Annotated in this window: 44 protein-coding genes and 4 pseudogenes (1 of these 48 only partly in view); 27 read left to right on the top strand and 21 right to left on the bottom strand. The window is 66.7% G+C overall.

The features are described 5' to 3' along the window. The first annotated feature begins 148 nt into the window (after window positions 1-148). Window positions 149-598: a DUF192 domain-containing protein gene (locus tag SPK54_RS08475; RefSeq protein WP_330947475.1), complete on the top strand. Its 450-nt coding sequence runs from the start codon at window positions 149-151 to the stop codon at window positions 596-598. Window positions 599-620: 22 nt separating this feature from the next. Here SPK54_RS08475 and SPK54_RS08470 read toward each other — a convergent pair whose 3' ends face one another. Continuing rightward, window positions 621-812, bottom strand: coding sequence for a rubredoxin (locus tag SPK54_RS08470; RefSeq protein WP_190282364.1), 192 nt, complete (start codon window positions 810-812; stop codon window positions 621-623). Between the two features lie 100 nt (window positions 813-912). Between SPK54_RS08470 and hemL the strand changes: the two genes are divergently transcribed. From hemL to SPK54_RS08455, 3 genes are read left to right on the top strand one after another with little or no spacing between them, the layout of a single operon-like run. Continuing rightward, window positions 913-2,196, top strand: coding sequence for a glutamate-1-semialdehyde 2,1-aminomutase (gene hemL, locus SPK54_RS08465; RefSeq protein ID WP_330947481.1), 1,284 nt, complete (start codon window positions 913-915; stop codon window positions 2,194-2,196). Between the two features lie 8 nt (window positions 2,197-2,204). Continuing rightward, entirely contained in the window at window positions 2,205-3,098 is an 894-nt protein-coding gene (locus SPK54_RS08460; RefSeq protein WP_330947474.1) for an ion transporter, read from the top strand. A gap of 7 nt (window positions 3,099-3,105) precedes the next feature. Beyond that, a complete protein-coding gene (locus SPK54_RS08455; RefSeq protein ID WP_330947473.1) occupies window positions 3,106-4,233 on the top strand; it encodes a PLP-dependent transferase in 1,128 nt (375 codons plus the stop codon). A 7-nt stretch (window positions 4,234-4,240) separates the two neighbouring features. Here SPK54_RS08455 and SPK54_RS08450 read toward each other — a convergent pair whose 3' ends face one another. From SPK54_RS08450 to SPK54_RS08440, 3 genes are read right to left on the bottom strand one after another with little or no spacing between them, the layout of a single operon-like run. Further along, window positions 4,241-5,473, bottom strand: a complete 1,233-nt coding sequence (locus SPK54_RS08450; protein ID WP_330947472.1) for an acetylornithine transaminase — start codon at window positions 5,471-5,473, stop codon at window positions 4,241-4,243. Next, window positions 5,473-5,892, bottom strand: a complete 420-nt coding sequence (locus tag SPK54_RS08445; protein ID WP_330947471.1) for a VOC family protein — start codon at window positions 5,890-5,892, stop codon at window positions 5,473-5,475. The genes SPK54_RS08450 and SPK54_RS08445 overlap by 1 nt, the downstream gene beginning before the upstream one ends. Window positions 5,893-5,942: 50 nt before the next feature. Continuing rightward, a complete protein-coding gene (locus SPK54_RS08440; RefSeq protein ID WP_330947470.1) occupies window positions 5,943-6,764 on the bottom strand; it encodes an NAD(P)-dependent oxidoreductase in 822 nt (273 codons plus the stop codon). A 59-nt stretch (window positions 6,765-6,823) separates the two neighbouring features. On the opposite strand from SPK54_RS08440, the gene SPK54_RS08435 reads away from it, so the two are divergent. Further along, entirely contained in the window at window positions 6,824-8,746 is a 1,923-nt protein-coding gene (locus tag SPK54_RS08435) for a VTT domain-containing protein (protein WP_330947469.1), read from the top strand. A 160-nt stretch (window positions 8,747-8,906) separates the two neighbouring features. Here SPK54_RS08435 and mpl read toward each other — a convergent pair whose 3' ends face one another. Both mpl and SPK54_RS08425 read right to left on the bottom strand, forming a co-directional pair. Beyond that, the gene (gene mpl, locus SPK54_RS08430; protein WP_330947468.1) at window positions 8,907-10,271 is read right to left on the bottom strand and encodes a UDP-N-acetylmuramate:L-alanyl-gamma-D-glutamyl-meso-diaminopimelate ligase; all 1,365 of its coding nucleotides are present in this window, start codon (window positions 10,269-10,271) and stop codon (window positions 8,907-8,909) included. Window positions 10,272-10,393: 122 nt separating this feature from the next. After that, window positions 10,394-10,972 (bottom strand): adenylate kinase, encoded by a 579-nt coding sequence (locus tag SPK54_RS08425; RefSeq protein ID WP_330947467.1) that lies wholly within the window; start codon window positions 10,970-10,972, stop codon window positions 10,394-10,396. Window positions 10,973-11,084: 112 nt separating this feature from the next. Here SPK54_RS08425 and SPK54_RS08420 point away from each other — a divergent pair, with 112 nt between their 5' ends. The 3 genes from SPK54_RS08420 to SPK54_RS08410 all read left to right on the top strand — a co-directional run bounded on the left by SPK54_RS08420 (window position 11,085) and on the right by SPK54_RS08410 (window position 13,532). After that, complete coding sequence (locus tag SPK54_RS08420; protein ID WP_330947466.1) at window positions 11,085-12,341, top strand: 6-phosphofructokinase; 1,257 nt, start codon at window positions 11,085-11,087, stop codon at window positions 12,339-12,341. 66 nt (window positions 12,342-12,407) lie between these two features. Next, complete coding sequence (locus SPK54_RS08415; RefSeq protein ID WP_330947465.1) at window positions 12,408-13,214, top strand: CsgG/HfaB family protein; 807 nt, start codon at window positions 12,408-12,410, stop codon at window positions 13,212-13,214. Window positions 13,215-13,307: 93 nt separating this feature from the next. Next, a complete protein-coding gene (locus tag SPK54_RS08410; protein ID WP_330947464.1) occupies window positions 13,308-13,532 on the top strand; it encodes a DUF167 domain-containing protein in 225 nt (74 codons plus the stop codon). A 7-nt stretch (window positions 13,533-13,539) separates the two neighbouring features. Here SPK54_RS08410 and SPK54_RS08405 read toward each other — a convergent pair whose 3' ends face one another. After that, window positions 13,540-14,043: a hypothetical protein gene (locus SPK54_RS08405; RefSeq protein WP_330947463.1), complete on the bottom strand. Its 504-nt coding sequence runs from the start codon at window positions 14,041-14,043 to the stop codon at window positions 13,540-13,542. Between the two features lie 226 nt (window positions 14,044-14,269). Here SPK54_RS08405 and SPK54_RS08400 point away from each other — a divergent pair, with 226 nt between their 5' ends. Next, entirely contained in the window at window positions 14,270-16,486 is a 2,217-nt protein-coding gene (locus tag SPK54_RS08400; RefSeq protein ID WP_330947462.1) for a sodium-translocating pyrophosphatase, read from the top strand. A gap of 240 nt (window positions 16,487-16,726) precedes the next feature. On the opposite strand, the gene sucD is transcribed toward SPK54_RS08400, so the two are convergent. Continuing rightward, window positions 16,727-17,602, bottom strand: coding sequence for a succinate--CoA ligase subunit alpha (gene sucD, locus SPK54_RS08395; RefSeq protein ID WP_330947461.1), 876 nt, complete (start codon window positions 17,600-17,602; stop codon window positions 16,727-16,729). Between the two features lie 120 nt (window positions 17,603-17,722). Continuing rightward, complete coding sequence (gene sucC, locus SPK54_RS08390) at window positions 17,723-18,892, bottom strand: ADP-forming succinate--CoA ligase subunit beta (RefSeq protein WP_330947460.1); 1,170 nt, start codon at window positions 18,890-18,892, stop codon at window positions 17,723-17,725. A gap of 143 nt (window positions 18,893-19,035) precedes the next feature. Here sucC and SPK54_RS08385 point away from each other — a divergent pair, with 143 nt between their 5' ends. The 3 genes and pseudogenes from SPK54_RS08385 (at window position 19,036) to SPK54_RS08375 (ending at window position 21,366) form a co-directional block, all read left to right on the top strand. Then, a complete protein-coding gene (locus tag SPK54_RS08385; RefSeq protein WP_330947459.1) occupies window positions 19,036-20,649 on the top strand; it encodes an ATP-binding protein in 1,614 nt (537 codons plus the stop codon). Between the two features lie 125 nt (window positions 20,650-20,774). Continuing rightward, window positions 20,775-21,070: pseudogene (locus SPK54_RS08380) on the top strand (type II toxin-antitoxin system RelE/ParE family toxin). A gap of 2 nt (window positions 21,071-21,072) precedes the next feature. After that, window positions 21,073-21,366 carry an addiction module antidote protein gene (locus tag SPK54_RS08375; protein ID WP_330947458.1) on the top strand — a complete coding sequence of 98 codons (294 nt, stop codon included), beginning with the start codon at window positions 21,073-21,075 and terminating at the stop codon, window positions 21,364-21,366. Between the two features lie 92 nt (window positions 21,367-21,458). Here the strand turns inward: SPK54_RS08375 and SPK54_RS08370 are convergent, their stop codons facing one another. After that, complete coding sequence (locus SPK54_RS08370; protein ID WP_330947457.1) at window positions 21,459-22,913, bottom strand: sigma-54 dependent transcriptional regulator; 1,455 nt, start codon at window positions 22,911-22,913, stop codon at window positions 21,459-21,461. Between the two features lie 150 nt (window positions 22,914-23,063). Between SPK54_RS08370 and SPK54_RS08365 the strand changes: the two genes are divergently transcribed. From SPK54_RS08365 to SPK54_RS08320, 10 genes and pseudogenes are all read left to right on the top strand, one after another. Next, window positions 23,064-24,302: an ATP-binding protein gene (locus tag SPK54_RS08365; protein WP_330947456.1), complete on the top strand. Its 1,239-nt coding sequence runs from the start codon at window positions 23,064-23,066 to the stop codon at window positions 24,300-24,302. Between the two features lie 641 nt (window positions 24,303-24,943). After that, window positions 24,944-25,033 (top strand): annotated as a pseudogene (locus tag SPK54_RS08360) (prepilin-type N-terminal cleavage/methylation domain-containing protein); the annotation flags it as partial. A gap of 340 nt (window positions 25,034-25,373) precedes the next feature. Next, window positions 25,374-25,475, top strand: a pseudogene (locus tag SPK54_RS08355) (prepilin-type N-terminal cleavage/methylation domain-containing protein); the annotation flags it as partial. A 336-nt stretch (window positions 25,476-25,811) separates the two neighbouring features. After that, window positions 25,812-27,674: a hypothetical protein gene (locus SPK54_RS08350; RefSeq protein ID WP_330947455.1), complete on the top strand. Its 1,863-nt coding sequence runs from the start codon at window positions 25,812-25,814 to the stop codon at window positions 27,672-27,674. A 39-nt stretch (window positions 27,675-27,713) separates the two neighbouring features. Next, the gene (locus SPK54_RS08345) at window positions 27,714-29,675 is read left to right on the top strand and encodes an acyltransferase family protein (protein ID WP_330947454.1); all 1,962 of its coding nucleotides are present in this window, start codon (window positions 27,714-27,716) and stop codon (window positions 29,673-29,675) included. Beyond that, entirely contained in the window at window positions 29,672-30,541 is an 870-nt protein-coding gene (locus SPK54_RS08340) for a hypothetical protein (protein ID WP_330947453.1), read from the top strand. The genes SPK54_RS08345 and SPK54_RS08340 overlap by 4 nt, the downstream gene beginning before the upstream one ends. After that, window positions 30,538-30,693 carry a GDP-mannose 4,6-dehydratase gene (locus SPK54_RS08335; RefSeq protein WP_345786169.1) on the top strand — a complete coding sequence of 52 codons (156 nt, stop codon included), beginning with the start codon at window positions 30,538-30,540 and terminating at the stop codon, window positions 30,691-30,693. Before SPK54_RS08340 ends, SPK54_RS08335 begins: the two co-directional genes overlap by 4 nt. Before the next feature lie 12 nt (window positions 30,694-30,705). Further along, window positions 30,706-31,950, top strand: coding sequence for an oligosaccharide flippase family protein (locus tag SPK54_RS08330; protein WP_330947452.1), 1,245 nt, complete (start codon window positions 30,706-30,708; stop codon window positions 31,948-31,950). Between the two features lie 21 nt (window positions 31,951-31,971). Further along, the gene (locus tag SPK54_RS08325) at window positions 31,972-32,835 is read left to right on the top strand and encodes an FkbM family methyltransferase (protein ID WP_330947451.1); all 864 of its coding nucleotides are present in this window, start codon (window positions 31,972-31,974) and stop codon (window positions 32,833-32,835) included. A gap of 4 nt (window positions 32,836-32,839) precedes the next feature. Continuing rightward, window positions 32,840-33,961, top strand: a complete 1,122-nt coding sequence (locus SPK54_RS08320; RefSeq protein WP_223809524.1) for a glycosyltransferase — start codon at window positions 32,840-32,842, stop codon at window positions 33,959-33,961. On the opposite strand, the gene SPK54_RS08315 is transcribed toward SPK54_RS08320, so the two are convergent. Genes SPK54_RS08315 through SPK54_RS08275 form a run of 9 tightly spaced genes read right to left on the bottom strand, consistent with a single transcriptional unit; the run spans window position 33,932 to window position 40,947 of the window. Beyond that, the gene (locus SPK54_RS08315) at window positions 33,932-34,768 is read right to left on the bottom strand and encodes a glycosyltransferase (protein ID WP_330947450.1); all 837 of its coding nucleotides are present in this window, start codon (window positions 34,766-34,768) and stop codon (window positions 33,932-33,934) included. The genes SPK54_RS08320 and SPK54_RS08315 overlap by 30 nt on opposite strands. Further along, entirely contained in the window at window positions 34,765-35,793 is a 1,029-nt protein-coding gene (locus SPK54_RS08310; protein ID WP_190281954.1) for a glycosyltransferase family 4 protein, read from the bottom strand. The genes SPK54_RS08315 and SPK54_RS08310 overlap by 4 nt, the downstream gene beginning before the upstream one ends. Beyond that, window positions 35,783-36,514, bottom strand: a complete 732-nt coding sequence (locus SPK54_RS08305; RefSeq protein WP_330947449.1) for a class I SAM-dependent methyltransferase — start codon at window positions 36,512-36,514, stop codon at window positions 35,783-35,785. The genes SPK54_RS08310 and SPK54_RS08305 overlap by 11 nt, the downstream gene beginning before the upstream one ends. Next, complete coding sequence (locus tag SPK54_RS08300; RefSeq protein WP_330947448.1) at window positions 36,511-37,701, bottom strand: glycosyltransferase family 4 protein; 1,191 nt, start codon at window positions 37,699-37,701, stop codon at window positions 36,511-36,513. Before SPK54_RS08300 ends, SPK54_RS08305 begins: the two co-directional genes overlap by 4 nt. After that, window positions 37,698-38,183 (bottom strand): hypothetical protein, encoded by a 486-nt coding sequence (locus SPK54_RS08295; RefSeq protein ID WP_330947447.1) that lies wholly within the window; start codon window positions 38,181-38,183, stop codon window positions 37,698-37,700. The genes SPK54_RS08300 and SPK54_RS08295 overlap by 4 nt, the downstream gene beginning before the upstream one ends. Further along, window positions 38,180-38,479 carry a nucleotidyltransferase domain-containing protein gene (locus SPK54_RS08290; RefSeq protein ID WP_028839217.1) on the bottom strand — a complete coding sequence of 100 codons (300 nt, stop codon included), beginning with the start codon at window positions 38,477-38,479 and terminating at the stop codon, window positions 38,180-38,182. Before SPK54_RS08290 ends, SPK54_RS08295 begins: the two co-directional genes overlap by 4 nt. Window positions 38,480-38,529: 50 nt before the next feature. Continuing rightward, window positions 38,530-39,393 carry a glycosyltransferase family 2 protein gene (locus SPK54_RS08285; protein WP_330947446.1) on the bottom strand — a complete coding sequence of 288 codons (864 nt, stop codon included), beginning with the start codon at window positions 39,391-39,393 and terminating at the stop codon, window positions 38,530-38,532. A 59-nt stretch (window positions 39,394-39,452) separates the two neighbouring features. After that, the gene (locus tag SPK54_RS08280) at window positions 39,453-40,667 is read right to left on the bottom strand and encodes a type II toxin-antitoxin system HipA family toxin (RefSeq protein ID WP_330947480.1); all 1,215 of its coding nucleotides are present in this window, start codon (window positions 40,665-40,667) and stop codon (window positions 39,453-39,455) included. A gap of 13 nt (window positions 40,668-40,680) precedes the next feature. After that, window positions 40,681-40,947, bottom strand: a complete 267-nt coding sequence (locus SPK54_RS08275) for a helix-turn-helix domain-containing protein (RefSeq protein ID WP_330947445.1) — start codon at window positions 40,945-40,947, stop codon at window positions 40,681-40,683. Window positions 40,948-41,241: 294 nt separating this feature from the next. Between SPK54_RS08275 and SPK54_RS08270 the strand changes: the two genes are divergently transcribed. From SPK54_RS08270 to coaE, 5 genes are all read left to right on the top strand, one after another. Continuing rightward, window positions 41,242-42,420 carry an ATP-binding protein gene (locus SPK54_RS08270; RefSeq protein WP_330947444.1) on the top strand — a complete coding sequence of 393 codons (1,179 nt, stop codon included), beginning with the start codon at window positions 41,242-41,244 and terminating at the stop codon, window positions 42,418-42,420. Window positions 42,421-42,525: 105 nt separating this feature from the next. Further along, window positions 42,526-44,250 (top strand): type IV-A pilus assembly ATPase PilB, encoded by a 1,725-nt coding sequence (pilB, locus tag SPK54_RS08265; protein ID WP_330947443.1) that lies wholly within the window; start codon window positions 42,526-42,528, stop codon window positions 44,248-44,250. A gap of 122 nt (window positions 44,251-44,372) precedes the next feature. Beyond that, window positions 44,373-45,530 (top strand): type II secretion system F family protein, encoded by a 1,158-nt coding sequence (locus tag SPK54_RS08260; protein WP_330947479.1) that lies wholly within the window; start codon window positions 44,373-44,375, stop codon window positions 45,528-45,530. 18 nt (window positions 45,531-45,548) lie between these two features. Further along, window positions 45,549-46,412, top strand: coding sequence for an A24 family peptidase (locus SPK54_RS08255; protein WP_330947442.1), 864 nt, complete (start codon window positions 45,549-45,551; stop codon window positions 46,410-46,412). Window positions 46,413-46,765: 353 nt separating this feature from the next. After that, window positions 46,766-47,383, top strand: coding sequence for a dephospho-CoA kinase (coaE, locus tag SPK54_RS08250; protein ID WP_330947441.1), 618 nt, complete (start codon window positions 46,766-46,768; stop codon window positions 47,381-47,383). A 167-nt stretch (window positions 47,384-47,550) separates the two neighbouring features. Here coaE and mutT read toward each other — a convergent pair. After that, a pseudogene (gene mutT / locus SPK54_RS08245) lies at window positions 47,551-47,916 on the bottom strand (8-oxo-dGTP diphosphatase MutT); the annotation flags it as partial. Window positions 47,917-48,179: 263 nt separating this feature from the next. Further along, a protein-coding gene (secA, locus tag SPK54_RS08240; protein ID WP_330947440.1) for a preprotein translocase subunit SecA crosses the window boundary here: on the bottom strand, window positions 48,180-50,576 show its 3' portion. It continues 321 nt past the right edge of the window; 2,397 of the gene's 2,718 nt are visible here — the last part of the coding sequence; its start codon lies beyond the right edge, outside the window — the gene reads right to left on this strand; the stop codon is at window positions 48,180-48,182.

Here is a 50,576-nt window from a genome sequence, read left to right as displayed (position 1 = left end):
CTCGCTTCCCTGCCCCGCCTCCGCAATCACCCGCAGCGGCAAGGGCGCGCATCTTCACCCCCTTTCAAGGGATTGGGAAGTCTTGACGTGTTGACGGATCGCGTGCATCGCGCGCAAGGTGCGCGCTTTCGATCCGTTGGAGCCGCCCATGCGCCGCATCGTCCTTCTTCCCCTTCTCGCCTGCGCGATGTCCGGCTGCGCCGGAGCAAGCCAGCCCTGGGTGGAGATCGCCGGGCAGCGCTATGCGGTGGAGCTGGCGGACGACGATGCCGAGCGCGCGCGCGGCCTGATGTTCCGCGACGCGATGGCCGACGACCGCGGCATGCTGTTCATCCATGACGCCCAGGAACCGCAGGCCTACTGGATGAAGAACACCAGGATCGCCCTGGACATCCTGTACTTCGACAACGACCGCAAACTGGTGTCGCAGCAGCGCGGCGTGCCGCCGTGCTCGCTCGGTGACGCCTGCCCGTCCTATCCCAGCAACGCGCCCGCGCGCTACGTGCTGGAACTCAACGCGGGACAGGCGGAAAAGCTGAAACTGCAGGACGGCGCGACCCTGACCTTCGGCCCAGGAATTCCCGCGCCGACGCACTGAACCCGATCAAGGCCGCGGGCGATCAGCCTTCATAGAGCTCGAAATCGTCCTTGGTGACGCCGCAGTCCGGGCACGTCCATGTGTCCGGCACGTCTTCCCAGCGCGTGCCCGGCGGAATGCCGTCTTCCGGAGCGCCTTGCGCCTCGTCGTAGACGTGGCCGCAGACCACGCACATCCAACTGCGATAGGGACGATCAGGACCGGGAGTCGACATCGGCGCGATAATTGGCGAACGGGCCGCGATTGTCCCATCCTGCACCGGATGGCGGAAGCCGCCCGCCACCCCACATCACTTCCGAAGACCCGCCATGCCGATCCGCACCGAACGCTCCCACGACCTGTTTTCCCGCGCCCAGCAACTGATGCCCGGCGGCGTCAACTCTCCGGTGCGCGCGTTCAAGTCGGTGGGCGGCGAGCCGTTCTTCGTGCAGCGCGCGGACGGCCCCTACCTGTTCGATGTCGACGGCAACCGCTACATCGACTACGTCGGCTCCTGGGGCCCGATGATCGTTGGCCACAACCACCCGAAGGTGCTGGAGGCGGTGATCGAGACCGCGCGCAACGGCCTGTCCTTCGGCACCCCGAACCCTTTGGAAGTGACCATGGCGGAGGCCATCACGCGGCTGGTGCCGTCGATGGAAATGGTGCGCATGGTGAACTCCGGCACCGAGGCCACCCTGTCGGCGATCCGGCTGGCGCGCGGCGCCACCGGCCGCAGCCGCATCGTCAAGTTCGAGGGCTGCTACCACGGCCACGGCGACAGCTTCCTGGTGAAGGCCGGCAGCGGGGCGCTGACCTTCGGCGTGCCCACCTCGCCAGGCGTTCCGAAGGCGCTGGCCGATCTCACGCTGACGCTGCCGTACAACGATTTCGAAGCGGCAACGCGCCTGTTCGAGGAGAGCGGGAGCGACATCGCCGCGCTCATCATCGAACCCGTGGTCGGCAACGCGAACTGCCTGCCGCCGCGCGAGGGCTACCTGCAGCATCTTCGCGAGTTGTGCACGCGCCACGGCGCACTGCTGATCTTCGACGAAGTGATGACCGGCTTCCGCGTTGCGCTGGGCGGCGCGCAGGCGCGCTACGGCGTCGTGCCCGACCTCTCCACCTTCGGCAAGGTCATCGGCGGCGGCATGCCGGTGGGCGCCTACGGCGGCCGCGCCGAGCTGATGCGGCAGATCGCGCCCAGCGGGCCGATCTACCAGGCCGGCACGCTCAGCGGCAATCCGGTGGCGATGGCGGCGGGCCTGGCGATGCTGGAGCTGATCCAGGCGCCCGGCTTCCACGACGCGCTGGAAGCCAGGACCAACGCGCTGTGCGACGGGCTGGAAGCCGCCGCGCGCAATGCCGGCATCGCCTTCACCACCCAGCGCGTGGGCGGCATGTTCGGCATGTTCTTCAGCGCGGAGAAGGTGGACACCTACGCACAGGCGATGGCCTGCGACAGCGCCGCGTTCAACCGTTTCTTCCACGCGATGCTGGAACGCGGCGTGTACCTCGCGCCGTCCGCGTTCGAGGCGGGCTTCCTGTCCAGCGCGCACGACGACGCGGTGATCGGTGCGACCGTCGAGGCGGCCCGCGCCGCCTTCGCCGCGCTCTGACGGCCCGCATGAGCGAGCGCGCGGACACGCGGGGGGACGCATCGCCGGGCGGCGAGCTGTTCACGCCCACCCTGCAGCCGGCCAGCCGGACGGGATGGCGCTACCGGCTGTACCGGCTCATGTTCCACCATGAAACCCGCGACGAGCGCAATTTCGACCTCGCGCTGATCGTGGTCATCCTGGCCAGCGTGCTTGTGGTGCTGCTGGACAGCGACCCGGCGATCAAGGCGCGCTGGCACGTCCAACTGTATCTGGCCGAATGGGTGTTCACCCTGCTGTTCGCGGTGGAGTACGCGGCGCGGCTGTGGGTGGTGCGGGAGCCGCTGCGCTACGCGCGCAGCTTCCTGGGCATCGTCGACCTGCTGGCCATCGTGCCCACCTTCCTGTCGCTGCTGTTCCCGGCCAGCGCCTCGCTGACGGTGGTGCGCATCCTGCGCCTGCTGCGGATCTTCCGGATCCTGAAGCTGGTCAAGTATTCCGACGAGGCCGGGATGCTGACCCACGCGCTGATCCGCAGCCGGCGCAAGATCCTGATCTTCGTCATGACCCTGCTCACCATCGCGGTGATCTTCGGCGCGCTGATGTACGTGGTCGAAGGACCGGAGCACGGCTTCAACAGCATCCCCACCGGGATGTACTGGGCGGTGGTGACGATGGCGACGGTGGGCTACGGCGACCTGTCGCCGGCCACCGGGCTGGGCCGCTTCCTGACCTCGGCACTGATCATCATCGGCTACAGCATCATCGTGGTGCCCACCGGCATCTACACCGCGGAGCTGGCGCGCACCATGCGCAGCCGCGGCCGCGTGCAGGTGCGCTGCCCGCAGTGCAGCCTGGGCGAACACGACGAGGACGCCTGGTTCTGCCGCAAATGCGGCGAAGCCCTTCCTTCCCGCGATTGAGGCCCGCATGAACACGTTGCGCCCCGGCACCCTCGCCGTCCACGCCGGCAACGAAGCCGACCCCGCCACCGGCGCGGTGTCGCCACCGATCCATCTGGCCACCACCTTCCGCCACGGCCCGGCGGGCGAGCGCGTCGCGGGCTACGAGTACCAGCGCGAAGGCAACCCCACCAACGACCGCCTGCGCGAAGCGCTGATGGCGCTGGAAGGCGGCGAGGAAGCACTGACCTTCGCCTCCGGCATGGCGGCGATGACCACCCTGCTGGAGTCGCTGCCCGCAGGCAGCCGCGTGCTGTTCCCGGATGACTGCTACAGCGGCCTGCGCATGCTGTTCAGCGAGTTCCTGCCGGCGCGCGGGCTGGTGGTCGAGACGATCGACATGGCCGACCTCGACGCGGTGCGCGCCGCCTGCGCCACGCCGCTGGCGATGCTGTGGATCGAAACGCCTTCCAACCCCTTGCTCAAGGTCTGCGACATCACCGCGCTGGCCGGCATCGGCCACGCGGCGGGCGCGACGGTGGTGGTGGACAACACCTTCGCCACGCCGCTGCTGCAGCGCCCACTAGCACTGGGCGCCGACATCGTCATGCACTCGACGACGAAGTATTTCGGCGGCCACAGCGACGTGCTCGGCGGCGCGCTGGTGTTCGCCCGCGACGACGCCTTCGCGCGGCACGTGGCGCACCGGCTGCACGTCACCGGCGCGGTGCTGGCCCCGTTCAGCGCCTGGATGATCCTGCGCGGCTGCCGCTCGCTCGGGGCGCGCATGGCGATGCACTGCGCGAATGCGCGCAAGCTGGCGACGTTCCTGGAGGCGCATCCGGCGGTGGCGCGGGCCAACTGGCCCGGCCTGCCCACGCATCCGGGGCACGCGATCGCCGCGGCGCAGATGCGCGACTTCGGCGCGATGCTGAGCATCGAGCTGCACGGCGGCCGCGACGCCGCGCTGGCGGTGGCCGGCAAGCTGCGCGTGTTCACCAACGCCACCTCGCTGGGCGGCTGCGAATCGCTGGTGGAGCACCGCGCCTCGGTGGAAGGCGCGAATCCGCGCTCGCCGCAGAACCTGCTGCGGATTTCGGTGGGGCTGGAAGACGGCGACGACCTGGTCGCCGACTTCGCGCAGGCGCTGGGCTGAGGGCGGTTCAGCCGTTCGCGAACGCCTCCAGCGCGCGCCGCAGCCGCGCCAGGCCGTCGGCGATGGCGTCGTCGTCGATGTTGAGGGCCGGCACGAAGCGCAGCACGTCCGGACCGGCCTGCAGCAACAGCAGGCCATGCGCCGCGGCGAGGTCGCCGATCGCACCGGCCTTGCCGGCGTGCTCCGGCTTCAGCACCGCGCCCAGCATCAGGCCGCGGCCGCGCACCTGGGCGAACAGCCCGAAGTCGCGGTTCAGCGCGTCGAGGCCATCGCGGATCGCCTGCGACTGCCTGGCCACGTTCGCGGCGATGTCCTGCGAGGCCAGCCGGCGCAGCGCCACCCGCGCCACCGCCGCCGCCAGCGGGTTGCCGCCGAAGGTGGTGCCGTGGGCGCCGAACTGCATCGCCTGCGCCACCTTCGGGCCGGCCAGCAGGGCGCCGACCGGGAAGCCGCCGCCCAGGGCCTTCGCCAGCGTCACGATGTCGGGCACCATGCCGTCTTCCCAGTGCGCGAACAGCGCGCCGGTGCGGCCCATGCCGCACTGGATCTCGTCCAGCACCAGCAATGCCTTGTGCCGGTCGCACAGCGCACGCACCGCCTGCAGGTAGCCGGGCGCGGCCGGCATCACCCCGCCTTCGCCCTGCACGGGCTCCAGCATCACCGCCGCCACATCGCCGCCGGCCATCGCCGTTTCGAGCTGCGCGATGTCGTTGAAGTCGACGTAACGGAAGCCGCCGGGCAGCGGATCAAATCCTTCCTGGTACTTCGGCTGCGCGGTGGCGGTGACGGCCGCCAGGGTGCGGCCGTGGAAGCTGCCGCGGAAGGTGACGATGACGCGGCGCGCCGGTTCGCGGCCCTGCGCCGTCGCCCATTTGCGGACCAGCTTGATCGCCGCCTCGTTCGCTTCCGCACCGGAATTGCACAGGAAGGCGCGCTCGGCGAATCGCGACGCGGCCACCAGTTCCTGCGCCAGCCGCAGCGGCGGCTCGCTGTAGAACACGTTGCTGGTGTGCCACAGCCGGCCGGCCTGCTCGACCAGCGCGGCGGTGAGCTCGGGATCGCAATGGCCCAGGCTGCACACCGCGATGCCGGCGGCAAAATCCACGTAATCGCGGCCTTCGCTGTCCCAGACGCGGGCGCCCTGCCCGCGTTCGAGGATCATCTCGCGCTGCCTGTAGACCGGCAGCAGGACGTCGCGTCCCAGCGCCAGCAGTGCGTCCACCGATGCGGCTGCGGCCATCACCAGACGCCCGTGTTCGGCATCGACGCCCACGGCTCCTGCGGCGGCAGGTGGCCGTCCTGCAGCAGCTCCACCGAGATCAGGTCGGGCGAGCGCACGAACGCCATGTGGCCGTCGCGCGGCGGGCGGTTGATGGTGTAGCCCATGTCCAGCAGGCGCTGGCAGGTGGCGTAGATGTCGGCGACGCGGAACGCCAGGTGGCCGAAGTTGCGGGCGCTGCCGTAGTCCTCGTCCGAGTCCCAGTTGTGGGTCAGCTCGATCTCCGCGTCTGGGGTTTCATCCGCGGCGAGGAAGATCAGGGTGAAGCGGCCGGCTGCGTTTTCCATGCGGCGGGTTTCGCGCAGGCCCAGGCCGTCGCAGTAGAAGCGCAGCGATGCATCGACATCGCGCACGCGCACCATCGTGTGCAGGTATTTCATGGCGGGATTCCGTTCGTGGGGGATCGGAAGATGATCCCACGAAGCCCGGTTCAGGGATCGATGTAGAGATCCGGCAGCAGTGGCTTCGAGGGATCCACCGTGTAGGCGGACAGGTCGGTGACGCCGGCCTGCCGCAGCACCTGGTCGTCGATCAGGAAGTTGCCGGAGAAGCCGGCCGCTGCGCGGACCAGCACGGCATGCGCGGCATCGGCCATGATCTCGGGCCTGCGGCCGTTGCCGGCCGCGACGCCCGGAATCATGTTCAGCGCCTCGGTGGCGATCAGGGTGCGCGGCCACAGCGCGTTGACCGCCACGCCGCGCGGGCCGAACTCGGCGGCCAGGCCCAGCGTCACGAAGCTCATGCCCATCTTCGCCAGCGTGTAGGCGGTGTGTGGGCCCCACCACTTCGGGTCGAGCGAGGGCGGCGGGCACAGGGTGAGGATGTGCGGATTGGCCGCCTGCAGCAGATGCGGCAGGCAGGCCTGCGCGCACAGGAAGCTGCCGCGGCTGTTGACCTGCTGCATCAGGTCGAAGCGCTTCATCGGCGTGTCCAGCGTGCCGCGCAGCCAGATCGCGCTGGCGTTGTTGACCAGGATGTCGATGCCGCCGAACGCATCCACAGTGGCGGCGACCGCGGCGTGCACCTGGTCTTCCTCGCGGATGTCGCATTTCAGCGCCAGCGCGCGGCCGCCGGCCTCTTCTACTGCCTTTGCCGCGCTGTGGATGGTGCCAGGCAGCTTGGGGTTGGGCACGTCGGACTTGGCGGCGATGGCGACATTGGCGCCATCGCGGGCAGCGCGCAGCGCGATGGCCAGGCCGATGCCGCGCGAGGCGCCGGTGATGAACAGGGTCTTGCCGGAGAGCGTGGTCATGCGCATTCACCGTGGAGTCGACGGACGGAAGTGTAGCCTCCGCCACCTATAATCCGCCGATGCACAGCGCGTGGTTCGACAACATCGTCGCGTGGATCGGCGCGCACCCGCAGGCGGCCGGCCTGCTGATCTTCCTGATCGCGTTCTGCGACGCCGTGATCGTGCTGGGCGCGATCGTGCCGGCGCTGCCGCTGATGGTGGCGATCGGCGTGCTGATCGGCATGGGCGAGATCGCAGGCCCCTATGCGGTGGCCTGCGCCGCGCTGGGCGCGTTCGCCGGCGACAGCCTGAGCTACTGGATCGGCCGCCGCTGGGGCAGCGCGCTGCGCGGGGTGTGGCCGTTCCGGCGCTATCCGCAGCTGCTGGACCGCGGCGAGGCGCTGTTCCGGCGCAACGCGGTCAAGAGCATCTTCATTGCCCGCTACGTGGGCGCGGTGCGGCCATTCGTGCCCGCCATCGCCGGCATGTCGAAGATGCCGCTGCCGCGCTATCTGCAGGCAAGCGGTTTCGCCTGCCTGAGCTGGGCCGTGCTGTTCCTGCTGCCGGGCTGGGCGCTGGGGCAGGCCTACGACGCGGTGGCCGCAGTGGCCGACAAACTGGCGCTGGTGCTGCTGGGCCTGCTGGCGGCGCTGGCGCTGGCCTGGGCGGTGGTGCTGTACAGCTGGCGCTGGTTCGCGATGAACGCCGACAGCCTGCTGGCGCGGCTGCTGCGCTGGAGCCGCAGGCACCCGCTGCTGGGCCGCTACGCCGCCGCGCTGATCGACCGCCGGCGGCCGGAATCGGCGCCGTTGCTGCTGCTGGCGGTCTGCCTGTTCGCGGTGGCGTGGCTATGGGCCTGGTTCAGCGCTTCGCTGATGCTGCGCGGCGGGCCGCTGCTGGCCGACCATGATGTGCACGCGCTGATGTTCGCGCTGCGCAACCCGCTGGCCGACCGGATGATGGCCACGCTGGCGGCGATCGGCAGCGCGCCGGTGCTGGGGCTGGCGTCGCTGGCGGCGATGCTGTGGCTGCTGTGGCGGCGGCGCTGGAAGGCGGCGGTGCACTGGCTGATCGCGATCGCGGTGGGGCTGGGGCTGACCGAAGGACTGGAGGCGCTGGTCGACATGCCGCGCCCGCCCACCGCCGCGGCGGGCTTCGGCTTCCCGTCGGTGGCGGTGACCATGACCACGGTGGTGTTCGGCTTCTTCGCGGTGCTGATCGCGCGCGAGTTGCCGGGCCGGCAGCGGGTCTGGCCCTACCTGCTCACCGGCATCGCCACCGCGCTGGTCGGCTTCGCCCGCCTGTACCTGGGCGCGCACTGGCTGTCGGACATCGTCGGCGGCGTGCTGCTGGGCGCACTGTGGGTGCTGCTGATCGGCATCGCCTACCGCAGCCACAGCGAGCGCTCGTTCTGGATGCGGCCGCTGGGCTGGACGTTCTACGGCAGCTTCCTGCTCGCCGCACTCTGGTACGCGCCGCGCAGCGCACCGCAGACGCTGGTGCAGTTCGAGCCGCCGCCGCCCACGCAGGTGCTGGATGCGCGCCGCTGGCAGGCGCAGGGGCTCGGCGAGGATCACCAGCGCTTCGATCTGGAAATCGCCGGTGACATCGAACTGCTGCGGCAACACCTGCAGGCACGGGGCTGGCGGGTGCAGCCGGCGGCGGACTGGGTGGGCGCGCTGGGATTGCTCGACGACGACCTGTCACCGGCGCAGCGCCCGGTCCTGCCGCTGGCCATGGACGCCCATCCGGAACGGCTGCTGCTGCGGCGTCCGGACCCCGCCGATCCGGAGCGCATCGAAGTGTTGCGGATCTGGCCGGCGCCGGTGCGGCTGGACGACGGCAGCACGCTGTGGGTGGCGCGTTACGACGTCATGCAGCTGCGCCGACGCCTGCATCTGCTGAACCTGTGGAAGCCGGATCCGCCTGCGCATGCGCTGCCGGCAGACCTGCAGGCGCTGGGCGACGCGCGCGCACTGCGGGTGCTGGCGCATCCGCGCTGAGCATCGCCGCACGAACGCAGCGCAGCAGCGCGATGTTTCTCTCTATTCGCAGGAGCGCACGGAAAGCGCGCGGATGCTTTCGCAGGATCACGCAAAGAGCGTCGCGCCCTTTCAGTGCGCTCCTACGGAGGAACTGACGCGCTTGCGCCCTGCGGCGCGCCTACGGACGCTCGTGCAAGGTTGCGACGAAGCGCCGCGGCGCGCCGTCGAAACCGCCGTTGGACATGAAGACCACGTGGTCGCCCGGGCGCACGCGATCCGCCAGCGCCGCCAGCAGCGCGTCGGCATCCGCCACTGCGCGGCCCTCGCCGCGCAGGGCCGCGATCACCTTGCCGGCGTCCCACGGCAGCTCCGGCCGGGCCAGGAATACCACGGCATCCGCCAGGTCCAGCGACGGCGCCAGCGCATCGGCATGCGCGCCGAGGCGCATCGAATTGCTGCGCGGCTCCATCGCCACCACGATGCGGGCGTCGCCGACCTTCGCCCGCAGTCCCGCCAGGGTGGTGGCGATGGCGGTGGGATGGTGGGCGAAATCGTCGTACACGGTGACGCCGCCGTGCGCGCCCACCACTTCCAGCCGGCGCTTCACGCTGCGGAACGCGGCCAGCGCCGGCAGCACTGCCGCGACATCCACGCCCACCGCCGCGCAAGCCGCCAGCGCGGCCAGGCCGTTCAGCACGTTGTGGTCGCCCAGCAGCGGCCAGTCGACGACGCCGAGCTGGGTCCCGGCGTGGAGCACCGCGAAGCGGCTGCCGTCGTCGGCGAGCTTGCGCGCGCTCCATTCGAAGGCGGGATCGAAGCCGAACCGCTCCACCGGCGTCCAGCACCCCATCGCCAGCACCTCGGCAAGGCGTTGGTCGTGACCGTTGACGATCAGCCGCCCCCGGCCGGGCACGGTGCGCACCAGGTGGTGGAACTGGCGCTGGATCGCGGCCACGTCCGGGAAGATGTCGGCGTGGTCGTATTCCAGGTTGTTGAGGATGGCGACCAGCGGGCGGTAGTGGACGAACTTGCTGCGCTTGTCGAAGAAGGCGGTGTCGTATTCGTCGGCCTCCACCACGAACTCGCGGCCCGCGCCCACCCGCGCCGACACGCCGAAGTCCTCGGCCACGCCGCCGATCAAAAAGCCCGGCTCGCGCCCGGCGGCTTGCAGCAGGTACGCCAGGATGGTCGTCGTCGTGGTCTTGCCGTGGGTGCCGGCCACCGCCAGGGTGTCGCGCCCCGGCAGCACGTGTTCGCTCAGCCACTGCGCGCCGGAGGTGTACTTCAACCCGGCATCGAGCACGTGCTCGACCGCCGGATTGCCGCGCGAAAGCGCGTTGCCGACGATGACTTCATCGCAGTCCGCGCCGATGTTGCCGGCGGCATAGCCCTGCTGCAGCGCGATGCCCAGCTGCTCCAGCTGGGTGGACATCGGCGGGTAGATGTTGGCGTCGCTGCCTTCGACGGCATGGCCGAGTTCGCGCGCCAGCGCGGCCACGCCGCCCATGAAGGTGCCGGCGATGCCAAGGATATGGAGTTTCACGTCATGGGCTCCGGGAGGGAGCGGAACGGCGGGCGCGTCGGCCCCGCAAGTCGCTCCCCGATACTCGCTTGGTTGCGGGGCCGACGCGCCCGCCGCCCCGCTTTCGCACGGGTCGGGCAGTGTCAGCCGACGTCGTGCCCGGGTTGGATCGCCTCGACGATGCGGGCGAACACATCGTCCAGCGAACCGACGCCGTCAACCACGGTCAGCTGGCCGTGCTGGCGGTAATAGTCGATCACCGGCGCGGTCTTCTCGTCGTACACGTTCAGGCGGTGGCGCACCGATTCCGGGGTGTCGTCGGCGCGGCCTTCCGCCTTGGCGCGGCCGGCCAGGCGCTCGATGATCTGCTCGTTGTCCACCGCCAGCTGCACCGCAGCGTCGAACTTCTGGCCCAGGCTGGCCAACAGTTCGTCCAGCGCGGCGGCTTGCGCGAGGTTGCGCGGGTAGCCGTCGAGGATGAAGCCGGCGCGGGTATCGTCCCGCGAGAAGCGGTCCCGCAGCATGCCCAGCAGGATCTCGTCGCTGACCAGGTCGCCGCGCGCCATCACTTCCTTGGCCTGCAGCCCCAGCGGGGTGCCCGCGGCCACCTCGGCGCGCAGCAGGTCGCCGGTGGAAATGTGCGGAACCTGCAGATGTTCCTTGAGTCGCGTCGCCTGGGTGCCCTTGCCGGAACCCGGCGCGCCCAAAAGAACCAATCGCATCGAATCACTCCAGAATGGACAGACGGGGCGGCGTTAGACTGCGCCCGACCCGCTACCCGGCCAGCTTAACGCATCCGGCCGTCGTTCCAGACCCGTTCCGAAGGATTTTCCCATGCCCGCCGGCACCCTGCTGTACGCCCAGAGCGGCGGCGTCACCGCCGTCATCAATGCCACCGCCTCGGCCGTGCTGCAGGCCGCCCGCGCGAAAAAAGTCAGGGTCCTGGCCGCCCGCAACGGCATCCTGGGGGCCTTGCGCGAGGAGCTTCTGGACACCTCGACGCTCACCGCCACCGAGGTCCGGGGCCTGGCCCACACCCCCGGCGGGGCGTTCGGCAGCTGCCGGCTCAAGCTGAAGTCGCTGGCCGAGGACCGGGCGAAGTACGAACGCCTGCTGGAGGTGTTCCGCGCCCACGACGTGCGCTGGTTCCTCTACAACGGCGGCAACGATTCGGCCGATACGGCGCTGAAGGTTTCGCAGCTGGCCGCCGAATTCGGCTACCCGTTGACCTGCGTGGGCGTGCCGAAGACGGTGGACAACGACCTGGCGGTGACCGATTGCTGCCCGGGCTTCGGTTCGGCAGCCAAATACACCGCCGTCTCCGTGCGCGAGTGCGCGCTGGACGTGGCGGCCATGGCCGAAACCTCCACCAAGGTGTTCGTCTACGAGGCGATGGGCCGCCACGCCGGCTGGCTGGCGGCAGCCGCGGGCCTGGCCGGAGAAGGCCGGGACGAAGCACCGCACCTGATCCTGTTCCCCGAGCGGCCGTTCAACGAGGCGGATTTCCTGTCCCGCGTCGATGCCGTGGTCGAACGGGTGGGCTACTGCGTGGTGGTCGCCAGCGAAGGGATCCGCCGCGCCGACGGCAGCTTCGTCGCCGATGCCGGGGGCGGCAAGGACAGCTTCGGCCATACCCAGCTGGGCGGCGTGGCCTCGCACCTGGCCGGGCGGGTCAAGGACGCGCTGGGCCACAAGGTGCACTGGGCGCTGCCGGACTACCTGCAGCGCTCGGCGCGCCACCTCGCCAGCGCCACCGACCTGGCGCAGGCGATGGCGGTGGGCCGGGCCGCGGTGGAATGCGCCCTGTCGGGGCAGAATGCGGTGATGCCGGTGATCGTGCGCGACAGCGATGCGCCGTATCGCTGGCATGTCGACATCGCCCCGCTGGCGCGCATCGCCAACCACGAGAAGACCATGCCGAAGGGCTTCATCCGCGCGGACGGCTACGGCATTACCGCGGCGGCGCGCCGCTACCTGACCCCGCTGATCGCGGGCGAGGCCTATCCGCCGTTTGGCCGGAATGGCCTGCCGGATTACGTTGTTCCCGGGTTGCGGCAGGTGCGTCGCCGGCTTCCGGGCTGGAGCGGCTGAGCACCTCCGGTTTAAACTCATCCGCGCGCGCATTCCGCGACGCCCATCACATCGAACGGGGACACCATGAAGACCACATTCACCGCCGCCGCACTGGCCTTGATCGTGGCCGCGACCAGCGCGCCCGCGCAGGCGCAGTTCAGCAAGAAGAAGAACGACCCGCAGGGTTCCGCCGGCGGCGCCAACGCCCAGGGCGCCGGCGCCAACCTCGAATACTGCGACGAGCCGATGGGCACGATTGCCGTGGTCGAGGAACAGGAGGGCGACTGGTACCGCTACCTGACCACCGACATGCGCCTGCCGTCCACCGTGCCGGTCATCCGCATGCTGATCCAGCAGTCCAACTGCTTCGTGGTGGTCGAACGCGGCCGCGCGATGCAGAACATGATGCAGGAGCGCGCGTTGCAGGACAGCGGCGAAATGCGCGCCGGCAGCAACTTCGGCAAGGGCCAGATGGTCGCCGCCGACTACACCGTCAGCCCCAGCATCAACTTCTCGCAGAAGAACGCCGGCGGCATCGGCGGCGCGCTGGGCCACTTCGGCGGCGCGCTGGGCGCGGTCGGGGCGCTGGCCGGCGGGCTGAAGTTCGGCAAGGCCGAAACCATGCTGACCATGATCGACAACCGCTCCGGCGTACAGATCGGCGTGGCGATGGGTGCGGCCAAGAAGACCAGCTTCGGCCTGGCCGGCGGCGGCGCCGGCAGCAGCGGCTTCGGTGCCCTGGGCGGCTACAGCAACACCCCCGAAGGCAAGACCATCGCCGCCGCCTTCGGCGACGCCTACAACAACCTGGTGCGCGCCATGCGCGACTACAAGCCGCAGCAGGTCAAGGGCGGCCTGGGCAAGGGCGGCACGCTGAAGGTCGGCGACTGACGGCGCATCATCGCAACGCGATCCACCGCAAACGCCCGGCCCGACCGGGCGTTTGCTTTTTGCGAATGCCCGCCGCATGCGATGCTTGGCCGCATGCGCATCCTGCAGGTCAAGGCCAAGCCCAACAGCCGCGTTTCCGCGCTCACGCAGCAGGACGACGGCACCTGGTTGGCGCAGCTGAAATCGCCGCCGGTCGATGGCAAGGCGAACGCCGAGCTGATCGAACTGGTGGCGCGCGCCTTCGGCTGCGCCAAGTCGAGCATCGCCATCAAGACGGGCGCCGGCAGCAAGCTGAAGCGGGTGGTGGTGCCGGACTGAGCGGCACTCAGCGGCAATCCTTGCCTTCCATCGCCATCGCCATCGCGTACTGCGGGATCGCCCCCAGCTGGCCCGCCGCGGCGGCGTCCAGTCCCTCCTTGAGGTAGACGCGGGCCTTGCCCTGCGCGTCCATCCTGGGCACGGCGGCGCTCGCCGGCCGGCGCCAGATCCGGATGACCGCCTGGCGTGACGGACAGGCTGCGCTGGGCACGCGGATCAGATCGTTCAGCACCCACCCCGCCGCACCCGCCGCCGGCGCGTCCTGCCGCAGCGCGGAGCGCGGCTGGCAGCGCGCGCCGGTGCGCACCGCGGCAAGCGCATAGGGCGCCCCGGCGTTGCCGGTAAAGCGGCCTTCCAGGCGGGTGCAGGCTTCGGGAATCGTGCGCAGGGTATGCACCACGCCAACCGCCTGCGGGGTGGCGGGCGCACGCTGGATTTCCGGCTCGCGGTCGCCCGCCAGCGCCGTGGAGACGGCCAGCAGGCCCGCGCAGAGCGTGTGCAGTCGCAACATGGGAAACGGCCTCGGCCACACGTATCGGATGGGCAGACTGGCACGCCACGCCTGAATCGTGCCGCGACGCCGGCCTGCGCAGGCGGGCCTGGCCGGCTGCCGTCACCCTTGCCCATGCACCGGCTCACGCCGGCGGGTTCGTGTATGCGATAGTCGAGCGTCGCCCGCCCACGGGTGGGCACGACAACCTGATGTCTTCCATTCGAACACTCCGGGGAGGGGTTTCATGCTGGAGCAATATGGTTTGGTGTTGGCGCTGGCCAGCGCCGTCGTCGCGATCCTCTATGGCCTCTGGGCCGCTGCGTGGATCAACAAACAGCCCGCCGGCAACGAGCGCATGCGCGAAATCGCCGGCGCGATCCAGGAAGGCGCGCGCGCCTACCTCAACCGGCAATACATGACGATCTCGATCGCCGGCGTGGTGCTGTTCCTGCTGATCGGCCCGTTCCTCAGCTGGCATACCGCGATCGGCTTCGCCATCGGCGCGATCCTGTCCGGCGCCGCCGGCTACATAGGCATGAATGTCTCGGTGCGCGCCAACGTGCGCACCGCGGAAGCCGCGCGCAGCGGCATGGGCCCGGCGATGAACGTCGCCTTCAAGGGCGGCGCGATCACCGGCATGCTGGTGGTCGGCCTCGGCCTGCTCGGCGTGGCGGGCTACTACTTCGTGCTGCAGAAGATGGGCCTGTCGCAGGCCGACAACCTGCACGCGCTGGTCGGCCTTGCATTCGGCAGTTCGCTGATCTCGATCTTCGCCCGCCTCGGCGGCGGTATCTTCACCAAGGGCGCGGACGTCGGCGCCGACCTGGTCGGCAAGGTCGAAGCCGGCATCCCCGAGGACGACCCGCGCAACCCGGCGGTGATCGCCGACAACGTGGGCGATAACGTCGGCGACTGCGCCGGCATGGCCGCCGACCTGTTCGAGACCTACGCGGTGACGGTCATCGCCACCATGCTGCTGGGCGGCATGATGATGGTGCCGGGCAGCGCCGACTTCGCCGGCAAGAACGCAGTGCTGTTCCCACTGGTGCTGGGCGGCGTGTCGATCATCGCCTCGATCATCGGCGCGGCCTTCGTCAAGGTCAGCGGCGACAAGCCCAACATCATGGGCGCGCTGTACAAGGGCGTGATCATCTCGGCGGTGCTGGCGGCGATCGCGTTCTACCCGATCACCACCTCGCTGATGGGAGACAACGCGCACGGCGCCATGAACCTCTATATCTGCGCGCTGATCGGCCTGGTGCTGACCGGGGTGATCGTGTGGATCACCGAGTACTACACCGGCACGCAATACAAGCCGGTGCAGCACGTGGCCAAGGCGTCCACCACCGGCCACGGCACCAACATCATCGCCGGCCTCGGTGTGTCGATGAAGTCCACCGCCATGCCAGTGATCGCCGTGTGTCTCGCGATCTGGTTCGCCTACCTGCACGGCGGCCTGTACGGCATCGCCATCGCCGCTACTTCGATGCTGTCGATGGCCGGCATGATCGTCGCGCTGGACGCCTACGGCCCGATCACCGACAACGCCGGCGGCATCGCGGAAATGGCGGAGCTGCCGCCGGAAGTGCGCAACATCACCGACCCGCTGGACGCGGTGGGCAACACCACCAAGGCGGTGACCAAGGGTTACGCGATCGGTTCGGCGGCGCTCGCCGCACTGGTGCTGTTCGCCGACTACACCCACAACCTGGAAGCCGCCAACGGCGGCATGAAGTTCGCCTTCGACCTGTCCGACCACCGGGTGATCATCGGCCTGCTGATCGGCGGCCTGATTCCGTACCTGTTCGGCGCCATGGCGATGGAAGCCGTGGGCCGCGCGGCGGGCAGCGTGGTGGAGGAAGTGCGCCGCCAGTTCCGCGAGATCAAGGGGATCATGGACGGCAGCGGCAAGCCGCAGTACGACAAGGCCGTGGACATGCTGACCAAGTCCGCGATCAAGGAAATGATCGTGCCCTCGCTGCTGCCGGTGGCGGTGCCGATCGTGGTCGGCCTGCTGCTGGGGCCGGAGGCGCTGGGCGGTTTGCTGATCGGCACCATCGTCACCGGCATCTTCGTGGCCATCAGCATGACCACCGGCGGCGGTGCCTGGGACAACGCCAAGAAGTACATCGAGGACGGCAACTTCGGCGGCAAGGGCTCCGAGGCGCACAAGGCCGCGGTGACCGGCGACACCGTCGGCGACCCCTACAAGGACACCGCCGGCCCGGCGGTGAACCCGCTGATCAAGATCATCAACATCGTGGCGCTGCTGATCGTGCCGCTGCTGCCGGTCAATGCCGGCGGCGGCGAAGCTGCCGCCACACCGGTGGCGATGGAAGCCCCGGCCACCGATGCCGCCGCGATGGCGGCACCGATGACCGCGCCGACGGAAGCCGCCCCTGCGCCGGCGGCCGATGGCGAAGCGACGCCCCACGCGGACGACACCAACGCGTCCGAGTAAGCCTGCACCACGCGACACCAAAACGGCGGCCTTCGGGCCGCCGTTCTTTTTCCCCCGCCGCCAAAGTCCCTGTAGGCGCACTGAAACGGCGCGAACGCGTTCGCGGGTTCACGCCAGGAGCGTCGCGCCCCTGCGGTGCGCTCCTGCAGGGGCATGGCGCAGGGGAGTGATGCCTGGGCGCAGCGCAAACACAAAGGCCGCCCGGAGGCGGCCTTTGCGTGGTGCAGGTGATGCAGTGGCTTACTTGGCCAGGCGCGCCGCGATGGCCGCGCCCAGGTCGCCCGGCGACTTCACCGTGGTGACGCCCGCGGCTTCCATCGCCGCGAACTTGCCTTCGGCCGTGCCCGAGCCGCCCGAGGCGATCGCGCCGGCGTGGCCCATGCGCTTGCCCTTCGGGGCGGAGGCGCCGGCGATGAAACCGACCACCGGCTTCTTCACGTGCTGCTTGATGTACTCGGCGCCGGCTTCCTCGGCCGCACCGCCGATCTCGCCGACCATGATGATGCCTTCGGTCTGCGGATCCTCGTTGAACAGCTTCAGGCAGTCGACGAAGTTCAGGCCGTTGATCGGGTCGCCGCCGATGCCGATGACGGTGGACTGGCCAAGGCCGGCAGCGGTGGTCTGCTTCACGGCTTCGTAGGTCAGGGTGCCCGAGCGCGACACGATGCCGATCTTGCCCGGCATGTGGATGTGGCCCGGCATGATGCCGATCTTGCACTCGCCCGGGGTGATGATGCCGGGGCAGTTCGGACCCACCAGCACCACGTCCGGATGTGCCTTGAGCACGTTCTTGACGCGCAGCATGTCCAGCACCGGGATGCCCTCGGTGATGCAGACGATGACCTTGATGCCGGCGGCCGCCGCTTCCAGGATCGCGTCGGCCGCGAACGGCGGCGGCACGTAGATCACGGAGGCGTCGGCGCCGGTGGAGGCCACGGCTTCGGCCACGGTGTTGAACACCGGCAGCTCGATGTGGGTGGTGCCGCCCTTGCCGGGCGTGACGCCGCCGACGACCTGGGTGCCGTATTCCACCATCTGGGTGGCGTGGAAGGTGCCCTGCTGGCCGGTGAAGCCCTGCACGATCACCTTGGTGTTCTTGTTGATGAGAACGGACATGGAATTGAATCCTTTGCTGTCGTAGGAGCGCACCGCAGGGGCGCGTGCTGTTGGCAATGCTCTTGGCGTGATCCGGAAAAACCGGTCGCGCCCCTGCGGTGCGCTCCTACGGGTGTGGGGTCAGGCGGCCTTGGCCACGGCGGCGACGGCCTTGCGGGCGCCGTCGTTGATGTCGTCGGCCGGGGTGATGGCCAGGCCGGATTCGGCCAGCAGCTTCTTGCCCGCCTCGACGTTGGTGCCTTCCAGGCGCACCACCACCGGCACCTTGACGTCCACTTCCTTGACCGCCGCGATGATGCCCTCGGCAATCATGTCGCAGCGGACGATGCCGCCGAAGATGTTGACGAAGATCGCCTTCACCTTGTCGCTGGACAGGATCAGCTTGAACGCCTCGGTCACGCGTTCCTTGGTGGCACCGCCGCCGACGTCGAGGAAGTTGGCCGGCGCGCCGCCGTTCAACGCGATCACGTCCATCGTCGCCATCGCCAGGCCGGCGCCGTTGACCATGCAGCCGATGTTGCCGTCCATGGTCACGTAGTTCAGGTCGTGCTCGCTGGCCTTCACCTCGGTCTCGTCTTCCTGCGTGGTGTCACGCATGGCGGCGAGGTCCTTGTGGCGGAAGGTGGCGTTGTCGTCGGAGTTGACCTTGCCGTCCAGCGCGTACAGGTTCGCATCGTCCAGGATCGCCAGCGGGTTCAGCTCGACCAGCGACAGGTCCTTGTCGTTAAACAGCTTGAACAGCCCGCCCATGATGCCGGCCAGCTGGTTGGACTGCTTGGCGGTCAGGCCCATCTTGAAGCCGATCTCGCGGCCCTGGTAGGGCTGCACGCCCTCGACGTAGTCGACGACCAGGGTGTGGATCTTCTCGGGGGTGTTGGCGGCGACTTCCTCGATGTCCACGCCGCCCTCGCTGGAGACGATGTAGGTGATCGCCTTGCGGTCGCGGTCGACCAGCAGCGACAGGTACAGCTCCTTGACGATCTCGCCGGCGGTGGTCACCAGCACCTGGTTGACCGGCAGGGCGACGCCCGCGGACTGGTAGGTGGCCATCTTCGTGCCGAGCATCTTGCCGGCCGCGGCCTGCACGTCGTCGGTGGTCTTGCAGAACTTCACGCCGCCGGCCTTGCCGCGGCCGCCCGCATGGATCTGGGCCTTGACCATCCAGGGGCCGTTGCCCAAGGACTTGGCCGCCTGGACCGCTTCGTCGGCGCTGGACGCAACGCGCCCGGCCGGAACCGCAATGCCGTAATCGGCAAACAACTGCTTCGCCTGGTACTCGTGGAAATTCATGGATCACCCGGGGAGAAATTTGCCGATGAAGGCTGGGACGCTCCGCGTGGCCGGCAACTCCGGTCTGGCGCGGGCGGACCCCCATTTTAGCGTGTTGCGGCGCATCATGCTTCGATCCCGGTCGCATCCCGCATACTCGCGGCATGGCCCCGCCCGACGCCGCGACCGCCGACGCCCGCTCGGTCCACCACGCCGAGATCCGGCGGGAACTCTATTTCTTCACGCTTTACCGGGTGTTCGAGGCGGCACTGCTGTGCCTGACGGTGTTCGGCCCGGTCGGCGAGCTGCTGGCCCAGCCGCGCCACCCGCAGCTGGCCGCGGCGGTGGCGCTGGCCTACCTGTTGGCGGCGCTGCTGCTGTTCGCCGCCGGCCGCCGCGGCGCGGTGGAAAGCCAGGTGGCTGCCGGCGTGGCCGGCGACATCCTGGTCACCGCCCTGGCCATGCACGCCCTGCCCTCGCTGGCCTCCAGCATCGCAATGATGCTGCTTTTCAACGTCGGCGCCGCCGCCCTGCTGCTGCCGCTGCGCCGCGGCCTGGCGGTGGCCGGCGCCGCCAGCCTGGCGCTGCTGCTGCAGTACGCCTGGGCCGTTGCGGTTGGCGAGGTCGACGCCCGTCCGGCGGTGGAAGTGGTGATGTTCGCCACCAGCTACCTGGCAATCGCCACCCTCACCAGCGTGCTGGGCCGGCAGCTGCGCGCAAGCCAGGCGCTGGCCGAACAGCGCGGCAGCCAGGTCGCCAATCTGGCGGAGGTCAACGAACTGATCATCCGGCGCATGCGCACCGGGGTGCTGCTGGTCGACGGCAACGACGAGATCCGGCTGGCCAACGAGGCGGCGATGCTGCAGCTGGGCGATGCCGGCGAAGGCCGCCGGCTGCTGGCCACCGCCGCACCGGCCCTGGAGGCCCGCCTGCGCCGATGGGAGCGCGACGGCCACAACGACCCCACCCCGCTGCAGCTGGCCGCCGACCTGCCCGAAGTGCTGCCCCGCTTTGCCCGCCTGCTGGCCGAGGGCGACCAGGTGCTGGTGTTCCTGGACGATGCCGAGCTGGCCTCGCGCCGCGCCGAAACCCTCACCCTGGCCACCTTGGGACGCTTCTCCGCCAGCCTGGCCCACGAGATCCGCAACCCGCTGGCGGCCATCAGCTATGCCACCCAGCTGCTGGAGGAATCACGCGACATCCCCGAAGCCGACCGCCGCCTGCTGGAGATCATCTACCAGCAGACCCGGCGCATGAACGGCATCGTCGAGAACGTGCTGGGCCTGGCCCGGCGCGAACGCGCCCAGCCCGAACACGTGGAGCTGGGCGAGTTCGCCCGCCATTTCGTCGCCGACTACCGCAACAGCCACCCGCTTGACCGCGACACCCTGGATGCCCGCACCGAGGCCCGCCCCGTGCCCTGCCTGGTCGACCGCCGCCAGCTGCAGCAGGTGGTCACCGTGCTGGTGCACAACGCCCTGATCTACGGACGCATGCCGGGCGAACCGGCGCGCGTGTCGCTGCACGTGCATCGCGATGCCAAGGGCGCGCCGCTGCTGGACGTGCTGGATCATGGCCCTGGCATTCCCGAAGCAGTCACCGGCCAGCTGTTCAGCCCGTTCTTCACCACCTCCAGCCACGGCACCGGGCTGGGCCTCTACATCGCCAGGGAAATGTGCCTGGCCAACCAGGCCGAACTGCGCTACGTCGCCGTCCCCGCCGGCGGCGCCTGCTTCCGCATCCGCCTGGCCGGCGCGCGGGCGATCGATACGGCCTGAGCGGGGTCCGCCACCCGCCCCCACGTGCCTTGGGCCAAACCGCGCCGCTGCATGGCGGTGCCAGGCGGCAGAGATGCTGTAAACCACAGTTGACTTTTTTCCAACCCAGGGTCTACAGTCGCGCCATGCACGAGATCCTGAAGAGCAGCACTTTGATGCATGGCTGCGGAGACTTCGTGATCGTGACGCCAAGGCCAGAATCGAGGTCCGCATCAGACGCCTGTCGCTAGGCAATCCGGGCCAATCCCGTTCACTTGCAGGCGGGATCAACGAACTGAAGATCGACTATGGCCCCGGCTACCGGGTGTACTACACGTTCAAAGGCAAGACGTTGATCCTTCTGCTTTGTGGCGGCGACAAATCCACCCAGAGCAAGGACATCCGGCTTGCCACAAAGATCGCAGCCTGCTGGGAGGAATGATCATGGCCAAAACCAAAGAAACCTTCACCCGGTTCGATACGGCCGACTACCTTGAGACCGAAGAAGACATTGCCGCCTACCTGTCTGCCTGCGCGGAAGAGGACGATCCTGCTCTCCTTCTCGCGGCGCTGGGCGACGTTGCGCGCGCAAGGAACATCACGCAACTGGCTGCACAAACGGGCCTGACCCGCATGGGGCTGTACAAGGCACTTTCCGGCACAGGCAATCCCAGCTTCGCTACCGTAAGCAAGGTGGCGCACGCACTGGGCCTGAAGATCACCGTTGCTGTTGCCTGACAGCTCAGGTCAATGCCACTTGGTGCCGCGCACACCTCCCGTCATTTCCGCGCAGGAAGGAATCGCTCCTTCGGGACAACCACCCTGCCGCGTCAATCGATGCCCAGCTTCTTCAGCTTGTAGCGCAGCGCGCGGAAGGTGATGCCCAGCTGGGCGGCCGCCTTGGTCTTGTTGTAGCGGTTGTCCACCAGCGCCTGCTCGATGGCCTTGCGCTCGATCTCCTCGATGAACCCCGGCAGCGCGCTGCTGGCGGATTCGCGCGGATCGATCAGGCTGGGGTCGAGGGTGGCCGCCGCGGCGGCGGCCTGCTGCGCCAGCGACGGCGCCGCCGCCGACGGGCGGGCCTCGGGCAGGCGCAGGTCGGTGGCGCGGATGCCGTCGTCATCGGCCAGCGCGAAGGCGCGCTCCAGGATGTTCTCCAGCTCGCGCACATTGCCGGGGAAGGTGTAGTGCGCCAGCGCCTCCATCGCGTCGGGGTGCAGCTCCGGCCGCAGCCGGCCCTGGGCTGCGGCCAGCCGGGTGAGGATGGCATCCACCAGCACCGGCAGGTCCTCGCGGCGCTCGCGCAGCGGCGGCACCCGCAGTTCGATCACGTTGATGCGGTAGTACAGGTCGTGGCGGAACCGCCCCTCCTCCACCAGCGCGGCCAGGTTCTTGTGGGTGGCGGACAGGATGCGCACGTCCACCGGCACCTCGATATTGGCCCCCACCGGCCGCACCGATTTTTCCTGGATCGCGCGCAGCAGCTTGACCTGCATCGACATCGGCAGCTCGGCGATCTCGTCCAGGAACAGCGTGCCGCCCTCGGCCGCCTGGAACAGCCCGGTCTTGTCGGCATGGGCGCCGGTGAAACTGCCCTTGCGATGGCCGAAGAACTCGCTTTCCATCAACTCGGTGGGGATCGCGCCGCAGTTGACCGGCACGAACGGCCCGGCCGCGCGCATGCCCTCGTCGTGGATGGTGCGGGCCACCAGCTCCTTGCCCACGCCCGACTCGCCTGCGATGTAGACCGGCGCCTGGCTGCGCGCCACCTTGCCCAGCGTGGCGCGCAACTCGGTCATCGCCGCGGACTGCCCCAGCAGCCGCGAAGCCACGGCCTCGACCACCGGCGCGCGCCTGGGGGCATCCTCGTTGGCCGCCCCCGCGGCGGGCACCAGCTTCAGCGCGTGCTGCACCAGCCCGCGCAGCACCGCCAGGTCAACCGGCTTGCTGACGAAATCGAACGCACCGGCCTTCAGCGCGCCCACCGCCGCCTCCTGGTTGCCGAACGCGGTGATCATCGCCACCGGCGTCTGCGCGTACAGCTGGGAGATCTCCTGCACCAGCTCGATGCCGGAGCCGTCGCTCAGGCGCATGTCGGTCAGGCACAGCGCGTACTGATTGCGCTTGAGCAGCGCGCGCGCATCATGCAGCGACGATGCCGTGTCGCACTTCAGCCCCATCCGCCCCAGGGTCAGCACCAGCAGTTCGCGGATGTCGCGCTCGTCATCGACGACCAGGGCACAAATAGGGGCGTTGGGCGGGGTGCTGCGGGCGGGGGTGCTCATAAGTGAAAGCACGATAACCGGTTGCCGCGCCGGGTCCAAGTGCGACAAAGCGTGGCGATACCGGGCAATCCAAGTCTCCACCCCCGCCTCGACGGCACACGCCCATCCACCCGGCCGCGCGAACCCGGATTCACATCAGCCCATTACCACTTGGCAATCTGCCCGCTCGCCTATCCGGAAACGGGGCCAGCACGCCGGCAGGCACCACGATCCACCTCTGAAATTCCGGATTGGACGCCACCAGATTCCATATTGGACGACAACTTGATCCACATTGGACGGGCCTATGATCCAGATTGGCCGCTGCCCGATGACACCCTGCTGGCTGCCGCCATGGCCGATCCGGTGGGCTTCATCGGCGGACATGAGCGCCTGATCATCGACGACGTGCAGCGGGCGCCGGCCTTGCTTCGCGCCATCAAGCATTCGGTCGATGAGGACCGCAAACCCGGCCGCTTCCTGCTGACCGGCTCGACCCACATCCTGTCACTGCCCGGCACTTCCGACAGCCTGGCGGGGCGCATGGAAATCGCGGAACTCCTGCCGTTTTCCCAAGCCGAACTGCACGGCCAGCCTTCCGGCCTGCTGCCACGACTGTTCGCAGGCGAGACGCCGCAGGCCACGAATCACGCAAGCAACCCCTACCTTGAACAGCGCGTCCTGCTGGGCGGATACCCGGAAATGCTGGCCCGCACGCTGCCCGCACGCCGTCAGGCATTGGCACGCGATTACGTGCGCGCCATCGTGCAGCGCGACGTACGCGACACCGCACAGCTCGACAAGCTGGAGCAACTGCCGCTGCTGCTTCGCGCCATCGCCCGGCAAAGCGCGCAATTGACCAATTTCAACCAGCTTGCCGGGCAGCTGGGCATGGATGCCAAGACCGCACGCAAATACGTGGGCATCCTCGAACAGGTCTTCCTGGTCAAGCGCCTCGGGCCCTGGTCCCGCAACCACCTCTCCCGCCTGATCAAGACTCCGAAACTGCACCTGCTGGACACCGGCCTGCTGGCAACCCTGCGCGGCCTCACGCCCGACCGCCTTGCCCGCGACCGCAGCACCTGGGGCACGCTGCTGGAAACCTTCGTCCATGCAGAGCTGCTGAAAATGCTGCCGCTGCAAGAGCACGCCTGCCGCCTGCTGCACTACCGCGACAAGGACCAGGTGGAAGTGGACATCGTGCTGGAAACAGACAGCGGACAAGTCGCGGGCTTCGAGATGAAAGCCGCCGCCTCGGTGAATGCCGCCGATTTCGCTGGCCTGCGCAAGCTGAGGCAGGCCGCCGGCGACGACTTCATCGGCGGCATGGTGCTGTATGACGGGGCGCACGCCGCCAGCTTCGGCGGGAACCTCCACGCCGTTCCCTTCTCCGCCCTGTGGACGCCCTGACCCTCGCCGCAATACTTCGCCGCGCTTGCGGAAATCGCCGGCCGCATCGCCGCGTCGCTGGCCAATGTCGCCCCGCACATCCCGCCCATCCGCATGTACATCGCCGGTGGCAGGATCTGGCCGTCAGCAAGCCCGGCAGATTCTCCAGCCAGGCCCGCGAAGACATCCGGACGCTGGCTCGATCCGGCCTGATCAACGCCGACGCCCTCCGACAGCGCGCCGAAGAAGCGTTGGGCGGCTGCATCGGCAATCTGGACCGCCTGCGGGGCAGCATTGACATCGTGCAAGGACATCGCGGCGCACTGAAGCGCAATTGCAGGAAGGGCAGACGCTCAGACCATTCTCTTGCCCTCACGGAAACCGGAAGGAGCGACGCGTCGCGCCGGGCACGCAATACCGCAGCAGCCCCGAACACTTATGACACTTAGCGTCACATGCCGACAAAAAGTGCCATACACTCTCCACGGCCCTCGTGCCGCCACCCGTGACGGCGGCCACAGAACGGCCACCCATGCCCACTTGTCCGCATTTGGCATGAATCCTGCGTTATAACTTCCGCACGTGCACCGCGCCCCAGGTCGGGACCGGTACCGGCGGGAACGCAGCACGTGAACCACCCAACCAACCCTAGGGGATACACCATGAACAAGCAGCAAGGCTTCACCCTGATCGAACTGATGATCGTGGTCGCGATCATCGCCATCCTGGCCGCCATCGCGCTGCCGGCGTACAACAACTACCGCATCAAGTCGGCCGAAAGCGCCTGCTTGGCGGAAGCAAAGGCTTACGCAAATTCGTGGCTGTCTGCTTCGGTTTCCTCCATGACGCTCCCGGGCGCAAAGAGCAAGGCATGCACCAGCGGCACCATGCCTACCGGCGATTTCACGCCCAAGTCCCCGGGCGTCAAGCACACCACCTGCAGCAGCACTACCGCCACCTGCTCGGTTGCTCCGTAACCTGGGCATCAAGCTCGAAAAAGCCCCTCATCTGAGGGGCTTTTTTTTGGCCATTACAGCTTTGGCCTAATCCTTGCTTCACTCATTGCAGGGGACATCTACTTAGGACACGACCATGCGTGACACCACACAAGGCTTCACCTTGATCGAGCTGATGATCGTTGTGGCCATCATCGCCATTCTGGCCGCCATTGCCCTGCCGGCCTACAACAATTACCGAGCCAGGTCTGCAGAAAACGCTTGTCTCGCCGAAGCCAAAGCATTCATGAACTTTTATGTTGCGGCATCTCTTACCAATACGTCTTTGCCGACGTTTACACCCAAGGCATGCGACTCAGGCGACGCATCAGGTACGTTCATCAGCGCCAGCCCCGGCATTGCCGATCCGACTTGCAGCCCCACCACGGCCACCTGTCATCTCTAAGCAGCACGAAGCTCTACCTGAAAGGCTCCTCATACGAGGAGCTTTCTTTTTTATCCATCGGTCGCGAAATGGTTATCCTCGACTGATCAATGCATAGTTAAGCCGAAGTCTCCTACAACAATCCTGCTCATGCTCACGACCACCCACCAAAAACTATTGGTTAGCTTTTTTGTCAGCGTGATTGCTGCACTACTGGCAGCACTGCCCTTTGCAGCGGGCCTGCCCGGTGGCTTTGTTCTCGATGATGTCCCTAACATCATCAACAACAACATGCTTGAACTGAAGCAACTGAGTGTCGACGGATTGCTCAAGCTTGCAACGGCTCCACAGCTCTCGGGCAGTCTGCGGGTAGTTCCCACGCTGACATTCGCACTGGACTACTGGCGCGCTGGCAGCTTCGACCCGGCGACATTCAAAGCAACAAACATCCTGATCCATGCCCTAACCTCCTGCGCATTGGCATGGTTTTTCCACGCACTGCTGTTGGCCGCAAGCATTCCGGCCAAGCGCGCCCAGTGGGCCGCTCCCGCACTGGCATTGGCATGGGCCCTCCACCCTTTACAGGTGTCTTCCGTGCTGTATGTGGTACAGCGGATGCAGACCATGGGTACGTTGTTCCTGGTGCTGGCGCTGCTGGCCTACCTGCAGGCCAGGCGGGCCCAGATCGCAGGCAATCCCGGACGAACGGGGCTGCTGGTCTCAATGCTGCTGTGGGTTGTAGCCATGGGCTGCAAGGAAGACAGCATCCTGCTACCCGCGTACACATTGGCACTGGAACTGACCGTGCTGCGCTTTGCCGCTGCGGACACCGGCCTGGCCACCCGCTTGCGCCGCGGCTACCTGATCGCCACGCTGGCCGGTGCGGCAGCCTATGCCCTGTGGGTGGTCCCGAACCACTGGCATTGGGAAGCGTATCCGGCCCGCGATTTTTCAACGCCGGAACGCCTGCTCACCCAGGCCAGAGTGCTATGCATGTACTTATGGCAAATCTTGGTGCCCCTGCCTTCGCACATGCCGTTCTATTACGACTGGCTGCAACCCTCGCGTGGCCTCCTCCAGCCCTGGACGACTCTCCCCGCGATCGCGGCATTGCTGGCACTGCTCGGGCTCGCCTGGAGGATACGCACGCGCTGGCCTCTTTTCTCGTCGGGGGTCCTGCTGTTTTTCAGCGCCCATTTCATCACGAGCAATGTGATCGGGCTTGAACTGGCATTCGAACACCGCAACAGTTTCGCACTCATCGGCGCAGTGCTCGCCATAGGCAGCTTGCTTGTACACGCGGCGCAACTTCTGCACCTGAAACCCGCCACCCGCGTCGCCGCCTGCGTTGCGCTGTTGATCGGGATGACCAGTGCCACACTTCTGCGCGCCCATTCCTGGGCAGACAAAATGGCTTTTGCCCGCAGCAGCACAGAGCTTGCACCGCACTCCGCCCGGGCTTGGTATGGTCTGTGCATGGATTACATCGAGGCCGGCGGCGAGGCCGTGGTAGAAAACCCCAACCTCGATGAAGCAATTGCTGCCTGCACCAAGGGAACCACCGCAGCCCCTTATGCGCTTAACAATTCTGCTGTCCTGATTGTCCTGAAAACGCTGCGCGGCGATATCTCGCCGCAGGACTGGAAATTATTCCAAAAGCGCCTAAACACAGTCAGCATGGGCTGGGAAAATCAGCGCGCCCCCACAATTTTCGCCTACTACGCCCGCCAAGGCATTCGCTTGGACAAGCAGGAAATGCTCAACGCCTTTGCCACGTTATCACGCAGAACCTCCATTGCGCCCTTCAACAGCGCATCGATCGGCTACTTCATCATGAACGACCTGGATGAACCCGATCAGGCGATGCCCTATTTTTCGATCGCACTCAATGCTGCAAACCCAATGGATCCCTTCCCACGACAACTCGCAAACGAGCTGAGGACAAAAAATCGTCTCGACTTGGCAATCGAGGTGGAACAGATTTGGAAAGCCAGATTCACCTCTTCTCCTTGAGACGCGTATATCCGCATCATCCAACGCATCTCGAATCGCATGATCTGCATGGACACTAATCGTCCGCACTTCCGCCCCGACATCGAAGGTCTGCGTGCAGTTGCGATCCTGCTGGTGGTAGCCGCACATGCGGGCGTGCCCTGGCTGGCAGGCGGCTTCATCGGGGTGGACGTGTTCTTCGTCCTGTCCGGCTTCCTGATTACCGGCAAGTTGGTCGAGGAAGTCAGTGCCACGGGGCGGATCCGGCTGCTTCCGTTCTATGTGCGCCGCTTGCGCCGGTTGCTGCCTGCGCTGCTGCTGATGCTGCTGGTGGTGGGGCTTGCCTCCACCTGGTTGCTTTCGCCGTCTGAACAAAAAGAGCAGTTGTTCACTGCGCAGATGGCGGCCTTATGGCTGAGCAATGTCCACTTCGCGCTTGGCAACTTCGACTATTTTGCCGCCGGGAGCGAAACCAACCTGTACCTGCACACGTGGTCTTTGGGCGTCGAGGAACAGTTCTACCTGGTCTGGCCCGCATTGGTGCTGTGGCTGCTGGCACGCGATGGAGAACGCGGTGTCGCCAGGCTGCGGATCGGCATGGGGGTGGTGTTGCTGGCCAGCCTGCTGGCGTGCATCGCCCTGACCCGCACGGCGCCGCTGCTGGCCTTCTACATGATGCCGCTGCGTGCCTGGCAGTTCGCCGCAGGTGCCCTGGTCTGGCTGCTGTTTGCACGCACGCCGCCTGCTTCGCTCCGCCTGACGCAGGCCGCACCCGGGCTTGGCCTGCTGGGGCTGGCGTTGATCGTTGCTTGCGGCCTGCTGCTGGATGCCCGGCGCGCCTATCCCGGTGCATGGGCGCTGCTGCCGACCATAGGCGCCGTGTTGGTGGTGCTGGCAGGCTGCCTGCCTCACGGCAAGCGCGGCGCCGGCGCCCTGCTCTCGCTGCCGCCGCTGCAATGGCTGGGGCGCATCTCTTATTCCTGGTATCTGTGGCATTGGCCAGTGTTGCTGCTGGGCGCGGCCTACACCGGCAGCCAAGCGCCGGAATTCCGGGCGTTGCTGGTGGCGGTTTCGCTTGCACTGGCCGCGGCGTCCCACGCGCTGGTGGAAGCGCCACTGCGTCGCTGGCGGCAGTGGCTGGCCTTCCCGCGTGTCGCCGTGCTCGTCTCGCTGGCCGGTATGGCGGCGATGTCCGCATTGGCAACGCACTGGACACGGCAGGCCGGCGACGCATTGCAGACGCCGGCATTGCAACGCTATGCGGCCGCGCGCACGGACGCACCGGCCATCTACGCCATGGGCTGCGATGACTGGTACCGCAGCGCGACGGTGCGCATCTGCAGTTTCGGCAGCGAACAGGCCCCGCGTACCGCGGTGCTGATGGGCGATAGCCATGTCGGCCAATGGTTCCCTGCGGTAAATCGCGCGCTGGACGGTGCCGGCTGGCGCCTGCTGGTGATCACCAAGTCGGCCTGCCCGATGGTTGATGCACCGATCTTCTACGCCCGCATCGGCCGCGAATACACCGAGTGCGCGCAGTGGCGCGATGCAGCGCTGCAAAAGGTCCAGGCACTGAAGCCAGACCTGTTCATCTTCGGCAGCGCCCCCGCGGCGTACACCCCAGAACAATGGACGGAAGGCACCGCCCGCGTGCTTGCACGGATCAGCCCGGCCGCCAAGCGCATCGTCCTGCTGGCGGACACGCCAGCCCTCCCCTTTGATGGCCCCCAATGCCTGATGCAGCAGGCGCTACGCCCGGCGTGGCTGGCTGATGCACGGCGCTGCACCTCGACGCCCCGGAATGCGGATGCCGACGCCATACAACGCTCGCTGCAAGTCGCCGCATCGCGATTCCCCAACGTCGAGTTCGTGGACTTGGGGCCTCGCGTCTGCCCGGGTGGCCTCTGTCGCGCGGAGCTGGACGGACGGGTGACGTATCGGGACAACCAGCACCTGAGCGGGAGTTTCGCCGAGTCGCTGGCCCCCGCAATGGCGAACGCGCTGCGGGCAGCTGCCCCATGACAGCCGACCATCCGGGCAATCCCTGCAAGCAGTGCTCCATCCCAACAAGCCGGATGAGCGGGCGCACCTTGCGCCAGTCCCCCGCCCGCGGAGGCTTGCTGAAGAAGGCGGATGACAAGAGGTGGATCCAGGTCTGCCCGACATGCGAGCGGCAGGATCTATTTGACGACCATCGGATCGCCCTTCCATTCCAGAGCCTGGATGGCGTGATGCGCACCGTCCAGGACGAGGCTACTGGCGCGAAGGGCGTGCTGTCGATGGCGGGCTTCTCATTCACACAACACGCCTTGGGAAGCGCAGTCGCCCTAGCAAACCGCGAGGATGATGACGCAGGATCGGCCCGGAGTACTGCACAGATTGAGGCAGAGGCCCAGCAATACAGGCTGACGCCGTCGCATCAGTCTGCACTGAAGCTCTCCGACGCCATCTGCCAGTGGGGGCGCGGCAGCCGCGTTTTCGGCAATCTGCATAAACGCCATGGCACTACGTTGGGCGACAAGATGAACCGATGGATGCGGGCGGCGCTAGCGGCAGATACCGATGAAGCGGCCATCGCACCAGTCTCCTCCACCCAGGAGGCCGGTCGACCGGAAGGGCTGGGCGTTTCGTTCGGCAGCAAGCACCTTCGCATGCTGGATCCCGACCGGTTCGCCGTGCTGGACTCCGTGCTCAGCGAAGGGCTGGGCTATGCGCTCAATCCGAAGGGCTATGCTTTGTTCATGCGTCACCTTCGCGACTTCCACCAGCAGCTTTCAGCCTCCGGATGGGGTCACTCCCTGGCGCGGACGGAGAGCGGATTGTTCGTGCTGGCGAGGCAGAATGTACGCGTGGATTCAGAGCAAGCGGTCACCCCGAGCGAAGCATGAAAAAAGTCCTCATCCCCGGCCAGGACGGCGCCTATCTGGCGGAGTTCCTGCTGGCCAAGGGCTACGAAGTCCATGCCATCAAGCGACGCTCGTCGTCCCTCCGTATCAAGCGGATCGGCAACCCTTCCCAACTGCTTATAAGCCGTCCTTAGTGAAACTTTGACATGACCCACCTGCGCAATTTGGGCACGGCCGTTTTCGAATGGCGGCCAGGCCGGCTGGCGCAACACGGAGGGGCGCTGCTTGGCTGGATGATGCTGCGCGCCGCCGCACAAGCCGGCACCGTCGTGTTGCTGGCGCGCACGCTTGCTGTTCAGACCTACGGTGAGTTCGTCGCGGTGATCGCCGTGGCCGGTTTTGTCGTCCCATTGGCAGGGTTGGGCCTGTCCAACATGGTGTTGCGCAACGTGGCACGCGATCCAAAGGCCGCGCCGTGGTACCTCGAACGTGCCATCACCACCTGGACCCGGACGCTGCTGCCGTTGTCCGCCGCTGCTATCGGCATCGCACTCCTGCTGATCCCCAAAGGCTTGCCGGTTGCCGCCATGGCAGCCGCCATCTGCGGCGAACTGCTGGCGTCCTCACTCACCGAACTGGCCGGACGCTACCGCCAAGCGCAGCACCGGCACCACGCCTACGGCGCCATCAATGCCGGCCTGCCCCTGCTGCGCCTGCTTGCGCTGGGACTGTTGGTTTTCCTGACCAACCGGACGGACATCGCCTCCGTCCTCTGGACATTCACTGCCGCCAGCGGGGTGTATGCCCTGCTGCTGTGGCCGGTGGTGCGCACTGTGGCGTCGGTCGTCGCGGAGGACGCGACGGAAGCCATGCCGGTGCGCAGCGGGCTGCCGTTCAGTGCATCCGCACTGGCCATGCGCCTGCAGGGCGAGTTCAACAAACCAGTGCTGGCGCATGCGGGCTTCGGGCTTGCCGGCAGCTACAACATCGCGCAGCGCGCGGTGGACATGGCCAGCCTTCCTTTGCAGGCACTACAAGAAGCCCTTTGGCCCAAGCTCTATGCACAAGCGAACCCGCTCCCGCAGCTGCGCCGAACCGGTGCCGCACTGCTGTTGATGGCACTGGCCATGGGGGCGCTGGTCTGGCTGGCCGCGCCACTGCTCCCGCTTCTGGTAGGCAGCGCCCACGAAGGCGCCATTCGCGTGCTGCGCATGCTGGCTTGGCTGCCGCTGCTCCAGGTAGGCCGAGCCCTGCTCAATTTTCACGCCATCCACCACGGCCACATGCAGCACATCAGCTGGTCCTGCATCCTCGGCGGCGGCGTCAGCGTCTGCGCAGTGGCCGCATTGGTGCCGGCCCATGGGATGGCAGGCGCGGCGATCGCCAGCTACATTGCAGAAACCACCATGAGCCTGGCATTGCTGGGCTTCGCAATGCGCGCATCGCGCTGACGCCGGCCTACTGGATAGTCCATGCAAATCGCAGATCGTCTCCGCAACTCCAGACTGCTGCGTCGCCCCTTGCTGGCCGCCAGCAAAACGCTGTTCTCATTGCTCAGGGGCGGCCCGCCCCTCCTGCGCAGGGCTGCCTACGACGCGATGCCCGTACCCTATCTGGTGGCCGGCCACCCGGAGCACTTTGTGGTGTCCACCGCCGACAAGGTCATCGGGCGGGAGGTGTTTCTGCACGGGGAATTCGACTTCGCAAAGCTCCAGACCGCCTTGGCCATTCTGGCGCGGGAGGGGCGCCCAGCCCCCACTCACCTGATCGACGTCGGCGCGAACATCGGCACCATCACCATTCCGGCGCTAAAACGCGGACTCATCCAGACTGCCACCGCCATCGAACCGCACCCCCACAACCTCCGGCTGCTGCGCGCCAACATCGCGCTGAATGGGCTGGAGGATCGCGTCACCGTGCTGGCGCAGGCAGTCGGCGACCGCAGCGGCGTCACACTGCACCTCCACGAATCCGCCACGAACAGCGGGAATCACAGCATCGGCGCAGAAGGCATCCCGGTCTCTTCATCCAAGCTGGACGATCTAGACCTTCCATCGGCACCTAGCCTGCTCTGGATGGATATCGAAGGCTATGAGGGGCATGCACTCACCGGCGCTGGGCGGCTGCTCAGCACGGGGACTCCGGCGGTATGCGAGTTCAACCCCACATATCTTGAGCATTCCGGAGGACTTGAATTACTTAAAAAAGCAACTCTGGGTTACGAAATTTTCGACCTTAAGTCACCAAATAGCACAAGCACTTCCCTCGATAAGGTTAATAATAAATATCGCACTATCAACGAATTTACAGACATACTACTAATCAAACCAAGGTAGAGCTGTGCGCATAATATTTTTTACCCCACAACTATCAAGTGGTGGCGCACAACAAGTTGCGATATTACTTTCTTCCGCCATGGCATCACTGGGCCACGAGGTCACGATTGCACCTCCCTCGCTAGCGGGCGAGCTGGCGTCAAAAGTGAATCGACATTGCTCATTATTTGACCTGAAATCAAGCAAACCCATCAAAGCTCGGCGAAATCTCGCAGCGCTTGTAAACGAACTAAATCCGGATGCCGTCATTTGCTTTGGAATCTATACTGGAATTGCAGCCGCCTTGTCCAGCCTGAGCTGGCGCAATACCCCAGCCCTAGTAATTCGCAACGAAAACAACCTGCACATCGATTGGCAGCAAGGCACTTGGCTCAATCGAATTATTGGCCCCCACCTGTCCCGCTGGGCCGCACGAAAGGCGCACGTGATCGCGGTATCTCAATCACTCGCCCAGCCGACGGCTGATTTTCTTCGCATCCCATCATCACGACTGACCACGATCCTCAACCCGGTCATCGATGACTCGGCGCCACAAATCACTGGGACGGAGGAGACACTGCATCCATGGCTAAGGGATAAATCTGTCCCCACATTCGTTGCGATGGGGCGACTGGAACATCAAAAAGGATTCGACGTGCTCATTGACGCGTTCTCGCGCGCAAGAAAGAGGACCGATGCACGCTTGATCATCTTTGGGAAGGGGGCACTTCGTGACACCCTACAAAATCAAATCGCATCCTGCGGAATGAACGAATCCATATGCCTCGCAGGCTTCACGCCGCACGCCATCTCCCAGATGTCTGCTGCACATGCTTTTGTGCTCAGCTCGCGCTTTGAAGGCTTCGGCCTGGTGCTAGTGGAAGCGATGTTGGCGGGTACGAAAGTGATATCCACGAGCTGTGATTTCGGCCCGTCTGAGCTGCTGGAAGATGGACGCTATGGGAAGCTAGTCCCCGTCGATGACGCCCAAGCGCTTGCCGATGCCATATTGCAATCCATCAAGGAGCCATGGACCGCCGAGCGCCCCAGCGAGCAATGGTTTTCACAGTTCACAGCATCCGAAGCCGCACGCCAGCATCTCGCGTTGATCGAAAAATTACGCAGCGACTCGGGCAATTTCAGCTAACGCCCTGATTGGCACCAGCGAGCGGTAGCGCAATGCCCGAAGGCAAGCACGGGCAATCAACGCCGGCAATTTCGTGGCGCACATCACCCACCTTTGGAATCCCGCGCCCGCAAGCTTGCGCACCAACATCCAGTGCGACCCGACCAGAAAACGCTCGTAGGCCGCACTGGCCTGCCCGCTGCTGGCAGATCCGGCGTGGCGCAACCAGACCTCATCCAGCAACACCAGCGCCCCGCCCTGCCTGCGCCAGCGCCATGACAGCTCGACGTCCTCGCCGTACATGAAGAAGTCCTCGTCGAACAAGGGCGAAGCGTGGTCGGTACGTCGCACCAGCAGGCAACAACCGCTGAGGTAGGCAACGCTGCCCGGCAACGGGCGACCGGTCACCAGCGCCAGCCATCGTTGGTAGTACAGCCACCCCTGAATTTGGCCACCCTGGAGAATTTGGGGGGCCACCAGCGCCGGTACGGTACTGTCGCGGGGCAGCGCGGCAAGCAGCGCCGCACGCATGCCGGGCAATACCTCCGCATCGTTGTTGACCAGCAGGAGGGGGCCGGCATGGCCCCTGCGCTCCAGCTCGGACAGGGCGGCATTCATGCCCTTGCCGAACCCGAGGTTGGTTTGATTGGCGACAAGCTGCACGCGCGGCTCCCCGGCGTAGCGGGCGGCAAGCGCCCGCAGGCTGTACCCCTCGTCCGCGGAGTTGTCCCAAACCAGAACCGGCGCCCACCCATCGGCCAGCAGGCTGTCGATGCACCTTGCGGTCAGTTCCGGCTTCCGGAAGTGGATGGTGATGGCGGCGGTCATGCGTTCCCTTCCAGAAGGTCGTGATACGTCTGGATATAGGCGTCGCCCATCTTGCTTTCCCGGAAATGGGCCGCGGCCATCTCGCGCGCAGCAGCACCGCACGCAAGGCGCAGCTGCCGATCCGTCGCCATGGCTCGTGCAGCCTCTGCAAATGCCAGAACTTCCTCTCGCTTGCACAGCAGGCCCGTTCTGCCATGCGCAACTACCTCTTCGACGGACGTCCCCTGCATCGCAATGACAGACAGGCCGCAAGCCATAGCCTCGATGGCAACCAACGGCAGCCCCTCGCTACGCGACGGGAACAGAAACGCATCCGCACCTTGCATCGCAGCAACTACCTGCGGCCCTGTCAGGCGCCCCACGTCATGCATGTTTGACGGCATGGTGAGCTTGTCTTTTTCCGCCGCCGGGCCGCCGGTGTACTGCAATTCAAATTCGCCCCCCAACTCACGCATGATCGGGGCCAGCAGATCCACGCCTTTACGCGCCATCCAGCTGCCGACATAGAGCAGACGAAACGGTTCACCCGGTTGCCGCACGCGGTTTCCGGGCCGAAACACCTCCGTATCGATGCCGTTGTAGATGACCTCCATCGGCACATCACACAGGGTCTGGCGGGCCATCTCGGCCACGAAGCGACTGACAGCCACTACCCGGTCGGCCCGGCGCAAGACACGGCGTTCAATGGGCGCAATCCACCAGCGGTGATAGGCGGCGCGCAACCATCCCTTGTAAGGCTTCAATGCCGGGTCGTGGATCGAATGGTGCAGCGTCGCCACGACCGGCAATTGCCGGGGGATGAAGCGCGGATGCAGCCAGGTATTGATGTGGCAGACCGTCGCCCATTCCGGCGCCTTGGGCACGCGCACCGTCCAAGGCGCGTACTCCGCGCGTAGCGGCAACCATGTGATTTCTGCGCGCAGGCCACGCGCCCGCAGTCCAGCTACCAACCGCTCGGTGAACACGTCGGTGCCGGTGCATGTGCGTACGGCGGGAAACCAGATGGCGGGCGCGCTATCGGCCATGGCCGCTCTTCTCGATACGATAGATCAAGGTAGGGATGAGCCCACGGAATCGTTTGAGCAGATTATCTGGAACCCGCCTCAACAATCGGGTCGCCAGCGCGCCCGGCCGCTCGATATCCAGCGTTTCCCGCAGTCCTTCAACGCAGATATTCCGATAGCTCACACCCGCTGTCGCCAGCATTGCCTCGATCTGCGCCAGCTCCAGCGGCTCGCAATCGTAAAGATCGCCTTTTCCTGACCATCGAAGGTAAGGCGTGCGCCACGGCTTCGGCAGCCAGCTGAGAAACTTCAGGCGGTAGTGCGGCTCGGTCAGCATCCAGCGGTTGGGTACGGCCAGATAGACACAACCACCGGCTCTCAACACACGGCGGATCTCGCGCAAGTGCGTCAGTTGCGCCTCCTTGTCACCTACATGCTCGATGACGTGATTGCTGATCACCACGTCGAATCTAGCGTCTTCGAACGGGAGTTCGACGCCCTGCACCGGGATGTAGTCGTAGCCTGCGTGAACCTGCCGATTGTCGTGCACATCTACCGCGGTGACATTGCAGGACAGGGTTGGATGTGTTCCGAAATAGTGTGCAATTCCACCGGAGCCTGTCCCGATCTCCAGCAACTCCAGCGGCTTTGCTCCCGGCTTCAGTCCCAACAGGCGCTCGATCTTGAGTGCCTTGAGCTTGCGAGATGCCAGATCGGTGACGGCATGTGCCTGCCGGTTCATATGTCCGCCGCCTGTGTCGCATCCGCAGCTCCACCACCAATGCCCAGGCTGGTCCGCAGGGATGCACCGAACCGCGGCCAGGCAAACTGCCGGGCGAAGTCCTGCGCGCGTGTACGCCATGCGCCTTCGCCATCACGCAACACGGCGAGCGCGGCATCGCGCAAGCCATCGTAATCGCCAGGGGCGATCAGCCTCCCGGAACGCCCTTCCGCCACTGCATCCACGATGCCTCCTGTGGCGAAGGCGACGGTCGGCAGGCCATGCGCCGCGGCTTCGATGGCCACCATGCCGAAACCCTCAGGGTCGCCCGGCAGTTCGCGGACCGGGAACACATGCAGGGCCGCGGATTCGTACGCACAGGCAAGCGCTTGCGGATCGGTGATGACGCCCAGGAAGCGGAGGTGCCGGCCGACGCCCGCGGCATCCGCCGTGGCCTGGATGCTGTCGCGGGATTGCACGCCCGCCAGCAGGGAATCGGTCGGCGCATCGCCGATCACGGCAAGCACGACATCCGGCGCCCCTTGCACGATGCCGGGCAGGGCGTTGCGAACGAACTCCCGCAGCCCTTTGCGGTGGGTCAGCCGCCCGATCGACAGCAGCAAACGGGCGTCGCCCAGCCCGTGCTGCTCGCGAAACGCGTGCAGGGCATCGTGCGACTGCGGCGCCGCCGGTAACGCGACGCCGGGATGCACGATGCGCAACCGGTCCTCGGCGACGCCCAGCGCGCGGACCAGATCCGCGGTGGGCCGGCTGTTGGCCACCACCACATCCATCCGCCGCAGCAACGGGTGCCAGATTGCGCGGTACAGCGGATGGCGCACGGCCACGTCGAGCCCATGCACATAGGCCGCCGCACGCGCGCCGCAGGCGCGGGCGGCCAGCCATGCCGCAGGGGCGGTCAGGCCGCTGCCGGCAAGCACGATCTCCGGGCGCTGTCGCCGTGCCAGCCGCAGCGCCCGCCATGCGGACGCCAGCAGGAAGCGCGGCAGCGGGCGCAGCGGAACTTCGCTCAGTTCGACATTTGCCGGCTTGAGCGCAGCAGCCCCTTGCGGGCCGATGACCTGCACCTGCGCCCGCCGCGACAGTTCATCGGCGATGTGCCAGTTCAGCCGCTCCATGCCGCCCACCAGCGGCGGCAGGTTGCGGGTGATGTGGAGGATGCGGGCACGTTTGGCCGCGTCGGTCACGGCGACGACCAGCCGCGCCGGTCGAGCTCCTCCAGCAGCGCACGGCTGGTCTCGATCAGCATCGGAACTTGCGTGTGCGCCATCTGCAGGGCGCTGGCAAGGATGGCCGGATCTTCGATGTAGTCATGCACCATCTGGTTGCGCAACCGGCGGACAATCAACCATTGCTCGGACGACGGCAGCCATCCCAGACGTTCGGCGCGATCGAGGTTGTCGATGGCTGCACCCACGGGCTCGCCCAGTGCGCGCAGCAGTGCCGGGATCAATTTGTCGCCCAGCGTGTCCTGCAGGCGGCCGAAACGCGCGGCAAATGCCTCCACCCGTTCCGCCAACTCCACATCTTCCGCCAGCGCCTTGGCGCGATCCTGCGTGAACGGCTTTGCGAACACGCGCCGGTCAGTGGTCAGCAGATGCTTGCTTTCGCGCTGCACGACGCGCGCAAGAAACCGCAGCCGCTGCAGTTGGGCATCGTCGCCCGTCATAACAGAACCCCTTGCCTCTGGGCGATGTCGTGAATGGGCTGGCGCATGAGATTGGGCGCCAACAGCAGCACATCCACCTTGCGCCCGTCCATGGCGCGGCTGGCGCGCGCCGCCAGGCGGGCGATCAGCGGTGCCGGGTGTGCCACCGGGGCATCCAGCTCCAGCAGCAGATCGACGTCGCCACCGCGGGCTGCATCATCAAGACGCGAGCCGAACAGGCGCAGCCGCGCCGACGGGCCGGCCTCTTCCTCGGCCAGCCGCTTCAACGCCCGGATATGCTCCTGGCTCAGCCGCATCGCACGCTCCACGTTGTTTGGGTGAGTCTAGCCCAGCGCACACCGATGGTTCAGCCATCGCGCCGGTAGGTCAGGTTGGTGATCTGCTCCGAAATCAGCCCGATCAGGAAAATGATCACCGCCGCGCTGAACAGCAATGTGCTCATGTTGGTGAGCCTGCCCTGCGTGGCGAAGGTGTAGCCATACCAGCCCAGCGCCGCCAGGAAAAACGCCGCCGCGGTCGGCGCGAACAGCTTCAACGGCGAGTACAGGCTGGCGATCTTGAAGATGATCAGCAGGAAGCGCACGCCGTCCTTGAGCGGGCGGATGTGGCTGCCGTTGCCCACCCGCTTGGCCACGGGGATGGGCACATAGGCCACCGGGTAGGCGCTGCGGAAGAACGCCATGGTGCTGGTGGTGGGGTAGCTGAAGCCGTTGGGCAGCAGGTGCAGGAACTCCCTGAATTTGTCGGCGCGCACGGCGCGGAAGCCGGAGGTCAAGTCCGCGATGCGGTGGCCGGTCATCCAGCTGGCCAGGCGGTTGTAGAACCCATTGGCCAGGCCGCGGTGCAGGTTGGCCTGGCCGCTGCGGTCGCGGGCGCCCACCACCATGTCGTAGCCATCGCGCAGCTTGTCCAGCAGGGCGCGGACGTGGCCTGCGCCGTGCTGGCCGTCCGCATCCATGAACACCAGAATTTCGCCCCTTGCTGCACGCGCACCGCGCTTGATGGCGGCGCCGTTGCCCATGGAATAGGGCGAGGACAGCACGCTGGCACCTGCCTCGCGGGCGACTCGCGCGGTGTCGTCGGTGGAGCCGTCGTCGACGACGATGATCTCCGCGTCCGGATAGGCCACCCGCAGCGCCGGCAAGGTGCCGCGCAGGCCTTCGGCCTCGTTCTTGGCTGGCAGGATGATGCTGAGCGTCGGGTTCCCCATGACGCTAGATTAGCGCGAACGATTGCGGGATCGGGCCGGGGTGCGGCGGACTGCGGTTCTCACTGCCCATACCGGATTCCGTTCTCCCACACCGGGCGCAGCCGCGCCAGCAGGCCGGCGGGAATGCGTGGATCGGCGGCGGCGTGCAGGGTATCGGCCATGGCTGCGGCAATCCTGTCCAACGGTGCCTGCGGGTCGCGCACGCCGCAGACGTCGCGGCCGAAGCGGCGCAGTTCTTCCGGCAGGGGATAGGCCTTGGAGCGCTGTGCTTTCCCCGACCACAGCCGCAGGGCCATGCTGTGGTCTTCCAGTTCGGGGCCGCCGGGGGAGCGCTGGTAGCGGTAGATGCGCGTGGTGACGACATCGAACATGGGGGCAAGGCGGATGTCGTCGGCCACGCCGCGATAGAGCACGCCGAAGTTTTTCAGATGGGCATCGCCATTGCCCACCATGATCGAAAACGCCAGTTGTTCGTAGAAGCGCTGCAGGTCGCGACGATTGCCGGTGATCATGCCCAGCAGCTCGGCGATGCGCTGGTAGCTGCCGTGGTATTTGCGTTCGGACAACGTATCGCGCACGCGCAACCCCATCAGCGACGCCACGTCTTCGAAGCCGAGGCGCTGGCCATCGGCTTCGAGATCGAAGCGCTCCACCAGCAGGAGTTGCCCGTCGTCGCTCAGTTCCACCTTGGCCGCGTCGATGCCGGCACGCGCGGCCGCCGTCATGCACAGATATTCGTTGGCGGTCAGGCCGGGATAGCCTGCGCCGGCGGTTTTCACGATCAGATTGGGGATGGGGATGGTGGCGCGGTCGCGCACCATGATCTTGGGCTGCATGCCGGCCACGCCAATACCGGTGGCAAGGTAGGCACCCACCAGTTCGTCGAACACCTGCACCGTGAACGGCATGCGCAGCAGGGTTTGCCGGGCGATCGGCACACCCGCCGCCGGTGCCGCGCCGCCGGGCACGCGGTAGCCCAGCCGGCCGATGCCGTTGTCGCCGATCAACGCAAGCAGGCGCATGGCAGTCATCGCCTGCTTGGGGAATTGCTGGCGCAGGCGGTTGAACAGATCGCCTTCCGGGAGATTCTGATCCATTACCGGGAACAGCGCGCCGTCGTGCCAGGTAAGCCGCGCGGGTGGCATCAGCAACCCCACCACAGGCTGGGCCGGATCCGCCTGCAGATATCGGTATTCGAAGCCGGACTGCTGCAGCAACTGCCCAGAGAGACGGCCTGCCACATTCACTTGCAGCAGCTTGATGCGCGCGTCCATGTCCATGTCACTGTCAGCCGTCATCGTCTTCGGCGAAGCGTTGGCGGACTTCTTCCAGCGTGGGCAAACCCAACGGCTCCAGGCGCAGGGTGTACCCCATGCTGCGCAGCACATCGAGCAACGCGCCGGTGGTGACATCTCGCCCCGTTTCCAGTCGATGCAGCAGATCCCGGCTGCGGCCGGACTGCGCCGCGACCAGGGTTGCCTTCAAGCCCTGTTCGCATCGCGCACCGCGCACGGCCTCTCCCAGATCCAGCAGCGTGCGAATCGGAAAATGCATGACCGATCATGTCCTTTAATCGAGACAATTTACCTGATACATCAAAATGTGTCCTTGAAGCAAGACATATTTGGAACGGGTCAGGAACGGGATCAGGTTCACTTCCTGAGCCGCCAAGCGGCAGAAGTCCGATACCAACAACGGATATGTCCCCCCAGTTCGCGAATATCAGGCCCCCATCGGCCAGTACGGTTTCGGCCGTCTGATGAAACTGAACCTGACCCCGTTGTCGTCACCGTTCTCGACAAACTCATACATTTCGGAGATTTTTTCTTTGTATTGTATGATTTCAGCATGCTCCCCCGTGCCCTGACCCCAACCCTGCAGCGCCTGGCCCAAGGCTTCCCGGTGGTGGCCATGACCGGGCCGCGCCAGTCAGGCAAGACTACGCTGGCGCGGCAGCTGTTTGCCGACAAGCCGTACGTCAGCCTGGAAGACCCGCAGGAACGTGCTTTCGCCAGCGAGGATCCGCGCGGCTTCCTGGCGCGCTTCGCGCACGGGGCGGTGTTCGATGAGGCGCAACGCTGGCCGGATCTGTTCTCGTATCTGCAGGGCATGGTGGACGCGGATCGGGTGCCGGGGCGGTTCGTGCTGACCGGATCCCAGCAGTTCGGGCTGTTGTCCGGCGTCACCCAATCGCTGGCTGGTCGGGTGGGCATGACCCGGCTGCTGCCGCTGTCGCTGGCGGAATTGCCGGCTGCGCAGACGGCCCAGCGCCCTCTGGATGCGCTGCTCCTGCTGGGCATGTATCCCGCGCTGCATGCGCAGCCGTTGCGGCCTGCGGACTGGTTTGCCTCATATGTCGCGACCTATGTGGAGCGCGACGTGCGGCAGGTGCTCAACGTGCAGGATCTCTCCGCGTTCCAGCGTTTCCTGCGCCTGTGCGCCGCGCGCACCGGGCAGCTGCTCAACATCAGCGCGCTGGCGGGTGAAACGGGCATCTCCAACCATACCGCGCGCGCCTGGCTGTCGGTGCTGGAAGCCAGTGACATTGTGTTCTTGCTGCCGCCCTACCACCGCAACTTCGGCAAGCGCCTGGTGAAGTCGCCCAAGCTGCATTTCGTCGATACCGGACTTGCGTGCTGGCTGCTGGGCATCCGCGATGCGGCTACCCTGGGCCTGCACCCGCTGCGCGGCGCGCTGTTCGAAACGCTGGTCGTGGGCGAATTCATGAAGGCCCGCCTGAATCAGGGGTTGCCGACGGATCTGTATTTCTGGCGCGACAACAACGGACTCGAAGCAGACCTGCTGTTCGAAACCAGTGGCCGACTGCAGCCGGTGGAAATCAAGTCCGGCGCCACTGTGACGCCCGACTACATCCGCGCCGCGCAGAAGGCCGCGCGTTTTGCCGGTGCGGAAGCCCTGCCGCCGTGGCTGGTGTACGGCGGCGACGACGCCTATGAGCGCAGCGGCGTGCGCGTGATCGGCTGGCGCAACCTGCAGGCGGCGGTGAGCAGCGCGGACACGAGCTGACACCCCGCGCATTTGCGGCTGCGCAAGACGTCGGCTGGTGCCGCGTTGGGCCTTGTTTTGCGTATACGCTAAAGTCGCACCGTTCCCGTGGAGATCGCCCGACCGATGAGCACTGCACCCGCCGCCAATCTGATGGGAATCACCGGGATCGCCCGGCGCCTGGTGCTGGATGGCGCCCTGGACGAGGCCGTGGCCCGCAAGGCCATGGACGGCGCCACCGCCGAGAAGATGCCGCTGGCCTCCTATCTGGCCGACCGCCGGCTGGTGTCGCCGGGCGCGCTGGCCGCCGCCAATTCCATCGAGTTCGGCATGCCGCTGGTGGACGCGCTGGCCATCGATCCGGCCCAGTCGGCGATTGCCCTGGTCAAGGAAGAGCTGCTGCGCAAGCACCAGGTGCTGCCGCTGTTCAAGCGCGGCAACCGGCTGTTTGTCGGCACTTCCGACCCCACCAACAACCGGGCGCTGGAAGACATCAAGTTCCAGACCAACTTAACCGTGGAGCCGATCCTGGTCGACGCCGACCGGATCAAGCGCAGCCTGGACCAGTGGCTGGAAGCCGCCGACGCGATGGCCGACGACCTGGCCGATGCGGACGGCCTGGACGGGCTGGAGGTGAGCGGGGCTGACGACGACCTGAGCAACGACACCGGCGTGGACGCCAAGGGCGAGGACACCCCGGTCGTCAAGTTCGTCAACAAGGCGCTGGTGGACGCGATCCGCCGCGGCGCCTCGGACATCCACTTCGAGCCTTACGAGACGGACTACCGGGTGCGCTTCCGCATCGACGGCATCCTGAAGACGTTCAAGAAGGTGCCGGTGAAGCTGCACGCGCGCATCGCGGCGCGCCTGAAGGTGATGGCCCAGCTGGACATCGCCGAGAAGCGCATCCCGCAGGACGGCCGCATCAAGCTCAACATCAGCAAGACCAAGCAGATCGACTTCCGCGTCAGCACGCTGCCCACCCTGTTCGGCGAGAAGATCGTGCTGCGCATCCTGGACGGCAGCGCCGCCAAGATGGGCATCGAGAAACTGGGTTACGAGCCGGACCAGCAGAAGCTGTTCCTGGACAACATCCACAAGCCCTACGGCATGGTGCTGGTCACCGGCCCCACCGGCTCCGGCAAGACCGTGAGCCTGTACACCGCGCTGGGCATCCTGAACGACGAGACCCGCAACATCAGCACGGTGGAGGACCCGGTGGAAATCCGCCTGCCGGGCGTCAACCAGGTGCAGCAGAACGCCAAGCGCGGCATGACCTTCGCCGCCGCCCTGCGCAGCTTCCTGCGCCAGGACCCGGACGTGATCATGGTGGGCGAAATCCGCGACCTGGAAACCGCGGAGATCGCGGTGAAGGCGGCCCAGACCGGCCACATGGTGCTGTCCACCCTGCACACCAATGACGCGCCGCAGACCATCGCCCGCCTGATGAACATGGGCATCGCGCCCTACAACATCACCAGCTCGGTGAACCTGGTCATCGCCCAGCGCCTGGTGCGCCGCCTGCACGACTGCAAGCGCGCGGTGCACCTGCCGGAACACGCCCTGCTGGCCGAAGGCTTCACCGCCGACGAGATCCACGCCGGCATCACCGTCTACGAGGCGGTGGGCTGCGAGGACTGCACCGGCGGCTACAAGGGCCGCGCCGGCATCTACCAGGTGATGCCGATGACCGAGGAAATCCAGCAGATCGTGCTGGCTGGTGGTAATGTCCAGCAGCTGACCGAGGCTTCCCAGCGCAGCGGCGTCCGCGATCTGCGGCGCTCGGCGCTGGACAAGGTGAAACAGGGGATCACCAGCCTCGTCGAAATCAACCGCGTCACCAAGGATTGAAGGGGAGCCCCATGTCCGCACGCAGAGCCGCCATCGGCAAGGCCCGCGAGAAAGCCGAGGCCCACCGGCTGAACGCGCTGGAGGAATTCGTCTGGCAGGGCCGCGACAAGCGCGGCAAGGTGATGAAGGGCGAGCAGCTGGCGCGCACCGCCAACCTGCTGCGCGCGGAGCTGCGCCGCCAGGGCATCACCCCGACCGTGGTCAAGGCGAAGCCGAAGCCGCTGTTCGGCGGCGGGGCCAAGAAGATCTCGCCGCGCGATATCGCGGTGTTCAGCCGCCAGATCGCCACCATGATGAAGTCCGGCGTGCCCATCGTGCAGGCGCTGGAGATCATTGGCGGCGGCAACAAGAATCCGGCCATGAAGAAGATGGTCAACACCCTGCGCGGCGACATCGAGGGCGGCGCCTCCATCTACGAAGCGATGAGCCAGTTCCCGGTGCAGTTCGACGAGCTGTACCGCAACCTGGTGCGCGCCGGCGAATCCTCCGGCGTGCTGGAAACCGTGCTGGAGACCATCGCCACCTACAAGGAAAACATCGAGAGCATCAAGGGCAAGATCAAGAAGGCGCTGTTCTACCCGGCCGCGGTCATCGCGGTGGCGATCCTGATCAGCGCCGTGCTGATGATCTACGTGGTGCCGATCTTCCGCGAGACCTTCTCCAGCTTCGGCGCCGACCTGCCCGCGTTCACCAACCTGGTGTTCGGCATCTCCGACATCGTGGTGAAGTGGTTCTGGCTGATCGGCATCGTCCTCGCCGCGGCGATCGGCTTCTTCATCTACACATACAAGCGTTCGCAGAAGCTGCAGCACACCGTTGACCGGATGATGCTGAAGATCCCGGTGATCGGCAAAGTGCTGCACGAATCGGCGATCGCCCGCTTCGCCCGCACCCTGGCGCTGACCTTCCGCGCCGGCGTGCCGCTGGTGGAGGCGCTGGACAACGTGGCCGGCGCCACCGGCAGCATGGTCTACCACGATGCCGTGATGAAGATCAAAGACGATGTGGCCGTGGGCTACCCGGTCAACGTGGCGATGAAGCAGGTCAACCTGTTCCCGCACATGGTGGTGCAGATGACCGCCATCGGCGAGGAGGCCGGCGCGCTGGATACCATGCTGCTGAAGGTGGCGGAGTTCTACGAGGAAGAGGTCAGCAACACCGTCGATGCCCTGAGCAGCCTGATCGAGCCGATGGTGATGGTGATCATCGGCGGCCTGGTGGGCTCCATCGTGGTGGCCATGTACCTGCCGATCTTCAAGATCGCCATGACGGTGATGTAAGCAGGACGCAGCTTCCAGATGGCATTTCTCGACGCACACCCCGGCCTCGGCTACCCCGCCGCGGCCGGCCTGGGCCTGCTGGTCGGCAGTTTCCTCAACGTGGTGATCCTGCGCCTGCCGCCGCGGCTGGAATGGCAGTGGAAGCGCGACGCCCGCGAGATCCTGGAAGAGCCCGACATCTACGACCCGCCGCCGCCGGGCATCGTGGTGGAGGGCTCGCACTGCCCGAAGTGCAAGAAGCCGCTGTCCTGGCACGAGAACATCCCGGTGCTGAGCTGGGTGCTGCAAGGCGGCAAGTGCCGCGGCTGCAAGGCGCCCATTTCGATCCAGTACCCGCTGGTGGAACTGGTCACGGCGCTTCTGTTCCTGGTGTGCGCCTGGCGCTTCGGATTTGGCTGGAAGGGCTTCGGCGCGATGGTGCTGACCGGTTACCTGGTCGCCCTGTCGGGCATCGATTTCCGCACCCGCCTGCTGCCTGACCAGCTGACCCTGCCGCTCATGTGGTTGGGTTTGGTTGCCGCCAGCGACAACCTTTACATATCGGCCAAGCCCGCGCTGCTTGGCGCGATGGCCGGCTACCTGAGCCTGTGGTCGGTGTACTGGGTGTTCAAGCAGCTCACCGGCAAGGAGGGCATGGGCCACGGCGATTTCAAGCTGCTGGCCGCGCTGGGCGCATGGACGGGGCTGTCCGGCATCCTGCCGACCATCATGATTTCGTCGCTGGTGGGCGCCATCGTCGGCTCGATCTGGCTGGCGGTAAAAGGCCGCGACAAGGCCACGCCGATCCCGTTCGGCCCGTATCTGGCGGTAGCCGGCTGGATCAGCTTCATGTGGGGACAACAGCTGGTGGACGCGTACCTGCGTTTCACAGGGCTGGCCTAGCGGTCCTCGGCTCGTCGGCCGTCATCCCCGCGTAGGCGGGGATCGCTCTTTCTTACGATTGGTGGCGCCACATTGCGGAAGAGCGATTTCCGCCTGCGCGGGAATGACGGATCAGATCCCTGCGGTTGCGACAGCGCAGGCGATTCCCGTCCGCACGGGAGTGACGGATCAGATCCCTGCGGTTGCGTTGCGACAGCGCAGGCGATTCCCGTCTGCACGGGAGGGACGGATCAGACCCGTGCGGTTGCGTTGCAACAGCGCAACCGATTCCCGTCTGCGCGGTAAGGCCGGTTTTCCCGCCCCGGGCCTTGGCGACCGAACGCCATTGGCCGCAGTGACCACATAATGCGCCGATGAGCGATTACATCATCGGCCTGACGGGCGGCGTGGCCGCCGGCAAGAGCGCTGTCGAAGCCTGCTTCCGGGCGCTGGGCGTGGCCGTGGCCGACGCCGATGCCGCCGCGCGCGATGCGCTGGCGGCGGGGAGCGATGGCCTGGCCGAAGTGGTCTCTGCCTTCGGCCCGACGGTGCTGGGGCCGGAAGGACAGTTGGACCGGGCGGCCATGCGTCGGCAGGTATTCGCGGATCCGGAGGCGCGCAAGCGGCTGGAAGCCATCGTCCACCCGCGCGTGCGCGCGGCTCTGACCAAGGCCTGCCGCGCCGCGCCTGGCGCGTATGCGGTCGCGTCGATCCCACTGCTGGCCGAGGGCGGCGGCCGGAGCGCCTATCCATGGCTGGACCGCGTGCTGGTGGTGGATGCGCCCGTGCCCGTGCAGATGGCGCGGCTGCTGCGCCGCGACGGCATCGACGAGGCGCTGGCGCGGGCGATGATCGACGCGCAGGCCACCCGCCAGCAGCGGCTGGCGATTGCCGACGACGTGCTGGTCAACGACGGCGCGCTGGAGGCGCTGGATGCGCAGGTGGCCGCGCTGGACCGCTTGTACCGGACGCAGGCCGCCAACGCCCCGTAGGAGCACTGAAAGGGCGCGACGCGTTTGACACGATTTCGCGAAAGCGTTCGCGCCCCTGCGGTGCGCTCCTGCGCGGCGGCGGGGAATGGCCGAGCGGGAGCGGTGGCGGCGCGAAGGCATGGATTTCCTGGCGACGGCCAGGCTCATTGCCGCCGCAGCAGTTCCTCCACCACCGGCACGTCCGCCGGCGGCATCGGGTAGTCCGCCAGCTTGTGCAACGGCACCCAGGCCAGCGCCTGCCCTTCCAGGCCGCGCGGGTGGCCGCTGAAGGCAACCTCGCGCACATCCAACAGCAGCTGTTTGTCGGGATACGCCATCTGCACGCGGATGACGGAAGCCCCGACCGCGGCCGAAATGCCCAGCTCCTCGCGCAGTTCGCGCACCAGCGCATCTTCGGGCGACTCCCCGGGCTCGACCTTGCCGCCCGGGAATTCCCACAGGCCTGCCAGATCGCGCCCCTCGGTGCGGCGCGCCAGCAGGATGCGGCCGCGCGCATCGCGCAGCACGCCGGCGACGACGTGGACGTGTTTCATCGATCCGGAACGCGCCACGATCACGGATGCGCCGCGTGGGAGCGCACTGCAAGGGCGCGACGCGTTTGACGTGATTTCGCGAAAGCGTTCGCGCCCCTGCGGTGCGCTCCTACAGGAGATGCGCCCGCAGACATCGATGCGATGCAGCCATCTTGTAGGAGCGCACTGAAAGGGCGCGATTGCTCTTTGCACGTTACCGCGAAAGGGTTTGCGCCCCTGCGGTGCGGTCCTGCGCCTGCTGCCTCCATCCGGGAAGCCTGCCGTCAGCTGAGCTGCCCGTGGCAGTGCTTGAACTTCTTGCCGCTGCCGCAGGGGCACGGATCGTTGCGGCCGATGTCGGCGAACGCTGCCTGCTGCGCACGCGCCGCCTGCACCTGCGCCGCTTCCTCGTCCGCGCCCATGCCGCCCGAGCCGGGGTGCTGGAACTGCATCTGCCGGGCCACCGCCTCGGCGCGCGCGCGCTCCTGCGCTTCCGCCGCGGCCACTTCCTCTTCGGTGCGGATGCGCACGCGGGCAAGCAGCGTGACCACTTCGTGCTTGACCTTTTCCAGCAACTCCGAGAACAGCTCGAAGGCTTCCTTCTTGTACTCCTGCTTGGGCTGCTTCTGCGCATAGCCGCGCAGGTGGATGCCCTGGCGCAGGTAGTCCATGCGGGCCAGGTGTTCCTTCCAGCTCTGGTCCAGCACGTTCAGCATCACGTGCTTCTCCAGCATGCGCATGGTTTCGGCGCCAACCTGCGCCTCCTTGCCGGCGAACAGCGCGTCCACCGCCTCCTGCACGCGGTCCTGGATCTGCGAGGCGTCCAGCTCGGCTTCCGCCTTGTGCAGGCCGACCAGGTCCATCTGGATGCCGAATTCGGCCGCCAGCGCCGCTTCCAGGCCCGGCAGGTCCCACTGTTCGTCGATCGAATCGGCCGGCACGTGGCGCTGGACCAGCTCGGCCACCACGTCGTAGCGGATGCCGTCGATGTTGTCCTTGACGCTCTCGGCTTCCAGCAGCTCGTTGCGCTGGCCGTAGATGACCTTGCGCTGGTCGTTGTTGACGTCGTCGAAGTCCAGCAGGTTCTTGCGGATGTCGAAGTTGTGGGCCTCGACCTTGCGCTGCGCGTTGGCGATCTGCTTGGTCACCAGCGCCGACTCGATGATGTCGTCTTCCTTCAGGCCCATCCGCGCCATCACCTTCTGCACCCAGTCGGCGGCGAAGATGCGCATCAGGTTGTCTTCCAACGACAGGTAGAAGCGCGACGAACCCGGGTCGCCCTGGCGGCCGGAGCGGCCGCGCAGCTGGTTGTCGATGCGGCGCGACTCGTGGCGCTCGGTGCCGATGATGTGCAGGCCGCCGGCGGCCTTGACCGCGTCGTGGCGCACCTGCCATTCGGCCTTGATGCGGTCCTTCTCCGCCTGCGGAGCGTCCTCGCCCAGCGCGGCCAGCTCGGCTTCCAGCGAACCGCCCAGCACGATGTCGGTGCCGCGGCCGGCCATGTTGGTGGCGATGGTCACCGCACCCGGGGCGCCGGCATTGGCGACGATGTGCGCCTCGCGCTCGTGCTGCTTGGCGTTGAGCACCTCGTGCTGGATGCCGGCCTCGCGCAGGTTCTCGCTGAGCAGCTCGGATACCTCGATGGAGGTGGTGCCGACCAGCACCGGCTGGCCCTTGGCCACGCACTCCTTGATCTCGTTGGCCACCGCGCGGTACTTGCCGGCGCGGTTGAGGAACACCAGGTCCGGGTGGTCCTTGCGGATCATCGGGCGGTGGGTGGGGATCACCACCACTTCCAGCCCGTAGATGTTCTGGAACTCGAAGGCCTCGGTGTCCGCGGTGCCGGTCATGCCCGACAGCTTCTTGTACATGCGGAACAGGTTCTGGAACGTCACCGACGCCAGGGTCTGGTTCTCGCGCTGCACCGGCACGCCCTCCTTCGCCTCCACCGCCTGGTGCAGGCCGTCGGACCAGCGCCGGCCCGGCAGGGTGCGGCCGGTGAATTCGTCGACGATGATCACCTCGCCGTCGCGGACGATGTAGTCCACGTCGCGCTGGTAGATCGCGTGCGCGCGCATCGCCGCGTTGAGGTGGTGGACCACGTGGATGTTCTGCGCGGCGTACAGGCTCTCGTCGGCATCGAGGATGCCGGCCTGGCGCAGCAGCTGCTCGGCGTGCTCCTGCCCGGCTTCGGACATGTGCACCTGCTTCTGCTTCTCGTCGACCCAGTAGTCGCCTTCGCCGTCCTCGGTTTCCTGCCGCTGCAGCGACGGCACCACCGCGTTGACCCGCAGGTACAGCTCGGGCGATTCGTCGGCGGGGCCGGAGATGATCAGCGGGGTGCGCGCTTCGTCGATCAGGATCGAGTCCACTTCGTCGACGATGGCGAAATTGAGGCCGCGCTGGAAGCGGTCTTCCTTGGCCAGCGCCATGTTGTCGCGCAGGTAGTCGAAGCCGAATTCGTTGTTGGTGCCGTAGGTGATGTCGCAGCCGTAGGCCGCGCCCTTGTCGGAGTGCGGCATGCCCGGGTAGACCACGCCGACGCTCAGCCCCAGCCAGTTGTAGAGCTTGCCCATCTGGGCGGCGTCGCGGCGGGCCAGGTAGTCGTTGACGGTCACCACGTGCACGCCCTTGCCCTCGAGGGCATTGAGGTAGACCGCGGCGGTCGCGGTCAGGGTCTT

This window comes from Thermomonas sp. LB-4, from assembly GCF_036409385.1.
GTDB lineage: Bacteria > Pseudomonadota > Gammaproteobacteria > Xanthomonadales > Xanthomonadaceae > Thermomonas.
Note: the sequence above shows the minus strand (reverse complement) of the source record. Positions and strands in the feature narration are given on the sequence as shown.

Bases quoted from the DNA above. Each gene is read 5' to 3' on its own strand.
- SPK54_RS08310 (WP_190281954.1), bottom strand. From the start codon at position 35,793: ATGGCCGATAGCGCGCCCGCCATCTGGTTTCCCGCCGTACGCACATGC.
- SPK54_RS08315 (WP_330947450.1), bottom strand. From the start codon at position 34,768: ATGACCGCCGCCATCACCATCCACTTCCGGAAGCCGGAACTGACCGCA.
- SPK54_RS08420 (WP_330947466.1), top strand. From the start codon at position 11,085: ATGCCCGCCGGCACCCTGCTGTACGCCCAGAGCGGCGGCGTCACCGCC.
- SPK54_RS08455 (WP_330947473.1), top strand. From the start codon at position 3,106: ATGAACACGTTGCGCCCCGGCACCCTCGCCGTCCACGCCGGCAACGAA.
- SPK54_RS08275 (WP_330947445.1), bottom strand. From the start codon at position 40,947: ATGCATTTTCCGATTCGCACGCTGCTGGATCTGGGAGAGGCCGTGCGC.
- SPK54_RS08410 (WP_330947464.1), top strand. From the start codon at position 13,308: ATGCGCATCCTGCAGGTCAAGGCCAAGCCCAACAGCCGCGTTTCCGCG.
- SPK54_RS08325 (WP_330947451.1), top strand. From the start codon at position 31,972: ATGCAAATCGCAGATCGTCTCCGCAACTCCAGACTGCTGCGTCGCCCC.
- SPK54_RS08460 (WP_330947474.1), top strand. From the start codon at position 2,205: ATGAGCGAGCGCGCGGACACGCGGGGGGACGCATCGCCGGGCGGCGAG.
- SPK54_RS08470 (WP_190282364.1), bottom strand. From the start codon at position 812: ATGTCGACTCCCGGTCCTGATCGTCCCTATCGCAGTTGGATGTGCGTG.
- SPK54_RS08305 (WP_330947449.1), bottom strand. From the start codon at position 36,514: ATGAACCGGCAGGCACATGCCGTCACCGATCTGGCATCTCGCAAGCTC.
- SPK54_RS08450 (WP_330947472.1), bottom strand. From the start codon at position 5,473: ATGGCCGCAGCCGCATCGGTGGACGCACTGCTGGCGCTGGGACGCGAC.
- SPK54_RS08440 (WP_330947470.1), bottom strand. From the start codon at position 6,764: ATGACCACGCTCTCCGGCAAGACCCTGTTCATCACCGGCGCCTCGCGC.
- coaE (WP_330947441.1), top strand. From the start codon at position 46,766: ATGAGCGATTACATCATCGGCCTGACGGGCGGCGTGGCCGCCGGCAAG.
- SPK54_RS08400 (WP_330947462.1), top strand. From the start codon at position 14,270: ATGCTGGAGCAATATGGTTTGGTGTTGGCGCTGGCCAGCGCCGTCGTC.
- sucC (WP_330947460.1), bottom strand. From the start codon at position 18,892: ATGAATTTCCACGAGTACCAGGCGAAGCAGTTGTTTGCCGATTACGGC.
- SPK54_RS08475 (WP_330947475.1), top strand. From the start codon at position 149: ATGCGCCGCATCGTCCTTCTTCCCCTTCTCGCCTGCGCGATGTCCGGC.
- SPK54_RS08335 (WP_345786169.1), top strand. From the start codon at position 30,538: ATGAAAAAAGTCCTCATCCCCGGCCAGGACGGCGCCTATCTGGCGGAG.
- SPK54_RS08425 (WP_330947467.1), bottom strand. From the start codon at position 10,972: ATGCGATTGGTTCTTTTGGGCGCGCCGGGTTCCGGCAAGGGCACCCAG.
- SPK54_RS08415 (WP_330947465.1), top strand. From the start codon at position 12,408: ATGAAGACCACATTCACCGCCGCCGCACTGGCCTTGATCGTGGCCGCG.
- sucD (WP_330947461.1), bottom strand. From the start codon at position 17,602: ATGTCCGTTCTCATCAACAAGAACACCAAGGTGATCGTGCAGGGCTTC.
- SPK54_RS08435 (WP_330947469.1), top strand. From the start codon at position 6,824: ATGCACAGCGCGTGGTTCGACAACATCGTCGCGTGGATCGGCGCGCAC.
- pilB (WP_330947443.1), top strand. From the start codon at position 42,526: ATGAGCACTGCACCCGCCGCCAATCTGATGGGAATCACCGGGATCGCC.
- SPK54_RS08375 (WP_330947458.1), top strand. From the start codon at position 21,073: ATGGCCAAAACCAAAGAAACCTTCACCCGGTTCGATACGGCCGACTAC.
- SPK54_RS08350 (WP_330947455.1), top strand. From the start codon at position 25,812: ATGCTCACGACCACCCACCAAAAACTATTGGTTAGCTTTTTTGTCAGC.
- SPK54_RS08295 (WP_330947447.1), bottom strand. From the start codon at position 38,183: ATGACGGGCGACGATGCCCAACTGCAGCGGCTGCGGTTTCTTGCGCGC.
- SPK54_RS08445 (WP_330947471.1), bottom strand. From the start codon at position 5,892: ATGAAATACCTGCACACGATGGTGCGCGTGCGCGATGTCGATGCATCG.
- SPK54_RS08385 (WP_330947459.1), top strand. From the start codon at position 19,036: ATGGCCCCGCCCGACGCCGCGACCGCCGACGCCCGCTCGGTCCACCAC.
- SPK54_RS08330 (WP_330947452.1), top strand. From the start codon at position 30,706: ATGACCCACCTGCGCAATTTGGGCACGGCCGTTTTCGAATGGCGGCCA.
- SPK54_RS08270 (WP_330947444.1), top strand. From the start codon at position 41,242: ATGCTCCCCCGTGCCCTGACCCCAACCCTGCAGCGCCTGGCCCAAGGC.
- SPK54_RS08405 (WP_330947463.1), bottom strand. From the start codon at position 14,043: ATGTTGCGACTGCACACGCTCTGCGCGGGCCTGCTGGCCGTCTCCACG.
- SPK54_RS08280 (WP_330947480.1), bottom strand. From the start codon at position 40,667: ATGGACGCGCGCATCAAGCTGCTGCAAGTGAATGTGGCAGGCCGTCTC.
- SPK54_RS08260 (WP_330947479.1), top strand. From the start codon at position 44,373: ATGAAGGGCGAGCAGCTGGCGCGCACCGCCAACCTGCTGCGCGCGGAG.
- SPK54_RS08370 (WP_330947457.1), bottom strand. From the start codon at position 22,913: ATGAGCACCCCCGCCCGCAGCACCCCGCCCAACGCCCCTATTTGTGCC.
- SPK54_RS08345 (WP_330947454.1), top strand. From the start codon at position 27,714: ATGATCTGCATGGACACTAATCGTCCGCACTTCCGCCCCGACATCGAA.
- SPK54_RS08340 (WP_330947453.1), top strand. From the start codon at position 29,672: ATGACAGCCGACCATCCGGGCAATCCCTGCAAGCAGTGCTCCATCCCA.
- SPK54_RS08290 (WP_028839217.1), bottom strand. From the start codon at position 38,479: ATGCGGCTGAGCCAGGAGCATATCCGGGCGTTGAAGCGGCTGGCCGAG.
- SPK54_RS08285 (WP_330947446.1), bottom strand. From the start codon at position 39,393: ATGGGGAACCCGACGCTCAGCATCATCCTGCCAGCCAAGAACGAGGCC.
- SPK54_RS08255 (WP_330947442.1), top strand. From the start codon at position 45,549: ATGGCATTTCTCGACGCACACCCCGGCCTCGGCTACCCCGCCGCGGCC.